Origin of the sequence: Streptomyces sp. NPDC094034, from assembly GCF_040303865.1 — a bacterium.
Taxonomy (GTDB): domain Bacteria; phylum Actinomycetota; class Actinomycetes; order Streptomycetales; family Streptomycetaceae; genus Streptomyces.
Genome location: NZ_JBEOUD010000049.1, coordinates 1 through 57,671, shown reverse-complemented (window position 1 = coordinate 57,671; position 57,671 = coordinate 1). Strand labels below are relative to the sequence as shown.

The 57,671-nt window shown below is 70.0% G+C and carries 44 protein-coding genes; 18 read left to right on the top strand and 26 right to left on the bottom strand.

Features of this window, described 5'->3' with window-relative positions:
- Positions 1 to 117 precede the first annotated feature (117 nt).
- From ABTZ59_RS31390 to ABTZ59_RS31360, 7 genes are all read left to right on the top strand, one after another.
- The gene (locus ABTZ59_RS31390; protein ID WP_351420915.1) at positions 118 to 474 is read left to right on the top strand and encodes a nuclear transport factor 2 family protein; all 357 of its coding nucleotides are present in this window, start codon (positions 118 to 120) and stop codon (positions 472 to 474) included.
- A 107-nt stretch (positions 475 to 581) separates the two neighbouring features.
- Positions 582 to 1,586, top strand: coding sequence for a LacI family DNA-binding transcriptional regulator (locus tag ABTZ59_RS31385; RefSeq protein WP_351420937.1), 1,005 nt, complete (start codon positions 582 to 584; stop codon positions 1,584 to 1,586).
- 231 nt (positions 1,587 to 1,817) lie between these two features.
- Positions 1,818 to 3,152: an ABC transporter substrate-binding protein gene (locus ABTZ59_RS31380; RefSeq protein ID WP_351420912.1), complete on the top strand. Its 1,335-nt coding sequence runs from the start codon at positions 1,818 to 1,820 to the stop codon at positions 3,150 to 3,152.
- Positions 3,153 to 3,159: 7 nt separating this feature from the next.
- Positions 3,160 to 4,113 carry a carbohydrate ABC transporter permease gene (locus ABTZ59_RS31375; RefSeq protein ID WP_351420908.1) on the top strand — a complete coding sequence of 318 codons (954 nt, stop codon included), beginning with the start codon at positions 3,160 to 3,162 and terminating at the stop codon, positions 4,111 to 4,113.
- A 98-nt stretch (positions 4,114 to 4,211) separates the two neighbouring features.
- Positions 4,212 to 5,072 carry a carbohydrate ABC transporter permease gene (locus tag ABTZ59_RS31370; protein WP_503003791.1) on the top strand — a complete coding sequence of 287 codons (861 nt, stop codon included), beginning with the start codon at positions 4,212 to 4,214 and terminating at the stop codon, positions 5,070 to 5,072.
- Between the two features lie 61 nt (positions 5,073 to 5,133).
- Positions 5,134 to 7,965, top strand: a complete 2,832-nt coding sequence (locus tag ABTZ59_RS31365) for a glycoside hydrolase family 38 N-terminal domain-containing protein (RefSeq protein WP_351420903.1) — start codon at positions 5,134 to 5,136, stop codon at positions 7,963 to 7,965.
- A 72-nt stretch (positions 7,966 to 8,037) separates the two neighbouring features.
- Positions 8,038 to 11,013, top strand: coding sequence for a glycoside hydrolase family 2 TIM barrel-domain containing protein (locus ABTZ59_RS31360; RefSeq protein ID WP_351420900.1), 2,976 nt, complete (start codon positions 8,038 to 8,040; stop codon positions 11,011 to 11,013).
- A 69-nt stretch (positions 11,014 to 11,082) separates the two neighbouring features.
- Here ABTZ59_RS31360 and ABTZ59_RS31355 read toward each other — a convergent pair whose 3' ends face one another.
- The 12 genes from ABTZ59_RS31355 to ABTZ59_RS31300 all read right to left on the bottom strand — a co-directional run bounded on the left by ABTZ59_RS31355 (position 11,083) and on the right by ABTZ59_RS31300 (position 23,193).
- On the bottom strand, positions 11,083 to 11,415 hold the full coding sequence (locus tag ABTZ59_RS31355; RefSeq protein ID WP_351420895.1) for a nucleoside triphosphate pyrophosphohydrolase family protein: 333 nt from the start codon (positions 11,413 to 11,415) through the stop codon (positions 11,083 to 11,085).
- A gap of 39 nt (positions 11,416 to 11,454) precedes the next feature.
- Complete coding sequence (locus tag ABTZ59_RS31350) at positions 11,455 to 12,978, bottom strand: ARMT1-like domain-containing protein (RefSeq protein WP_351420892.1); 1,524 nt, start codon at positions 12,976 to 12,978, stop codon at positions 11,455 to 11,457.
- 35 nt (positions 12,979 to 13,013) lie between these two features.
- Complete coding sequence (locus ABTZ59_RS31345; protein ID WP_351420888.1) at positions 13,014 to 15,050, bottom strand: PEP/pyruvate-binding domain-containing protein; 2,037 nt, start codon at positions 15,048 to 15,050, stop codon at positions 13,014 to 13,016.
- A 64-nt stretch (positions 15,051 to 15,114) separates the two neighbouring features.
- Complete coding sequence (locus tag ABTZ59_RS31340; protein ID WP_351420885.1) at positions 15,115 to 16,053, bottom strand: hypothetical protein; 939 nt, start codon at positions 16,051 to 16,053, stop codon at positions 15,115 to 15,117.
- Positions 16,054 to 16,066: 13 nt separating this feature from the next.
- The gene (locus ABTZ59_RS31335) at positions 16,067 to 16,678 is read right to left on the bottom strand and encodes a histidine phosphatase family protein (protein WP_351420883.1); all 612 of its coding nucleotides are present in this window, start codon (positions 16,676 to 16,678) and stop codon (positions 16,067 to 16,069) included.
- Positions 16,669 to 17,385: a nucleoside/nucleotide kinase family protein gene (locus tag ABTZ59_RS31330; RefSeq protein WP_351420880.1), complete on the bottom strand. Its 717-nt coding sequence runs from the start codon at positions 17,383 to 17,385 to the stop codon at positions 16,669 to 16,671. The genes ABTZ59_RS31335 and ABTZ59_RS31330 overlap by 10 nt, the downstream gene beginning before the upstream one ends.
- A 54-nt stretch (positions 17,386 to 17,439) precedes the next feature.
- Complete coding sequence (locus tag ABTZ59_RS31325) at positions 17,440 to 18,231, bottom strand: ABC transporter permease (RefSeq protein ID WP_351420877.1); 792 nt, start codon at positions 18,229 to 18,231, stop codon at positions 17,440 to 17,442.
- Positions 18,224 to 18,979, bottom strand: a complete 756-nt coding sequence (locus ABTZ59_RS31320; protein ID WP_351420873.1) for an ABC transporter permease — start codon at positions 18,977 to 18,979, stop codon at positions 18,224 to 18,226. The genes ABTZ59_RS31325 and ABTZ59_RS31320 overlap by 8 nt, the downstream gene beginning before the upstream one ends.
- Positions 18,979 to 19,923, bottom strand: coding sequence for an ABC transporter ATP-binding protein (locus tag ABTZ59_RS31315; RefSeq protein ID WP_351420870.1), 945 nt, complete (start codon positions 19,921 to 19,923; stop codon positions 18,979 to 18,981). Before ABTZ59_RS31315 ends, ABTZ59_RS31320 begins: the two co-directional genes overlap by 1 nt.
- The gene (locus ABTZ59_RS31310; RefSeq protein WP_351420865.1) at positions 19,920 to 21,020 is read right to left on the bottom strand and encodes a nucleotidyltransferase family protein; all 1,101 of its coding nucleotides are present in this window, start codon (positions 21,018 to 21,020) and stop codon (positions 19,920 to 19,922) included. The genes ABTZ59_RS31315 and ABTZ59_RS31310 overlap by 4 nt, the downstream gene beginning before the upstream one ends.
- 167 nt (positions 21,021 to 21,187) lie before the next feature.
- On the bottom strand, positions 21,188 to 21,979 hold the full coding sequence (locus tag ABTZ59_RS31305) for a hypothetical protein (protein ID WP_351420861.1): 792 nt from the start codon (positions 21,977 to 21,979) through the stop codon (positions 21,188 to 21,190).
- On the bottom strand, positions 21,976 to 23,193 hold the full coding sequence (locus ABTZ59_RS31300) for a M16 family metallopeptidase (RefSeq protein ID WP_351420858.1): 1,218 nt from the start codon (positions 23,191 to 23,193) through the stop codon (positions 21,976 to 21,978). The genes ABTZ59_RS31305 and ABTZ59_RS31300 overlap by 4 nt, the downstream gene beginning before the upstream one ends.
- A gap of 448 nt (positions 23,194 to 23,641) precedes the next feature.
- Between ABTZ59_RS31300 and ABTZ59_RS31295 the strand changes: the two genes are divergently transcribed.
- Positions 23,642 to 23,965: a helix-turn-helix domain-containing protein gene (locus ABTZ59_RS31295; protein ID WP_351420929.1), complete on the top strand. Its 324-nt coding sequence runs from the start codon at positions 23,642 to 23,644 to the stop codon at positions 23,963 to 23,965.
- A complete protein-coding gene (locus ABTZ59_RS31290; protein ID WP_351420854.1) occupies positions 23,965 to 24,171 on the top strand; it encodes a hypothetical protein in 207 nt (68 codons plus the stop codon). Before ABTZ59_RS31295 ends, ABTZ59_RS31290 begins: the two co-directional genes overlap by 1 nt.
- 142 nt (positions 24,172 to 24,313) lie before the next feature.
- Here the strand turns inward: ABTZ59_RS31290 and ABTZ59_RS31285 are convergent, their stop codons facing one another.
- From ABTZ59_RS31285 to ABTZ59_RS31275, 3 genes are all read right to left on the bottom strand, one after another.
- The gene (locus ABTZ59_RS31285; protein WP_351420851.1) at positions 24,314 to 27,352 is read right to left on the bottom strand and encodes an AfsR/SARP family transcriptional regulator; all 3,039 of its coding nucleotides are present in this window, start codon (positions 27,350 to 27,352) and stop codon (positions 24,314 to 24,316) included.
- A gap of 134 nt (positions 27,353 to 27,486) precedes the next feature.
- Positions 27,487 to 28,308: an alpha/beta fold hydrolase gene (locus tag ABTZ59_RS31280; RefSeq protein WP_351420846.1), complete on the bottom strand. Its 822-nt coding sequence runs from the start codon at positions 28,306 to 28,308 to the stop codon at positions 27,487 to 27,489.
- 46 nt (positions 28,309 to 28,354) lie between these two features.
- Positions 28,355 to 29,026, bottom strand: coding sequence for a DUF4097 family beta strand repeat-containing protein (locus tag ABTZ59_RS31275; protein ID WP_351420843.1), 672 nt, complete (start codon positions 29,024 to 29,026; stop codon positions 28,355 to 28,357).
- Between the two features lie 227 nt (positions 29,027 to 29,253).
- Here ABTZ59_RS31275 and ABTZ59_RS31270 point away from each other — a divergent pair, with 227 nt between their 5' ends.
- Entirely contained in the window at positions 29,254 to 30,009 is a 756-nt protein-coding gene (locus tag ABTZ59_RS31270) for a GbsR/MarR family transcriptional regulator (protein ID WP_351420840.1), read from the top strand.
- A 359-nt stretch (positions 30,010 to 30,368) separates the two neighbouring features.
- On the top strand, positions 30,369 to 30,725 hold the full coding sequence (locus tag ABTZ59_RS31265; RefSeq protein ID WP_351420837.1) for a hypothetical protein: 357 nt from the start codon (positions 30,369 to 30,371) through the stop codon (positions 30,723 to 30,725).
- A gap of 185 nt (positions 30,726 to 30,910) precedes the next feature.
- Here ABTZ59_RS31265 and ABTZ59_RS31260 read toward each other — a convergent pair whose 3' ends face one another.
- Both ABTZ59_RS31260 and ABTZ59_RS31255 read right to left on the bottom strand, forming a co-directional pair.
- Positions 30,911 to 31,663, bottom strand: coding sequence for a hypothetical protein (locus tag ABTZ59_RS31260; protein ID WP_351420834.1), 753 nt, complete (start codon positions 31,661 to 31,663; stop codon positions 30,911 to 30,913).
- Between the two features lie 188 nt (positions 31,664 to 31,851).
- Complete coding sequence (locus ABTZ59_RS31255) at positions 31,852 to 32,784, bottom strand: phosphotransferase family protein (RefSeq protein ID WP_351420831.1); 933 nt, start codon at positions 32,782 to 32,784, stop codon at positions 31,852 to 31,854.
- 204 nt (positions 32,785 to 32,988) lie between these two features.
- Here ABTZ59_RS31255 and ABTZ59_RS31250 point away from each other — a divergent pair, with 204 nt between their 5' ends.
- The 3 genes from ABTZ59_RS31250 to ABTZ59_RS31240 all read left to right on the top strand — a co-directional run bounded on the left by ABTZ59_RS31250 (position 32,989) and on the right by ABTZ59_RS31240 (position 39,364).
- The gene (locus ABTZ59_RS31250; RefSeq protein WP_503003790.1) at positions 32,989 to 35,226 is read left to right on the top strand and encodes a protein kinase domain-containing protein; all 2,238 of its coding nucleotides are present in this window, start codon (positions 32,989 to 32,991) and stop codon (positions 35,224 to 35,226) included.
- A 224-nt stretch (positions 35,227 to 35,450) separates the two neighbouring features.
- Entirely contained in the window at positions 35,451 to 38,327 is a 2,877-nt protein-coding gene (locus tag ABTZ59_RS31245) for a golvesin C-terminal-like domain-containing protein (protein ID WP_351420823.1), read from the top strand.
- Between the two features lie 242 nt (positions 38,328 to 38,569).
- The gene (locus tag ABTZ59_RS31240) at positions 38,570 to 39,364 is read left to right on the top strand and encodes an SAM-dependent methyltransferase (RefSeq protein WP_351420820.1); all 795 of its coding nucleotides are present in this window, start codon (positions 38,570 to 38,572) and stop codon (positions 39,362 to 39,364) included.
- A gap of 93 nt (positions 39,365 to 39,457) precedes the next feature.
- Here ABTZ59_RS31240 and ABTZ59_RS31235 read toward each other — a convergent pair whose 3' ends face one another.
- Both ABTZ59_RS31235 and ABTZ59_RS31230 read right to left on the bottom strand, forming a co-directional pair.
- Complete coding sequence (locus ABTZ59_RS31235) at positions 39,458 to 41,260, bottom strand: right-handed parallel beta-helix repeat-containing protein (protein ID WP_351420817.1); 1,803 nt, start codon at positions 41,258 to 41,260, stop codon at positions 39,458 to 39,460.
- 269 nt (positions 41,261 to 41,529) lie between these two features.
- Complete coding sequence (locus tag ABTZ59_RS31230) at positions 41,530 to 42,549, bottom strand: alpha/beta hydrolase (protein ID WP_351420814.1); 1,020 nt, start codon at positions 42,547 to 42,549, stop codon at positions 41,530 to 41,532.
- A 521-nt stretch (positions 42,550 to 43,070) separates the two neighbouring features.
- Here ABTZ59_RS31230 and ABTZ59_RS37445 point away from each other — a divergent pair.
- Positions 43,071 to 45,383, top strand: a complete 2,313-nt coding sequence (locus ABTZ59_RS37445) for an ROK family protein (protein ID WP_503003789.1) — start codon at positions 43,071 to 43,073, stop codon at positions 45,381 to 45,383.
- Positions 45,384 to 45,720: 337 nt separating this feature from the next.
- On the opposite strand, the gene frc is transcribed toward ABTZ59_RS37445, so the two are convergent.
- Together frc and oxc are read right to left on the bottom strand one after the other, a co-directional pair.
- A complete protein-coding gene (frc, locus tag ABTZ59_RS31215; RefSeq protein ID WP_351420808.1) occupies positions 45,721 to 46,977 on the bottom strand; it encodes a formyl-CoA transferase in 1,257 nt (418 codons plus the stop codon).
- Positions 46,978 to 47,049: 72 nt separating this feature from the next.
- Positions 47,050 to 48,801 carry an oxalyl-CoA decarboxylase gene (gene oxc / locus ABTZ59_RS31210; protein ID WP_351420803.1) on the bottom strand — a complete coding sequence of 584 codons (1,752 nt, stop codon included), beginning with the start codon at positions 48,799 to 48,801 and terminating at the stop codon, positions 47,050 to 47,052.
- A gap of 277 nt (positions 48,802 to 49,078) precedes the next feature.
- On the opposite strand from oxc, the gene ABTZ59_RS31205 reads away from it, so the two are divergent.
- Complete coding sequence (locus ABTZ59_RS31205; protein ID WP_351420797.1) at positions 49,079 to 50,671, top strand: FadD7 family fatty acid--CoA ligase; 1,593 nt, start codon at positions 49,079 to 49,081, stop codon at positions 50,669 to 50,671.
- A 91-nt stretch (positions 50,672 to 50,762) separates the two neighbouring features.
- On the opposite strand, the gene ABTZ59_RS31200 is transcribed toward ABTZ59_RS31205, so the two are convergent.
- Positions 50,763 to 51,701 carry a LysR family transcriptional regulator gene (locus ABTZ59_RS31200; RefSeq protein ID WP_351420794.1) on the bottom strand — a complete coding sequence of 313 codons (939 nt, stop codon included), beginning with the start codon at positions 51,699 to 51,701 and terminating at the stop codon, positions 50,763 to 50,765.
- Positions 51,702 to 51,935: 234 nt separating this feature from the next.
- Here ABTZ59_RS31200 and ABTZ59_RS31195 point away from each other — a divergent pair, with 234 nt between their 5' ends.
- Positions 51,936 to 52,679: a 3-oxoacyl-ACP reductase family protein gene (locus tag ABTZ59_RS31195; protein ID WP_351420790.1), complete on the top strand. Its 744-nt coding sequence runs from the start codon at positions 51,936 to 51,938 to the stop codon at positions 52,677 to 52,679.
- 33 nt (positions 52,680 to 52,712) lie between these two features.
- Here ABTZ59_RS31195 and ABTZ59_RS31190 read toward each other — a convergent pair whose 3' ends face one another.
- Positions 52,713 to 53,990: an ATP-binding protein gene (locus ABTZ59_RS31190; protein WP_351420785.1), complete on the bottom strand. Its 1,278-nt coding sequence runs from the start codon at positions 53,988 to 53,990 to the stop codon at positions 52,713 to 52,715.
- Between the two features lie 473 nt (positions 53,991 to 54,463).
- On the opposite strand from ABTZ59_RS31190, the gene ABTZ59_RS31185 reads away from it, so the two are divergent.
- The gene (locus ABTZ59_RS31185; RefSeq protein ID WP_351420782.1) at positions 54,464 to 55,201 is read left to right on the top strand and encodes a response regulator transcription factor; all 738 of its coding nucleotides are present in this window, start codon (positions 54,464 to 54,466) and stop codon (positions 55,199 to 55,201) included.
- Here the strand turns inward: ABTZ59_RS31185 and ABTZ59_RS31180 are convergent.
- The 3 genes from ABTZ59_RS31180 to ABTZ59_RS31170 form a co-directional block, all read right to left on the bottom strand.
- Positions 55,161 to 56,090: an alpha/beta hydrolase gene (locus tag ABTZ59_RS31180; RefSeq protein WP_351420777.1), complete on the bottom strand. Its 930-nt coding sequence runs from the start codon at positions 56,088 to 56,090 to the stop codon at positions 55,161 to 55,163. The genes ABTZ59_RS31185 and ABTZ59_RS31180 overlap by 41 nt on opposite strands.
- A gap of 42 nt (positions 56,091 to 56,132) precedes the next feature.
- Entirely contained in the window at positions 56,133 to 56,960 is an 828-nt protein-coding gene (locus ABTZ59_RS31175; protein WP_351420770.1) for an SDR family NAD(P)-dependent oxidoreductase, read from the bottom strand.
- 207 nt (positions 56,961 to 57,167) lie between these two features.
- Entirely contained in the window at positions 57,168 to 57,464 is a 297-nt protein-coding gene (locus ABTZ59_RS31170) for a hypothetical protein (protein ID WP_351420768.1), read from the bottom strand.
- Between the last annotated feature and the right edge of the window lie 207 nt (positions 57,465 to 57,671).

Here is a 57,671-nt window from a genome sequence, read left to right as displayed (position 1 = left end):
TGAAGCCGCCCGCTACGCCATCGACCAGCCCCCCCGACGTGGACGTCAACGAACTCGTCGTCCGTCCCACGGCCCAAGGATGAGAACACGCGCACGAGTCACGGAACGGCGGCACCGATGGTGAGCGAACAGCAGGTACGCGAGTGGGTCGAAGGCTACGTGCGAGCCTGGACCACCAACAGCAGGAAGGACATCGCCGCACTCTTCACCCCGCACGCCGAGTACCACGAATGGCCTTACGAGACCGACTGGGTCGGCCGCGAGGCGATCATCGACGGCTGGCTCGATCGCGCGCCGTGGCAGGAGGGCGGCTGGGAATTCGAGTGGTCCATCCTCACCATCAACGGCGACACCGCCGCGATCGAGGGCACCGGCGTCTACAAGGAACTGGGTACCTTCGCCAACCTCTGGACAGTGACATTCGACAAGAACGCCACATGCACCATGTTCCGCATGTGGAACAACCAGGTCTGAATCACGAATGGCCACCACGGGCATCCGATATCGCGCCGCCCCGTCCTGCCCGGGCATACTCGGGCCCTGCGGGCGCATCGGCGCCCGTGAGCAGCGGGAGGTACGCGATGGTGATGTCGTCGGGGACGGAACCCCGGAAGGTCACGATCAATGACGTCGCCAGGTCCGTCGGGGTGTCCCGGCAGACCGTGTCGCGGGCGCTCAATGACAAGGGTGAGATCGACGGCTCCACCAAACAGCGCGTGCTCGACGCCGCCCGCGAGCTCGGCTATCGGCCGAGCCGGTTCGCCCGTGGGCTCGTGCGGCAGGACACCACCACCATCGGGCTGGTGATCCCCGACCTGCTCAACCCGTTCTTCACCGAGGTCGCCGCGGCCGCGCTGGAGGCGGCCCGGGCGCGTGGCTGGCACGTCGTCGTATACGACACCGCCGACCGGGCCGACGAGGAACTCGGCACGCTGGAGGTGGTCGCCTCGCAAGTGGACGCGCTCGTCGGCTACTTCAGCTGCTCCGAGGACGAGCTGGAACTGTTCACCCGGGGCGTCCCGGTGGTGCTCATCGGCCGTGAGCACCACAGCGCGCGGTTCAGCTCGATCCGGATCGACGGCGAGGAGGGGGTGCACGCCGCGATCGCTCATCTGGTCGCCGCGGGTCACAGACGCGTCGGCATGCTCGACCACGACGGCCGCGCCGAGCCGAGCATCCGGCGCGAGTGGTTCACGAAGGCAGCGGCGGCGTACGGGATCGACGACGGCCGGGTGGTCGGCGCGGAACAGTCCGCCGACGGGGGCGGGGCGGCGCTCAGGACCCTGCTCGCCACTCATCCCGATGTCACCGCGGTCCTCACCTTCAACGACATCATCGCGATCGGTGTCCTGCGCGAGGCGCGCCGGCTCGGCAGGAGCGTGCCGCGGGAACTCGCCGTGATCGGCTTCGATGGTTTGCAGCTCGGCGCCCTCGTCGAGCCCCCGCTCTCCAGCGTCGCCCTCGACACGCGAAAGCTGGGCGCGCTCGCCATCGATCAGGTGGCACGGCTGCTGACCGGGATGGATCCGCTCGGGGCCGATGAACTCGTCGTCCGGGCCGAGCTGCGGTTGGGCGGTTCCGCTTAACCCGCCGGACTTGTGCAGGACCGAAAGTCTTGACACTCGACCGCACCGGAGCGCACACTTCCGAACAATTCAGCGCTTCCGTGAACGTTCACGGGAGCGCTCACGGAGAAGGGCCCACCAGGACCCCACCGTGCCCCGACCGTTCCGACCAGTAAGGCATCCCGGCCGTGGCCGAGGTGTCAACGTCGACCCGTACAGCGCCGTCGCTAGTCGTTCTCTGGTAAGGAAAGTATGAGCAACACAGTCACGCGCGTCCGCCTCGCCATCGTCGCCGCGGCAGCCGGCATCGTCGTACTCGCCGGGTGCTCGTCACCCGCTCCGTCGGGCGAGGCGTCCGCGGCCTCCTGCGAGCCCGCCAAGGGCAAGGTCACCCTCCAGTACTGGAACACCGTGCCGGGCATGGAGCAGGTCGTCGACCTCTGGAACAAGAAGAACCCGGACATCCAGGTACAGACGAAGAACATCTCCAACGACCAGTACGGCACCCTCGGCAACGCCCTCAAGGCGGGCAAGGCGCCGGATCTCGCTCAGGTCGGTTACGACCAACTTCCCAGCCTGCGCACGCAGAACGCGTTCGTGGACGCCTCGGCCTGCTCTGCGGCGCCCGCGGCCAAGTCGAAGTTCGAGCCGTGGACCTGGTCGCAGACCAGCTTCGGGGACACCGGCGTGTTCGCCTTCCCCCAGGACACCGGCCCGATGGCCCTCTATGTGCGCGGCGACATCCTCAAGCGGTACGGCATCGAGATCCCGAAGACCTGGGACGAGTACGCGGCGGCCGCGGAGAAGCTGCACAAGGCGGACCCCGACCTCAGCATGACGTTCTTCGACCCGAAGAACGCCGAGTGGTTCAACGGCCTCCTGTGGCAGAACAACGCCAACATGTACACGTACTCCGGCGACAAGTGGCGTGTCACCGTCGCGTCCGAGCAGAGCAAGCAGGTCGCCGAGTACTGGCAGAAACTGGTCGCCGACAAGCTCGTGCGCACCGACCTCGCCCACGGCTCCACGCAGATGTACGCCGCCTACCAGAAGAACCAGATCGCCAGCTACGTCGGCGCCTCCTGGGGCTACAGCATGTTCCGCGACAATCTGCCCGACCAGGCCGGCAAATGGTCGATCGTTCCGTTGCCGACCTGGGGTTCGAGCGACGCGTCCGGCAACTGGGGTGGATCCACCGTCGCGTTCATGAAGGGCAGCGAGCACCTGTACGAGTCGGTCAAGTTCAACTCCTGGCTGAACACCGACCCGGAAGCCCTCGCACTGGAGAACAAGCTCGGCGGCCTCTACCCGGCGGCCTCCGACGGTCTGAAACTTCCCGCACTCGCGCAGGGCGTCCCGTACTACAACAACGAGAAGATCTTCGACGTCTTCGCCGACTCGTCCAGGAACATCGACACCAGCTTCTCCTGGGGGCCCACCCAGAAGACGGTGAACCTGGCGCTTCAGGACGCGATGGCCAAGGCGACAGCCGGCAGCGGCACGCTCACCGACGCGCTCTCGGCCGCCCAGGCGGCCGCGTTGAAGTCGATGAAGGATCAGGCGATCCCGGCTACCGCGGGCAAGTGACCGGGGCATGACTGATATCGCGACCCCAGCGACCCGCGCTACCCGCGTGGGGGCCGTCACGGGGGGCCGCCGCCGTCACGGCGCCGGCCCCCGGGCGGGCACCATCGCCGCGTTCCTGACCCCGTTCTTCCTGCCGTTCGTGCTCTTCTATCTGGTGCCGGTCGGCTACGCGATCTGGCAGAGCTTCCTCGTCGTGCGCCGCACCGGCGGCCAGTACGGTACGTCGTACACGACGTTCGGCGGATTCGAGCAGTATGTACAGGTCTTCCAGAACGCCGAGTTCAGGGCCAGCGTCGGACGCATCGCACTGTTCGGCATCGTGCAGGTGCCGGTCATGCTGTTCGTCGCGCTGGTCCTGGCGCTGCTGCTCGACTCGCCCCTGCTGAGGCTCAAGCCGTTCTTCCGCGTCGCGGCGTTCATGCCGTACGCCGTGCCGGGTGTCATCGCCGCGATCATGTGGTCGTACCTCTACTCGCCGCAGCTCAGCCCCGTGGTCGACCTGCTGAAGGGCATCGGTCTTCAGCCCGACTTCCTCGGTCCCGGTGCCGTGCTGTGGTCGGCGGCGAATGTCTCCACCTGGCTCTGGACCGGCTACAACATGCTGATCATGTTCTCGGCGCTCCAGTCGATCCCGCAGGAACTCTACGAGGCCGCCAAGCTCGACGGTGCGAGCAACTGGACGATCGCGTGGCAGATCAAAGTCCCGATCATCGCCCCGTCGATCATCCTCACCACCGTGTTCTCGATCATCGGCACACTACAGCTCTACGCCGAGCCCGCCGTGCTGCGCCAGATCTCCTCGAACATCTCCAGCACGTACACACCGAACATGCTCGCGTATGCCGTGGCCTCCGGAAACAACTACCAGCAGGCGGCGGCGGTTTCCGTGGTCATCGCCGTCATCACCTTCGTCTTGAGCTTCGGGTTCATGCGACTGACCTCGAAGAAGGCGGGATTGTGAGCAACGGGACGGTGAGCAATGGGATGGTGGGCAGGGGGAGAGTGGGCAATGGGAGGGTGGGCAACGAGCGCGTGGGCAACGGGAGCGTGGGCAACGGGATGGTGAGCAACCGGTCCACGATCCGGGAGAGCCGCGTCAGCCGCACGGCCGCCATGGCGCTGATGTTCCTCCTGGCGATCTACTTCCTGTTGCCGATCTACTTTCTGATCGTCGCGGCGACCAAACCTCAGGGAGACCTCGCCTCCACCAACGGGTTGGCGTTCTCGGACTTCCACCTGTTCAGCAATCTGGACACCTTGTTCAGCCGGAGCGACGGCGTCTTCGGACGGTGGGCGCTGAACAGCGTCATCTACGCGGTGCTGGGCGCGGCCGTCGGCACCCTGATCTCCGCGCTCTGCGGCTACGCGCTCGCCAAGTTCCCGTTCCGGGGCCGTGAGTTCCTGTTCTCCGTCGTTCTCGGCGGCGTCCTCGTCCCCACCACCGCGCTCGCGCTCCCGCTTTTCCTGCTGTTCTCGGCGACCGGGATCGTCAACACCTATCTCGCGGTGTTCCTGCCCAGCATCGTCAGCCCGTTCGGCGTCTACCTCGCCCGAATCTTCGCCGCGGCCGCCGTCCCCGAGGAGATTCTGGAGTCGGCGCGGCTGGACGGCGCCGGCGAGTTCCGAACGTTCTTCTCGGTGGCGTTCAGGCTGATGGCGCCGTCGCTGGTGACCATCTTCCTCTTCCAGTTCGTCGCGATCTGGAACAACTTCTTCCTGCCGATGGTGATGCTCCAGAAGGAGTCGCTCTTCCCGATCACACTCGGACTCTACGAATGGAACGGCCAGACCGCGCGTGCCCCGCTCCTCCAGGAATCCGTGATCACCGGCTCGTTGGTCTCGATCGTGCCCGTGATCATCGTATTCATCCTCCTCCAGCGGTTCTGGCGCACCGGGCTCGCCGCCGGCTCCCTCAAGTAGCCCCCGTACCGCGGCTCTTCCGCTCGCCCTCACCTCCCCCCGACAGAAAGCCGTTCTCGCCATGCGAAACTCCGCCGTCTTCGTGCCCCATTTCCATTGGGACCGGGAATGGTACGAGCCCTTCCAGGTCTTCCGGCACCGACTGGTCGCCGCTCTGGACACGGTGCTGGAGACGGCCGAGGCCAACCCGGACTTCCGGTTCACCGTCGACGGGCAGATGGCCGCGATCGAGGACTACCTTGAGATGCGGCCGGAGAACCGCGACCGCGTCAAGGCCCTGGTCGTCGGCGGTCAGCTCGCCATCGGACCGTGGCTCATCCTGCTCGACGAGTTCCTCTGCTCCGGCGAGACCATCGTGCGCAACCTGCGCATGGGCTGGGCCGCCGCGGCGGAACTCGGCGGCTCGATGCCCATCGGCTATCTGCCGGACATGTTCGGCCATGTCGCGCAGATGCCGCAGATCCTGGCGCGCGCCGGAATCGAGCACGCGGCGCTGTGGCGCGGTGTGCCCGGCTCCGTCGACGGTCACGCCTTCCGCTGGCGCGCTCCCGACGGCTCCGAGGTGCGCACCGAGTTCCTCTTCGACGGCTACGACAACGGCCTCGATGTGCTGCTGGTGCCCGACCAGATCGGGCGCGCGCTCGGCGAGTACGCGGAGATGACGGCCGACCGGTGGGGCGACGACCCCGTGCTCGCGATGGCCGGCACCGACCACAACGCGCCCGACCCGCACCTCGCGACCTGGCTGCGGCGCGCGTCCGGCGACGAGCGCTCCATCACCATCGCGACCCTCGACGAGTACATCCATGAGCATGTGCGCGACGAGGCCTCCGCCGTGGTCACCGGTGAGCTGCGCAGCCACGTACGCGGCAACATCCTCCCGGGCGTGCTCTCCGTACGGCTGCGGCTCAAGCAGCGGATGGCCGTCGCCGAGCGCACCATCGACCACGCCGAGCGATTCAACGCACTGTGGTGCCGGCGCGACGACTCGCCGTTCCTCTCGCTCGCCTGGCACAAGATCATCGAGTCGAGCGCGCATGACTCCGTCGTCGGCTCCGGCACCGACGAGACCTCGGACCAGGTCGAAGCACGTCTCGCCGAAGCCGCGCACACCGCGCGCGCGGTCCGGGACGCGGCCCTGGCCGTGCCCGCCGCACGGGTACCGAGCGACGCCTACCTGGTCGCCAACCCGCTGCCGGTCCCGCGCACGGCACTGGTCGAGGTGGACGTCGTGGCCCCGCCCGGGGGAACCGTTCCGGTCGCGACCGCGGCGGACGGCTCGACGCGTCCCGTGCAACTGATCTCCGAGGCCCCGACCGTGCTCAGCGACGAGCACATGGACGCCTCGCAGCTCGAACGCGTACTGCGCCGCATCCACCGCCGAGAGCTCTTCGGCCGTCTGATCGACCACTACGAACTCACCCCGGGATCCCTGGTCTTCCATCTCGCCGAGGTGCCGGCCGGCGGACCCTTCGACCTGCTGATCCTGCGCCGGGAGGTCGCCGCGGCGGCCGCCGCGCATCCGGGGCGGTGGCGGGTGCTGACGCTGGAGGAAGCCCGCGCGACCGCGCTCGTGCCCGTGGACGTCCCCGCCTCGGGGCTCGCGGCCGTCCGGGTCGAACCGAGCGAGCGGACCGCCGCGCTGCCGACGACGCTCACACCCGCCACGGCGACGGCCCGCACGCTCTCGAACGGTCTGGTGGAGGTCGCGATCGCGGCCGACGGCAATCTGGACGTTACCGGGGCCGACGGCACCGTACTGCGCGGAGTCGGCCGTCTCGTCGACGGCGGTGACCGCGGCGACAGCTACAACTACGCGCCACCGGCGCGCGACGCGCTCGTCTCGGAGCCGGCCGAGATCACCGTCGAAGTCCTGGAGAGCGGCCCACTGCGTGCGAGGACGCGTGTCACGCGGGTGTACGAGTGGCCCGTCGCCCTCTCCTCCGATCGCGACCTGCGCGACAGCCGGACCGTGGCGACCCCGGTGGAGACTCTTGTGGAAGTGCGCGTGGGCGAGCCGTTCGCGCGCGTCTCCCTCTCGTTCCTGAACCAGTCCGCCGACCATCGGCTGCGTCTGCACGTACCGCTGCCCGAGCCGGCGGCCGGGTCCGCGTCCGCCGGGCAGTTCGCCGTCACCGAGCGCGGACTCACCGCCGAGGGCGGCTGGGGCGAGTATCCGATCCCGACCTTCCCCGCGAGTTCGTTCGTGTCGGCGGGCGCCGCCAACGTACTGCTCGACCACGCGAGCGAGTACGAACTCGTCGGCGACGGCTCCGAGATCGCCATCACCCTGTTGCGCGCGATCGGCTCCATCAGCGTCAACATCCATCCGCTCCGTGACGAGCCCGCGGCGAGCGAGATCCCCGCACCGGGCGCGCAAGATCTCGGTGTGCGCATCGAGAACCGGTTCGCGATCGTGCCCTCGTCGACCGGTTGGCAGGGGGCGAACGCGGTCGCTCTCGCCGAGGACTTCCGCAATGACGTACTGGTCACCCGGGGGACCGCGACCGCCGGCGGCCTGCTGCCGCCCGACGCGACCGGCCTCCGGGTGGACGGTGCGGACATCCTCGTCTCCAGCGTCCGCCGCGTCACGGACGACGGCGGAGGTGACGGCATCGAAGTGCGGTTGACGGCGATGAGCGACACGGGCTCGACCGCCCGTGTGACCGGCGCGTTCACCGAGGCCACCACGGTCGATCTGCTTGGCCGGCCGCTCGACGCGGCTCCGGTCACGGACGGGCTGGAACTCGCCCTCGGCCCGTGGGAGATCCGCACCGTGGTACTCCGTCGGACGAACGCACGCGAGGAGACGAACGCACGCGAGAAGACAAACGCACGCGAGAAGATGAACGCACGCGAGAAATGGACCACCGGCCACACTCCGATCACCTGAGTCGGCGAACACGACCGGCGTTCGGCCCCTTTCCGTCATCAAGAGCTGTCATCGAGAGAGAGTTGTGACCTCGTGCACTCCCGGCATTCCGCGTATGTTTCGGACCCCACACCAGGGCATGGCGCGCTGCGCACGGCGCGCTCGTGGCTGCACTCCGACGCCCCTTCTCGTTCGCTGAACGGGCATTGGCGTTTCCGTCTGTCGCGAACGGCGGCGGTGGCGGAGGATTTCGCCTCCGAAGGCTTCGACGACAGCGGCTGGGACAGCATCCCGGTCCCGTCCCACTGGGTGCTCCAGGGCGACGGCGCCTACGGCCGGCCCATCTACACGAACGTGCGGTACCCGTTCCCCATCGACCCGCCCCATGTCCCGGACGAGAACCCCACCGGCGACTACCGCCGCCACTTCGAGGTGCCCGCCGACTGGTCGGAGGCCGAGCGCGTCGTGCTGCGGTTCGACGGGGTCGAATCGCTCTTCAGGCTCTGGGTGAACGGCGCCGAGATCGGTGGCGCCGCCGGCAGCCGGCTCGCCCACGAATTCGATGTGACATCGTCTGTGCGCCCAGGCGACAACGTCGTCGCCGTGCGCGTACACCAGTGGTCGGCTGCCAGCTATCTCGAAGACCAGGATCAGTGGTGGCTGCCGGGCATCTTCCGCGAAGTCACCTTGATCGCACGGCCGGCCGGAGGCATCGAGGACGTCTGGCTGCGCACCGGGTTCGAGGAAGGGCACGGGCGGATCGAGACGGAGATTTCCGCCGACGTGGCGGCGTTCCCGGTCACCCTCCGGCTCCCCGAACTCGGTGTCGAACACGTCTGGGCGACAGCGGCGGACGTGGCCCCGCTCGACGTCGCGGGCGTGGAGCCCTGGTCGGCCGAGCGGCCACGCCTGTACGACGCCACCGTGTCGACGGCCGCGGAGAGCATCGCCCTGCGGGTGGGTTTCCGCACGGTCGAGATCCGCGGGGACCAATTCCTGGTCAACGGCCGCCGCGTGGTGTTCCACGGGATGAACCGCCACGAGATCCACCCCGAGCGCGGACGCGTCTTCGACGAGGAGCACGCCCGCGAAGACCTGGCCCGCATGAAGCGCTTCAATGTGAACGCGATCCGCACCAGCCACTACCCACCGCATCCACGACTGCTCGACCTCGCCGACGAACTGGGATTCTGGGTCGTCCTCGAATGCGATCTTGAGACACACGGCTTCGACACGGTCGACTGGGCCGGCAATCCGAGCGATGATCCGGCGTGGCGCGCGGCCCTCCTCGACCGTATCGAGCGCACCGTCGAGCGGGACAAGAACCATCCCAGCGTCGTGATCTGGTCGCTCGGCAACGAAGCGGGCACCGGCGGCAATCTCGCCGCGATGTCGGCGTGGGTCCATGCCCGCGACGCCGGACGGCCCGTGCACTACGAAGGCGACCACGCCGGCGAATACACGGACATCTACTCGCGCATGTACTCGTCGGTGTCCGAGACCGAGCAGATCGGAACCGACGGCTCACGCGCGGAGCTGCTGAACTGCACTCCGGCGCAGGGCGCCCGGCAGCGCTCCAAGCCGTTCCTGCTCTGCGAATACGCCCACGCGATGGGCAACGGGCCGGGCGCGCTCGACCAGTACGAGGCGCTCGTGCACGAGCATCCCCGGCTGCACGGCGGCTTCGTCTGGGAGTGGCGCGATCACGGCGTCCTGACGACGACCCCGGACGGTACGCCCTATCACGCGTACGGTGGCGACTTCGGAGAGGTCGTCCACGACGGCAACTTCGTGATGGACGGCATGGTGTTGAGCGACGACGTCCCGACTCCGAGCCTCCACGAGTACAAGGCGGTCGTGCAGCCGGTGCGCTTCACCTTCGACGGTGACGAGCTCACGATGACCAATCTGCGGCACTCGGCCGACACGTCCGACCTGCGTTTCCGCTGGCGTGTCGAGCACGACGGGACGCTCGTGGAGTCCGGGGACATGGACGTCCCCGTCATCCCGGCGGGTGGGTCGGCGCGTGTGCCGCTGCCACGGATCCCGGTGTCAGCGGACGCGGAGACGTGGTTCACCCTTGACGCGGTACTGGCGGCCGGGACCGCCTGGGCCGGTGCCGGGCATGTGATGGCGACCGCACAGCTGGACCGTTCGACGCGCCGCCCCGCGCCCGTTGTGCGGCGCGAAACCCCATGGCGGCGCGGCGACGGCACACTGACGCTCGGAATCGCCGAGTTCGTCGACGGGTCCCTCGTACGCCTCGCCGGCCGCGCGGTGACAGGCCCGCGGTTGGAACTGTTCCGCGCGCCGACCGACAACGATGAAGCGGCGTCCACACGAGTCGAGGACAGCGACGCCAGTGTCCCCGGGGTCTCCAACGCCGAACTGTGGCGTCGCGACGGTCTCGACCGGCTGGTCACACGGCGTGTGTCCGTGGAGCGCGCCGAGACGGCCCTGCGAACGATCACCAGGGTGTCCGCGGCGAACTCCGCCTTGTCCGTGATCGTGGAGTCCGTCTGGTCGCTCGTGGGCGATGAGCTCGATCTGCGGGTGGAGATCGAGCCGTCGAGCGGTTGGCCGACGGTGTGGCCACGGATCGGGATCGGCTTCGAGTTGCCCGATGGCACGGCCCCCGTCGATGGCGCCGAGTGGTTCGGCCTCGGCCCGTTCGAGTCCTATCCCGACAGTCTCCGCGCGGCGCGCACCGGCCGCTTCTCCTCGACCGTCCGCGATCTCTCCGTTGTCTACGCGCGACCCCAGGAGACGGGGCACCGGTCCCGGGTGCGGGAGCTGGCGCTGACGAGCGCCGGTACCGAGGTGCTGCGCATCACGGCGCTCCCGGACACCCGCGGACGGCGCCCCGGCTTCACGCTCAGCCGCCACACACCACAGCAGATCGCGCGCGCCCAACACCCCTACGAGCTGCCGGAATCGACGACGAGTCATCTGATCATCGACGCGGCCCAGCACGGGCTCGGCTCACGGGCCTGTGGACCGGACGTGTGGCCGGACTTCGCGCTCCGCCCTGAATCCCGCACGGTCAGGCTTCGTATGACGAGGGGCTGACCTGCCGCTGGGCCAGGTACTCAGCCGCCTCGGACACGGCCGCGGCGCGCGGGTCCTGGCCGGGCGGCGTCAGCTCACCCAGCCCTCCCGGCGGTACGCGGCCAGCTTCTCCGAGGTGAGGGCCCGGAGGTCGTCGACACAGCCGTAGTGCATGGCGATGGTCACGGCGCAGCGCACCACGTCGAGTACCTCCTTGGTGAGGTCACTGACATCCGGTTCGCCGTGGCGTTCGTGCTTGACGCCCATGCCCTCCAAGTGGTTGATCCGCTGGGCGACTTCCCCTGTCTCCTCGGCCAGGCGGGAGACGAGATGGAAGATGTCGTTGTGGCGGGGGAAGCGCTCGATCGCCCCGGCGGCGATACGTTCCACTTCGTCCAGCCAGTCGGCTTCAGGCTTCGTCACATGAGCTCCAGAGGTCGTCGAGCGGCGGGCGGCAGGTGTTCAGGGCAGGGGAGAGGCGGGGGTCGGCCCGGGCGTCGCGGCAGTCGCTCCTGTCGCCCCCGTGAGTCGGTGCAGCAGCCGGCTCACCCGTTCCCTCTCGCTCGCCAGCGCGGCACGTGTCCTGGGCGGGACCTGTTCGGTGAGTGCTTCGAGCAGGCGCAACTCGTCGCGGAGCAGGTCCGGTTCCGTGCAGCGCCTGCGGCGCTCCCGGTCCATCAAGGTGCTCCAGCACAAGCGGACTTCACGGCCCCCGGCGTAACGTACCGTACGGTCGCGGCGCCCCTCGAAACCCCAGTTCGTGTACTCTCCCGGCGCCGAGCGGACCAGGAACAGCGGGGCCGTGGTCGCGTCCACCCCTATCGCGCTTTCGTTGAACTCGCTGACCAGTACGAATCCGGTGTACATCACCTTGCTGATGCCACCCTGGAACATCTCGTGGACATTGGTGCCTTTGACGAACACGCGGTCCGCCGTGTCCAGCGCCCGGGTGAGTTCCGGGGACAGCTTGCGCAGATTGGCCGTGGCCATGCTCGGGCCGGTGGTGCAGACGTCGGTGCTCCGCAACCGGTCGACGCCGAGCGCGCGCAGCCGCGGCGAGTCGAGGAGGCGCAGGACGAGAGCGGCGTCGGCGTCCGTGTAACAGGGCAGGGACTTGGGCACCAGGGTGAGCCGTAGCCGAGGATTGGCCGCCACCAGGCGGTCGAGCAGCAGAAGGTCGATCACCGTCTCGGCGCGGTCGTCGAAGAACCACACCAACCGGCAGGGCCCGTCCAGTACTTCGGCGCGGAAGGTCTCCCAGTGGTCGACGAGCAGCGGGCGTTCGGCCAGCTCCCGGTACTTCGGCCACAGCCCTCGCGCCACTGCCGCGGGATCACCCGAGGCGTCCAGGGGCAGCGCCATCCCGGGGCCGGGGGCGCGCAGCTTCTGCCCGGCGCCGATGAGTCCGGCCGCGAGGCTGTAGCGCAGCAGGGCGGCGAGGTCCTGCCCGCACCTCTCGACGACCAACGAGGCGAGCTCCAGGGCGACGCGAACGGAGCGGTGCGCGTACGTCCGGTGCGTGAGCACCGGTGCCCTGACGTCGCCGAACACGCAGTGCGCGATGACGCGGTCCACCACCGACGGCACCTCCTGGTTGGCCAGCGTCCGCGCCACCGGTACCCCCGCCACGGTGTGTTCGAGCAGGCGCATCGTCTGGTCACGGCAGAAGGCGACGACGGCGGGGTCCGCATCCCCTCGGTCGTCGTCGCCCCCCTCGCCGCCGTCACGCCAGTCACCGTCCCCGTCGAGCCCGCCGCCGGTAGGCGGAGCGGCGCGACGCAGCTTCCCCGCGATCACGCCGGAGAGCCACGGGCCGAAGTCGCTCTCCGAAGGGTCGAGCAGCACCTCGCCGTTCATCCGCTCGGCTGCCGTGAAGCCGTCGGGCACGAAGTCCGCGCGTGTCAGCAGCCGCCGCCACGTCCCGCTGCCTCGGGAGTCGTCGCACAGCAGCCGCTCCACAAGAGTGGCGTCGTCCAGCTGAAGCACCCTCAATTCCCCTGTGGGAGCGAGGACTCGGGGCGCTAGCACGCCTGCTCCCGGCCGCTCGGGCCGCTCAGGACCGTTACCCCGGCGGGTGAGATCTCCACCGTCATTCCGTCGCGCAGCTGCGCCGCGCCGGGTGACACGATCGCCGGGACTCCCCGCTCGCGCAGCACGATGGCGGTGTGGCACAGGAGGTTGCCGCGCTGGAAGACGAAGCCCGCCGCGAGGTCCACCAGCGGGATGAGCCCCGCCGACGGGTACTCGGCCACCACGATGACATCCTTGGTACGGCCGACCGCGTCGACGGCGGCGGTGATCCGGGCGTCCGCCATCACCGCGGCGTTGTCCGTGCCGGAGCCAACGACACTGACCTCCAGGGCGCGGGCCGCCTCGTCGAGCTCCCCGAGGTCCGGCAGGTTGAGGACCGTACCCGAGGCGACCCCGCCCGAGATCAGCTGTCCGCCTGGGGACGAGGGGGCGTCGAGGCGGCCGCCTTCGAGGCTGACGTCACGCACCATGGCGCCGCCGTCACCCGCGTACCACTCCACCCGTGCCTCCCCGAGGGACTCGCACAGGGCGCGGGTGACGCGGGCGATGTCCAGGATCTCGGGATCGGACCGGTCGAAGGTGTACGCGGGCGTGTCCTCCGGGTGCCACCACCAGCCCTCGCCGGGCTTGACGCGGCACCGGCGCTCGAACGTGCCGATGTGCTCGCGGGCGACCCGCCCCGCGGGCGAGACGGTGAAGACCGACGGGACGAGCCCGCCCTCCTTGATGCCCGGAAGCCCGGCGGGGAAGGCCTCGATGACGACGGTCCCGTCACCGAGCACGGCGGAGAAGCCGGACGCCTCGGCGGGCACGATCTCCCCGATGTGCGCCGCGCAGAACGCCGGGTCGTCCAGCGGGTTGCGGTCGTGCCCGCGCTTGAGGTGGAGTGCGAGCTCCGCCAGCGGCGCGACGGTACCGGTGCCGCGCCCGGCCCAGTTGATCTGGACGTACTCGGTGCGCAGATGACCGGCGAGCTCGTCCGAGAGGCGCCGCGCGTCCTCCGGGCGGTAGACGACATACGCCTCGCGGTACGTCGGCACGTCAAGAAGCGCGCACTGTCGCCGCAGCCAGATGTGCTTCATCAGGGCGCCCTCGAAGCGCCTTCGGCACAGGCCGAGGTCGACGTCGTGCAGCGCGCCCACATCGGAGTCCGGCCACCAGCCGGCCGCCGGAGCGCGGGTCGCCGCGGCGTGCGTGATCGGCCGGGCCTGTAGCGCGTGGAGGCGGCCGTCGCTCCACACCCACTCGATGTCGAGCGGCTGGCCGAAGAGCTGTTCGCCTTGTCGGGCAAGGGAGTTGAGCGCGTCACGCAGTGCGCGCGGCAGTGTGACATCGCGGTCGCCGTCACCGGCGGTGAGAACGACGCGTCCGGCGCTCGCGCGCCCCGAGGTGGTGTCGGTCGCGTTGCCCCAGGCGATATCGGTGATCGGCCCGTCGGCGTGCGTGACCGGGTCCCGGGTGAACAGCACACCGTGCGCGTCGGGCCGCACCCAGGACTGGAGGAAGGCGGCGTACTCACTCGGCAGCCGACCGCGTGTGTACGACAGGACGCGGGACGAGTACAGCGCCGCCCAGCAGCGTCCGAGCGCCGCGAGCACCTCCGGCACCGACGTCAGCGGCCCCTCGGACTCGAAGACACCGGCGAAGGACAGCTCGGCACCGTCCTCCACCGGAACCGACGAGCGCACCATCACCGGCCCGGCCGCGAGCAGCCGCTGTGCCGCCTCGCTCACCTCCGCGACCAGGTCGTCGGGCCATGGCGTGCGTGTCAGGGCACGGCGGATGAGTTCCAGGGAGCGGCCCGTGCCGGTGGGGATCGCGCCGATGTCGCGCAGGTGCCGCTCGATCGACCGGCCGATGTCCGTACGGGACGCCACCTCGCCGAACCAGCGCGAGGTCACGCAGACGCCGTCCGGGACCGGAAGGCCGGCTCCGTGCAGGCGGGCCAGGGCCCCTGCCTTCGCGCCCGTCAGCGGCGTCGGGAACCCGTCGGCTCGATACAACGGTATGACTCTGTCCTGTTTCACCTTGACTCCTGTCCTCTGTTTCCTCCGCCCCGGCCCGGGCCGGCGCCCCGGCGTGTGCCGGACGTCAGGCGGCGCTCCGCAGGTCGACGCGGAGTGGCGCGCCGGACTCGCCGGTCGCCTCGTAGACCTTGAACTCGTACATGTCGATGACCCGGACGCTGCCGTCGGGGTAGATGCCGTACTGATGGTGCGCGCGGGTCTCCTCGGTCGGCTTGAACCGCTTGCCGTCCCGGCCCTTGATACTGATCGCGTTCACGACCGGGCTGTCCCCGACGTACGAGCCCAGGTCGTAGATGTCCTTCGCCGAGACGCGCCGCGGATCGGTCATGGCCTTCTCCGACTCATCGGGTCGCAGCCCGGCCAACTCCAGTGCCCGGGCCATGAACTGGAGCGCCTCTTCGCGCCGGTCCGCCGTGGATTTGAGATTGATGCGGAACCGCAGACCCGTGGGGTCCTCCATGCGGGTCGAGCCCAGGTCCCACAGCGGCGCGAGTGTCGCGACGTCCTCGGCGATGCTGTGCAGATAGCGGTCGCTGCCCCAGCCCGCGTCGCAGGGCGTCACGGTCAGTTTGACCTGGGAGACGACCTCGGGCGCCGCGGCGACCTCGCGCAGCGCGGTTCGCGCGAACCGCTTGCCCTCGCTGCCGTTGGTCACCAAGTACAGCCCCTGACCCAGGTGTTCACGCCATATCCGGGCGACGTCGAACGTGGTCCGAGTGGTCCCGCCGTCCCTGACGTGGTAGTCGAGCGGATCACTGATCCGCCAGGAGGCGATGCTGCGCCGCGGTGTGATCCCGCGGTCCCGGAACGCCTCGCCGATGTCGCGTGCGAGCCGCGTCAGGGTCGCGAAGGGCGTCATCTCCACCGGACTGGTGTCGCCGAAGGCGGGGCAGTGGGTGCAGTTGCGGCGGCAGCGGTCATTCGCGTGGAGGAAGCCGAGTCCTTCCAAAACCTCATCGAGTACGCCTTCCTCGATCAGCGGGGACAGGGACGGGTAGGCCATGGCGGTGCACCTTTCACGTGGTACGGGGTCGATGGGGGAGGGGGCCGGCCGCACCCTGTGGTGCGGACAGGTCGAGGAGGTGGAACTGTCCGGGGGACAGGTGCGCCCGGTGCGAACGCCAGGTCTCGGCGAGGTCCCAGCCGTTGGCCTGTGCCGTCAGGACGGTGAGGGTGACCGCGTGCGACACGACGATCGCCGGACGCCCGTCGTCGGTGATCAGCCGCAGTACCCGGGCCACCCGGGCCGCCACGTCGGCGAGCCCCTCCCCGCCGGGCAGCGGGTCCATCGGGCCGCGCTGCCAGCGGGCGTACGCGGCCTCGCCCGCGGGGCCCGTGGAGGTGGATCGTCCGCGCAGCTCGCCCCAGTCGAGTTCACGCAGGTCCGGTCGCGGTGCGATGCGCAGTCCAGGGGCGATCGAGTCCCTGAGCAGAGCGGCGGTCTGGAGTGCGCGCTCGGCGTCGCTGCTGTGGATGATCTCGGGCCGGAAGTCCGAGGCGGCGATGCGCTGCCCGGTACGTGTGACCTGCTCGCGGCCGGTCTCGTCCAAAGGCACGGCGGAGGAGAGTGGGAAGCGTGCCTGCGCGTTGGCCCGGGTACGCCCGTGCCGGACCAGGATCAGACGCATGGCCCGTCTCCCCGTCGCGCGGGGCCGGTGCCCGTGGCGGCCACCGCGCGGGACCGCGGCAGGGCTCCGGAGCGCGCCAGATGGTCGCGTATCTCCTGGGCGACCCGGTCGACGGGGGCGCCCGCGTCGATGTCGGCCACGGACGTTCCGGCGCGTGCGATCTCGGTCAGCGCGGGGAGGCTCTGCTCGATGTAGACATCGGCTTTCCGCTTCATCCGTGTGAGGGCCCGTACGGTCGGCCGGCCTTCGCCCGTGGGCGCCGCCCGGGACAGCTGGCGGCGCATCGAGAACTCCAACGGGTCGCCCGGGGGGCGGAGATGAAACACCGTCAGTCCTTGGAGGGGCAGGCCGCTCGTGAGCAGGAGGCGGGCCTGCTCGTGTCCGCGCGGCACGCTGTCGAGCACGACCGGTTCGCTCTGCGCGACTCTGCTCGTCAACTCCATGAGCACGCGGTCGAGTTCGGCGGGCATCAGCTCGCCGCGGTCGGCCCGCGCGTGCGCGGCCTCGCGCACCCGGGCCACGCGGATCCGCTCCCCAGGGGTGAGACGGGCGTCGATGGCGCGGTCGCCGCGCAGCAGCGCGGGCACCGACGCGCACAGGACCGGGGAGCCCCAGGTCTCACCCAGGGCCGCGACGAGGCGCGCGGCCTGCGTCGTCTTTCCCGACCCGGGCGGGCCGACCAGACTGTAGACGTTCGCGGTACTCATGGGCGGCATCTCTCTGCTGGAAGCGGTGGGGGAGTGGGGACGGAGGAGCGGTCATCAGCGGAGGGTGAGGGACCCGGCGCGGACCTGGTGGCGGAGGGCCCCGGTGAGCGTCAGCCAGCTGATCGCGCCCCAGAGGAGCAGCACCCCGCACTCCGCGAGGACCGCGGTGAGCGGCACGCCGTCACCGGCGACGGCCGAACGCATCGCACGCAGCCCGTGCGTGGCCGGGAGCACCGAGACGACGGCGCCGCCGAAACCTCCCTGCGGCGGCTCCGTGTTGACCCCGGCGAGCGTCATCAGCAGGATCGTCGTCCCGGCCGTCAGATACATGCGGGACTCGGGCCGGCGCAGGCTGACCCCGGCGAGGGCGAGGGCCAGGCTGTAGCCGCTGAGCGTGATCAGCGCCTGGAGCAGGAAGCAGACGGGCAGGACCAGCGGGCCGATCTCGACCCCCACCAGCCAGCGCAGCACGACGAGGGCGAAGCACGAGGCGACGACGCCGTCGACGGCCCAGTACAGCCCCCGCGACAACAGCGCCGGGAACGGGCCGTTGCGGCTGAGCAGCAGGAACTGGAGCGTTCCGGCGCGGCGTTCACCAACGCTGGAGGACACGACGCCGAGCGCGCCGAGCGGTCCGAGGATCACCGCGTTGCCGAGCGCCATGTAGCGCTGCGCGCCGTCCGAGCCGATCGCCTGGCCCACCATCGAGAAGAACAGGACCTGGCACAGCAGCCGCACCATCCAGCCGAACAGCCACGAGCGCCAGGTGTAGAGGGCTCGGTAGTCCTGGTAGCCGCACAGCAGTCCGTAGCCGATCTGGTGGAGCAGCGCCTTGGCGTCACGCATAGAGCCTGGCCTCCCCCCGGCGTGCCCGTGACAGGGCACGGCGCAGCAGGAACACGCCCACCGCCAGCTGGAGGGCCGACAGGGCGATCAGGGCCGAGAAGTGGGCCGCATGGCCGTCTCCTGATCCGGTCATCGCGTCGCGGAGCAGCTGCGCCCCGTGGGAGAGGAAGAACAGCCGAGCGATCCACTCGACGGGGGCCGGCAGGGAGGTGACGGGGAGAAGGAGGCCGCCGAGGATGTAGAAGGGGTAGGTCAGGGCGTTCTGCAGCAGGCGCCCCAGGGGTACGAGGATCATGAGCGCGCAGACCAGGAGCGCGGACCCCGCGGTGCCGACCACGAGGAGCAGCGCGGCCGCGAGCGCGGTGAGGGGCTCGTGCACGGGCAGTGCGAATCCGAATCCGATCCGGCCGATCGCGATGACCTCCACCAGGACCGGCACGCTCAGCGCGGTGATGGTGCAGATCCGCGTCACCAGCGAGCGCACATAGGCGTCCGGGGTGAGCAGCGAGGGCTCCAAGGTGCCGTCCCAGCGGTCGTTGTCGACGACTTCCGCCGCGACGAACATCGCCTGCGACCACATGCTCATCGAGAACGCGGTCAGCGCCACGGTGGTGGCCAGCTCCGGTGCCCCGTACGAGCGCACGGCGGTGAAGAAGACCAGCGCGTACAGCGGGACGATGACCAGCGTGGCCAGCAGGCGAGGGGACCGGGTCAGGAGCAGCCACTGCAACTGCACGAAGGCGGCCATCAGAGGGCGAACTCCCGGTCCTCGATAATGGACCGGTACACCTCGGCCAGGGTGGGCGCGGCCACCGACAGTTCGCGCACACCCGCGGCGGTCAGTACCCGGAGCACCTCGGACACCGAGTCGTCCTCCGTGATGCGGAGCGTCACGAACCCCTCCGGCGTCGGCCCGTCCAGGGTGACGCCCGGGATGCGTGCGACGGACTCGGCGGCGTCCGCGGACACCCCGCCCGCGGTCACGGTCCGTGGTGTGTCAAGGCCGGTGAGCAAGTCCTTCGGCGCGCCCTCCCGGAGGATGCGGCCGTGGTCGATCAGCGCGACGCGGGAGCACAGCGCCTGCGCCTCCTGCATGTCGTGCGTGGCGAGGAGCACGGTCGAGCCGCCGTCCCGCAGCTCCTCGACGAGCCTGCGGAAGCCCTGCGCCGCGTGGGGGTCCATGCCGCTCGTGGGCTCGTCCATGATGAGCACGCGCGGATCACGGAGCAGCGCGCGGGCCAGATGGACCCGCTGCACCATGCCGCGCGAGTAGGTTTCCAGGCGGTCGTCGCCGCGCTCGGCGAGGCCGAGGCGCTCCAGGAGCTCGTCGGCCCTGCGGCGGCAACGACTGCCGGTGAGACCCTGCATGGCGCCCCAGTAGCGCAGATTCTGACGAGCCGTCAGGCGTCCGTAGAGTCCGCGCTCACCGCCGAGTACGAGGCCGATGCGCTCGCGCACCGCGGGCGCGTCGCGCACCACGTCCAGGCCCGCCACGCGGGCATGGCCGCTCGTGGGCAGCAGCAGTGTCGTGAGGATCCGCGACAGTGTGGTCTTGCCCGCGCCATTGGGCCCGAGGAGCCCCACGACCTCGCCTTCCCCGGCGCGCAGACTCACCGAGTCGAGCGCGGTGACTTCGGTGCCCTTGCGGCCGCGGAACCGGCGGGAGAGGTCGTGGACCTCGACGGTGCTCATGGCCGCGCCCCGTCGAGGGCGCGCAGCCGCCGGAGTTCGGTGAGCGCCGCGTCGTAGGCCGCGGGGTCCACGAGCTCTGTCTCGACCATCAGGAAGTCGCCCACCGGGCAGCGCAGCAGGACGCCGTCGGCGTACACGTGGAAACGCACCTCGGTGTCCGCCCCGGTGTCCGCCTCGGTGTCCGCTCCGGCTTCCGGGCCGGGCGTCGGCCCGGCGGGCAGCCGCAGGCCGTGCCGGGGCCGGCCGCTGTTCAGACAGGGCTCCCTGGTCCAGGCGCGCTCGCGCTCCGGGGGCGCGTCCTCGCGAGCGTGCCGCTCGGCCAGCTCGCGCGCGGCGGGCTCTCGCAGCAGCGGCAGGAGGCGGTCGTTGACCGGGCTCGGCAGCCCGTGGGTGTCATGCAGCGTCTCACCCAGCCGCAGCAGTTCCGGCGCGAGCCGGTAGCGGTCGGCGGCCTCGGCGAGCGCCGCGGGGGGCGGGCAGCCGGGGCTGTCCAGAGCGAGTGCCAGATCGAGGACGTCCTTGATGCTGAACGGGCGCTGGAACGCCTCCTCCGCGATGGCCAGCAGGTCGGATGTCACCTGGTCCCGCGGCGGTTCGGCACGCACCGGCACCACGCCGGGCTCGCCGGGATACGCGAAGGTCACCAACTCGACGCGGTGATCGGTGTCGAGGACCGGATCCTGCGCGGGCCAGCGCAGAATCACCAGCCAGTGCACGCGCTCCCCGCTGCCCAGCACCGTCACATCGATGCCGCTCACCGGCCGGGTGCGACGCACCGTCGTCACGGCCTGCCACAGCGCCGCCTCGTCCGGTACGTACGCGTCCAGATCACCGCTGGAGCGCAGCACCTCGCTCGGGTAGTGGTCCGCCAGCGACGGACCCTTGAGGACGCGGACCCCGGGCACCTCCACCGACAGGAGCGCCGCGAGCTCGCGGTAGTCGTCGACCCGGACCCGCATCCGGCGCAGTTCGTCCCGGGAGCCGCTGCCGAGTGCCGCACCCTGTCGGGCCGCGACGGACAGGATCAGCGGCGCCAGATGGCCGCGCGGTGAGCGGGCGGCGCGGACGAGGTCCCGCAGCGGTTCCCCCGGGTCCACGCCCAAGGCGGTGGAGAAGAGGTCCAGCGTGGGCGCGGGTGGCGCGGGTGGCGCGGGTGGCGCGGGTGGCGTGAGTGGCGTGAGTGGCGTGAGTGGTGAGGGTGGTGAGGGTGGCGCGGCGAGAGGCAACCCGGCGGGCGAGTCGGGCATATGTATCCCTTCGTGGATCACCACGTGCGCTCCCAGAAGGCGTGGTCCACCGACCAGTCGGAGCGCAGCAGCGTCTGGAGGACCATGTCCGCGTGCCGGGCCGGTTCCGGCTCGTGGGGGTGGACGACATGCCCGCACAGCCGGCGTGGGACGGTGGCCCGCGCGGCGGCGGCGACCAGCGCCGTGGTCGCCTCACGCCGGTGCTCCGCGTCATCGATGAGAATGTCCACCAGCTCGGCGAACGCCTCCCCGGTGACCTCGTCGCGCTCGTCGGTCAGAACCGTTCCGTGCCCGATGGGTACGCCCGCGACCTGGGCGATGAACGAGCGGCGTCCCGGATTCGTCAGCACGACCTTGATCCCGGCGTGTTCCGCGTCCACCTCCAGGCCCGGGTAGGCGTTGCGGTACGCCCGCACCAGCCAGGCGTGGACGCGCGCGTCGTCGCCGGGCGCGGCGGGACGCACGTCCACTGTCGTACCGGGCGAACCGGGGCGCGGCGCGGTGGCGTTCGCGGGGCGGTCGTGGCGGATATAGGTGAGGCGGGGCCGCCACGGCTCCGGCAGCGGCACACCGCCCGACACGCGCAACAGAACCGCCTCGGTGTCCGTGTGGCGCTTCCGTACCCGGTCACAGAGCTCACTGAGAGCCTCGGCGTCCTCGGGCAGCCCCGGGTCGCAGTACTCGACCAGGACCTGCGGGCGCGCGGTGAACGGGTCGTCGTACTGGTCGGCCACGTAACGGTGTCCGCGCACCTCGTCCACCAGACCGGCCAGCCGGGCCCGCTCCAGGTAGTCGTCCGGCGTGTTCACGGCGCCGCCGGACTGGCCACGGCCATCAGGCCGTCCCGGATCTGGGCGGCGGCGAGACGCAGATCGTCCGCGGTCACCGCGTCGATGTGCGCGACCTCCTCGGCGGGCGACCAGGAACCGAGTGCGCCGCCACGCAGTGCCAGGAAGCGGGCACAGTCCAGCGGGGTGTCCATGGAGGTGAGGACGCGCATCCGGGCCTGGCGGCGCGCGGAGGCCAGATCGTCGGGCGCGGGGCCCTTCGTCGCGACCTCGTCGAGCGCGGTGCGGATGACGTCGAGCGCCGCGTCGCCGTTGCCCGGCTCCACACCGGCCAGGACGCGCCACACACCGGTGTCGGCGTAACCGCGGTTCCACGCGTAGAAGCTGTAGGTGAGCCCCGCCTCGCCGCGCAGCCGACGGTACAGAAGCGACGACGGGCTCGAACCGAGCAGCTGGGCGAGAACGTTGAAGTGGGGTCGGCGCGGATCGTGTTCGGGCACCGAACGCGCGCCCGCGCACAGCCAGGTGAACTCCGTCGACCAGCGCACCGGTCGCGGCGCCAGCGGCGACGGCGAGGGCGGCACGGTCGCCGGCGCCGTACCGATCGCGCCGAGGGTTCGCGGCTCGATGCCGGCCTCCCAGGGATCGACCGACGTCGGCAGCCTGGGGCCCACCACGATCACCGACAGCGGGGCGGTCAGCAGCCTCTCCCCGTGCGCGGCGGCGACCGACCTCGTGTCACACCGCTCGATGTCGGCCTTGATACCGGCGACCGGACGTCCCATGGGATGCCCCGGGAAGGACCGCGCGAAGAACGCGTCCTGCGCGACGTCGCTGTGGTCGGCCGCGGCGGCGGCCAGCTCCTGGAAGACGGCCCGCCTCTCCTGTTCGAGGACGTCGTCGCTCCACCGCGGTTGGAGGACCGCCTGATACAGCAGCCCGGCGATCTCATCGGCGTCGTCCGGGGCTATCTGCGCGTAGAAGAGCATGCGGTCGAGGCCGGTCTCCGCGTTGGCGTGCCCGCCGAGCCGCTCGACGTACTCGCTCAGCGACGGGACGGCCCCGACGGGCGCCGACATCAGTACGTGCTCCAGCACATGGGCGAGCCCGCACTCCCCCTCGGGGTCGAGTTGCGAACCGTATTTCGAGGCCAGGCAGATGGTGGTCGTACTCAGCCGCTCGTCGATCATGCCGACGACGGGTACGGGGCCGTCCACCGTGGTGAACTGATGCACAGCAGCCCTCCATTCGGTAATTCGCTTTCATCAAGCGGGTATGCCGCCACCCGAAGGTGGCGGCATACATCGACGCGTCGTCGATTAGCGGTCCTGGGGCTTGACCTTGTCGAGACGCGGGCGCAGGAAAGCGGCGTGCTTCGCCATGATTTTCTCCTTGATCGAACGGATCGGACGTCCGTCACGTTAGGCATTGCCCGTTGGCGGGAGCAAGAGTGATTTCTGTTTCCCGCACATCGAATCGGGTGGTATGACGAAGGCTGCTGATTACGGAAATCCTCCCTCCCGGGAAGGCTCTTCCACCCCGAACGGCGGGTGTCCGGGCAGTGACTGCACGGCGTCCATGAGGCATAGATCGAGACACGCTCAAGCAGTGATCATCCGTTGATCGGGCTCTGAGACTCTTGTCGAGCCAACAGGTGCACCGGGGAGAGACGATGTGACAGCAATGAACGATCGATCGGACCGGCTACCACCGACGGTGTCCCGACCGGCCCCGCCGCGCCGCCTCGCCCTCGACGAGCGCCAGCTCAAACTCATTTCGCTCCTGTTGGCGGGCCACACGGATATCAGCGCAGCCCATCGGCTCGGGGTCAGTCCCCGCACCGTGACAAATATGCTGCGTTCCCTTATGAACCGGCTCGGTGTCGACAACCGCTTCCAATTGGGCGCCGCCCTCGGCACCCATGTGTGGTCCGAAACCGCACCCGAACGCTCCGACGAACGCGACTGCGACCGCTCTACGTTCGCAGTAATTGAAAGGGGAATTTGATGATGTTCCGGCGAAGCACGCTGAAGCACCATCGGGTCAAGGAATTGACGGCCGGAATCGTCCTCCTCTGCGCGCTGACGGGAATGCTCGTGACGGCGCGTTCGACGGCGCCGGATACGACGGGCACGACAGCCAACAACGATCACGGCTCCGTGACATGGAACAACACGGGCTCCGAGTGGGCCGAGCCGGCGGACTTGTCGTAGACGGCACGGACGGACAACGCCGTATCGCCGGGAGCCGAGCCGAGCCGAGCCGAGCAGGGCAGGGCAGGGCCCAGCAGGGCCCGGGCTGGGCTGGGCCGGGCTCCCGGCGATACGGGCGCCGGTTACCCGCCTGGAGCACCGGTCACCCGGAGCCCCCGGTCAACTCAAGGTCCGGGCGGCGCGGCAGCGCCGCCGCCTCGGGCAGGTCGAGGCGCGTGAACAGCGTGCGCGCGCTCTCCCACAGCACCTGCGCCTCGACCGTGCGCCCGAGGTCGGCGAGGACATGGCCGAGGACAGTCAGGGCGTACCCCCGGTCCCGCTCGAACACGATGTCCTCACACTGCGCCAGCGCCTGTTCGGCGTGCGGCAGGGCCTGTTCGAGGTCACCGAGCGCGCGCAGACTCTCGGCGAGGCGATAACGCGCGTGCACACTGCGGGAGTGCAGGTCGGCGCTCGCGCACAGCTCCAGGCACGCCTCGAACCACGACACGGCCTTGTCGTGCTCGCCCAGGGCCTGGAGCGCGAGGCCCAGCACGTACATGGCGTACGCCCGTCCCGAACTGTCCTGCGGGTACGCACCACTGTCCAGGACCTGACCGCAGACCCCCACCGCCTCGGTGGGGTTCCCGGCACGCACCTGCGCGAGCGCGGCGTTCACCATGGTCGCCGTCTCGGCCGAGCGGTGCCCCAGCTCACGTGCCAGGGAGATGGATTCGGTGAAGTACGTGACGGCTTCGGGGTACCGCGACATGTACTGGGCGATGAGGCCGAGATCGTTGAGGACCTGCTGGAGCACGACGGTGTCACCCACCTCCCGGCACGCCGCGAGCGCCGACCTCGCCTCCGTCCCGGCGTCGGCGAACCGTGCGGCGGACAGGGCGATCGTGCACCGCAGGAAGCGGGCCCGCCCTTCGGCCCTGCGGTCGCCGAGCCGCACGGCCGCGTGCACCAGGGCGTCCGCCGTGGACACCAGTTCGGCGTAGCGGTTGCCGACACCGAACGGGCTGAGCGCGATGAGCAGATCGACCGCGCGACGCAGTCGGCGCACCTCGTCCTCGTAGCGCGGGGCGTCCGTCGCCGCGCCCCCCTTGTCCGGCATACGAGCCGTCGCCGAGGCGATCTGGGCCGCCAGCGCACCGGCCTCCGCCGCCTCGACCAGCACCCATCGCCGGGCGGCGCCCAGGTCGTCGAAGGTCAGAGGGGGCACTCCGGGCGGGGCGAAGGCGCTGGCCACCGGGTCGGCGGGGACGGCGTGCCGGAACGCCTCGCAGGCCGTCGACAGCAGAAAGTCGAGCAGCCGCTCCTGGATGGCCGCCGCCTCGTCGGTCCGTTCGTCGCGCGACTTGCGGCGTGCGAAGTCGCGCAACAGGTCGTGGTAGCGGTAGCGGCCGAGCACCCTCGACTCCAGCAGGCACGCGTCGACCAATGACTCAAGGGTGTCCTCGGCGTCATCGGCGTCCGTCGCGAGCATCGCCGCGGCCGCGGCGACGCCGATCTCCCCGCAGTCCACCGCCGCGAGCCGCCGGAACGCCGCCGCCTGCTCGCCCGTCAGCTGGCGGTAGCTGAGCTCGAACACCGCCTCGACGGCCAGCTCACCGGCGCGCAGCTCGTCCAGGCGACGCCACTCCACGGTCAGCCGCTCCCGCAGGCCGGCGAGGGACCACATGGGGCGGGAGGCGAGCCGTGCGGCCACGATCCGCACGGCCAGCGGCAGCAACCCGCACGCCTCGACGAGTCCGAGCGCCGCCTCGGGCTCGGCCGCTACCCGCGCCTCACCGATCACCCGGCGCAGCAGCCGGGTGGCCTCCGTGCTGTGGAACACGTCCACCTCGACCTGCAAGGTCACCGGCAGACCGGCCATCCGGCTCCGGCTCGTCACGACCACGGCACAGCCCTTGGCAGCGGGCAACAGCGACCTCAACTGCCCGGCGTCCCGCACGTTGTCGAGCACGATCAGCATCCGGCGGCCGTCAACCATGGACCGGAACAGCGCGGTTCTGGCCTCGATGTCGTCCGGCAGCGCGTCGGCGGCGATGCCCATCGCCGAGAGGAAGTTCGCCAGGACGACCTCGGGTCTGCTCGGTTCCGCGTCCCCGCCGTGCAGATCCGCGTACAACTGCCCGTCCGGGAAGGCGCCCCGTACCCGGTGGGCCACATGGAGCGCGAGCGACGTCTTGCCGACGCCGCCCATGCCGACGAGGACGGCGACCGCGGGTGTGCTGCGCTCCGGCTCCCGCAGGCACCGGTCGAGCGCGTCGACGAGATCCTCGCGGCCGATGAAGTCGGGCTCCTGGGGCGGCAGATGGGCCGGAGTGGGCAGCGGTCGGGGGCTCGGCGACGGTTCCTGCCGCTCTTTCGCCCGTTCCCTCTCCCCATCCGCCTCCGCGCCGCCGACGAGGCTGATCACCTCGGACGCCGGGGACGCCAGAGCGGGGTCGCGCTCAAGGATGCGCTGGTGCAGCTCCTCAAGCGCGGGTCCCGGCTCCACCCCGAGTTCGTCGACGAGGAGTTGTCGGGCGCCGCGTGAGACGCCGAGCGCGTCGGCGGACCGCCCTGCCTGGTACAGAGCCGTCATCAACAGGCCGTATGGACGTTCACGCAGGGGGTGCTCGGTGGTGAACTCGGTGAGTTCCGGCACGCAGCGCGCCGCGTGGCCCAGCGTGAGCTCGTACGCCAGACGCTCTTCGAGCAGTGTCAGACGCAGCTCGCCGAATCGCTGGCGCTGCCGCTCCGCGAACGGGCCGGGCATTCCGGCCAGCGGCTCGCCCTGCCACAACTCCAGGGCCTGCCGGAGCAGTTCCCTCGCCTGCTCGGGCCGCCCCTGGGCACCGGCCCGGTCCGCCTGGGCGGTGAGCTCGGTGACCTGGAAGGCGTCGATCGACTGCTCGGGGACGTGGAGCCGGTAGCCGTCGCCGGACGTCACGAGTACGTCCAGATCCGGCTGCCCGGCCGCGAGTATCCGCCGCCAACGCCAGGCGTAGGTCCGCAACGTCGATACGGCCTTCGTGGGCGGGGTCGTGCCCCACAGCGCGTCGGACAGATCGGCCGCCCCGGCGACACGCCCCGGCCTGAGCAGCAGCGCGGCGAGCATCGCCTGCTGCTGCGGATACCCCACGGCCAAGGGGACGCCGTCCCGGAAGATCCGTAACGGGCCGAGCAGCGAGAACCGGAGATGCGCCATGGTGCCTGACTCTTCTCGTATCACATGGACTGGTTGGGCGATTATCAGCTAGACCGCGATCCGCGTGCGGAGGTTGCCTGTGTCCTCCTGGCAGAACAGAGCGGCTGTCGAACCGAGAATGGCCCGGCAGGCGTTTACCCGCGCCCCCCATGGTCGAGGGCGGAGACCTCGCGTACGGCCTCGGCGATGGCCGCGAAGTCCCTTTTGAGGATCGCACCGTGGTTGCTGGCGACTTTCGCGGCGACTCGGATGTTCGCGTTGCGGGCCGTCACCGCGTCGAGGCTGGTGCGTATTCTCTCCTGCTCATCGCCGCGGCTGCCGAGGGACGTCCCCGAGGCGACCACATAACGCACAGGGACGGTGATGCTGTCCAGTACGGGGCCCAGTTCGCGCTCGCGGGAGAGCCTGCCGAGCTCGATGTTGCTGTCCGCCTGCTGGTCGGCGGTCATCCTCGGGGTCAGACCCGTCGGGCGCAGCAGAGGTGTGAACCAGCCCATCCGCCGGAACATCTTCCGGATCCGCCGCTCCATGGCCTCGTCGAGCCAGTCGTACGGGAAAGCGCCGTCGACCAGGACCGCGCCCAGGGCGCGGTCCGGATGCCGGTCGGCCCAGTGCGCCCCGACGAAGGCCCCGTAGGACCAGCCCACCACCAGCGCCCGGTCCACACCTCTGGCCGCGAGCACGGCGTCGACGTCCCGGACCGCGGCCTCGAAGGAGTAGTCCGCGGAACGCTTCGACTTCTTGCCGCGAGCCCGCTCGTCGTAGGTGATGTGCCGCCATCCCGCGCCCAGTTCGGCGATGACCCGTCGCCAGTACCCCTGAGTGGCGAACTGGCCGTTGAGGTAGAGCACGGGGATACCGAGGCCGCCGGTGTCGGTGACGGCGAGGGCCGTGTCGTCGATCGGCACCATGCCGGTCCACTTCGAATCGGCCGGGGACATCGCGTTCTTCGTCATGTTGGTGCTCCTTCGGAAGCCGTGGGTCGGAGGTCGCGGGGGAGAGTCAGAGGCCGCGGGCGGTGATGTCGCCGTGGGCGGTGGTCGCGTGGATGTTCAGGTCGGCGGTGCCCTCGGTGTTCTTGAGCGAGTTGTGGATCCGGCCGTAGCCGGTGCCGGCGTCCAGCGAGGCGGAGACTCCGTGAGCGGCGCCGAGGGACACATCGCCGGACTCGGTGCGCAGCACGACCGTGCCGCGTACGGCTTCGGCGATATGGATGTCGCCCTGCTGGGTGCTGATCTCCGCGGGACCGCTCAGCCGTCCGACCGAGACGTCACCGGCGAGGGCGGTGAGGCGGACACTCGTGGCCTCGTCGATCTTGGTCGCGCCGTGCGCACCGTCGAAGGAGACGTCGCCGAGCCGTCCGACGGCCCGGAATTCGGCGCCGGCCGCCTTGGCCTCGACGCGGGAGCCGACGGGCAGCTTGACGGTCACCTCGATGGATCCGGAGGGGCCGAGGATCTGGTGCTTCACCGCCGCCGGGGTGCCGATCCGCAGGACGCCGTCGGTGTATTCGACCTCGGTCTGCTCGGCGGCCTTGACGTCGCGGCTCTTCGAGGCGTTCGAGGGCCGGATCTCGACCGTGGTGTCGGCCCGGTCCGCGGCGATGAGCTGGACGCGTCCCGCGGTGATGTCCAGGACGGCGGCGATCGGGGTGGGGGTGTCGAACTTCCGCATGATGCTCTCCTCTGGCGCTTGTGGTTTCTGACACCGGAAACGCTACGTAGCGTTCGACAATCACGCAACGACATCGTTGCTTGCGAAGCAAATACTCGCAGGTCAAGCGTCTCTATTCGTTGCAACGAATGTGACGTCAACGCAACGTCGGGACCCAACTCGTTGCATTGGATGGAGAGTGAACGCTATGTTGGAGGCATCACGGAGTGCGTACGAAGGAGATCGCGATGCCGGGAGGCAGGCTCACCCAGCAGGAACGCCAGCAGATCGGGCTGGGGTTGTCCGACGGCCTCGCCTACGCGGAGATCGCCAGGCACCTCGACCGCCCGACCTCGACGGTCACGCGCGAGGTGATGCGCAACGGCGGTCCCACCGCCTACCGCGCCGACCTGGCCCACCGCGCCACCGAACGCCGCGCCCACCGCCGCCGGCGGATCGCGCCCCCGGGGCCCCACACCCCCGCGCAGGCCCCTGGACGTGACCCCGAGGCGGTACGGGAATACGAGGAGACCTTCACCACCCTCCTCATGCAATCGGGCCTGCCCAAGATGATGGCCCGCGTGCTCACCTGCCTCTTCATCGCCGACGCGGGCAGCCTCACCGCGTCCGAACTCGCCCGGCACCTCCAGGTCAGCCCGGCATCCATCTCCAAGGCGATCACGTTCCTCGAAAGCCAGGGCCTCGTGCGCCGGGAACCGGACGAAGGCCGCCGTGAGCGCTACGTCGCCGACAGCGACGTCTGGTACCAGTCGACGATCGCCAGTGCCCGAGGCAACATCCAACTCGCCGAGACCGCACGGCAGGGCGTCGCCATCCTCGGCCGCCACACCCAGGCCGCCGCTCGCCTGGAGAACATCGCCCGCTTCGTCGACTTCATCGGCGAGAGCATCATCCGCGCCGCGGAACAGGCCCGCGAGATCCTCCACACCACACCCGGCACGCCCTCCGACGGCACCGCGGAGCCAAGGTCGGATCGCGAATAGACGGCCCGGGCGGCGTCCGTGACACACCTCCCCGGTGTTGAGGACGTCCTTTCGTGATGGTCGATGCGGGTCTTCTCTATGCCTTCGCGATGGAGCAAAGGAATTCTGTACAAGCCTTCTCCCGTGCACCCTGCGAGTTCTGATCGAGTTCGACTCACGTTCAATGTCTGACCATAAGCGATAAATGCGGCTCCTTGGTGTTCCGGGATCATTCCGAGAAGAACAAAGAAACCACTGGCATTAATCTGCCACTCCCTTCTCATATTCACGCCGCGCTATCGACTGTCGCGCATTGCGCCGTTAGCTTGGACGGAGTGTTCAGCCCGAAGCACCTTGCGACTTTCTCCAGGAGGTCAATCATGCACCGGAGACGAATCGCCGCCCTGGCGGCCGCCCCAACCGCCCTGCTCATCGGGTTGGCGGTCTTCTCGACGTCGGCCGCGGACGCGTCCGCCCCCAAGGCGCCGACAGCCGTGAGTTCCACCTGTAACGCGCCGACCAGTGACAAAGTCCTTTCCGTCAAGGAAGGAATCGCACTCGTTGAGCGTTGCTCCGCCACGAAGGCGGTGGCCGCCGTGCCCGGGTGGCACTGGATGGGAAATTATGGCTCGGTCTACGACGTGGTCAACGTCGCGAACGGCGCAGGAATAGGAGCCGGGGAGCTCATCGCTCAGCCGGGTCCCACGGGACTCGTCCCCGCCTTTATGTATTACTAAACAGGCCCGCCCTTGGTCGACCAATGGCCGACCAAGGGCTTTGCACGGGGGACGGCCGGGTGTGGCGCGATGGATGGCGCCGCACCCGGCCGTCCGTGCGTAATACGTCGCGAGCCGTCTTCCGCGCGAGTCCGCTCAGCGGTTCAGCGGTTCAGCGGTTCGCGGTTCAGCGGCGGTTCAGCGGCTCATCCGCAGTGGCGGAAGGCATCCGTGGTGCCGGCGGTGGTCACCAGGCCCGAGCTCTGGTCGAGGACCACGATGGTGGCCGGCTGCGTCTGTCCGCCCCGGCACCTGATGTCCGCGACGTACTGCCACCCGGGCAGGGTGCCGGAGGCGCTGACGTTCAGCGAGCCCAGCGAGTACGGCCCGGTCGTGTTGATCCCGACCGCGTAGAACCGCACGACGCCGTTCGGACCGAGTCCGCTGCCCGTGGCGTAGAGATAGCCGCCCAGTTGGTGGAATGTGGTGGAGACGGACACCCCGCCGCGCGGCGTCGCACCCGGGTCCGCCAGCCGCCACGGAGCGTTGGCGTTGTCAGCACGGGCCTGGTCGCGGCTGGCCGGCGGCACGCAGACACGGTCCGACGGCCGCGTTTCGCGCCAGACGAAACCCGGCTTGCAGGTGTCCGGCCCGTAGACGCCGCCATTCGGCTCCCGGCGGGACGGGCCCAGCGTGTTCTCCGTCGTGATCTGCGAGCGGATCTGCGGTGTCACACACACGAGGTCGGCCGGCACCGCCTCCCGCCATACGAAGCCCGCCGCGCAGGTGTACGGACCGTACGGCAGATCCGCCGCCATGGCGGACGGACCCGTCACCAGACCCGTCAGCAGCGCCACCGCCGCGATCAGTCCGGCCAGTACGCGCCGCGGGAAGCCGGAGCCGACTTCCCTGACGACACCCCGGGCCGTGCTTCCTCTGCCATTGCTTCCGCCATGCATGTGTTCTCCTCGGTCGGGGAGGGGTGATTCACAGCTGGAACAGGTGATGCGGAATCAGTCGATTTCACTGGGGAGCACCGCTGGACGTCTCAGTCCGGCGGCCGTGCCCAGGAGCCGTTCCGCACGTGCTCCGCGGGCGGTGGGAAACCTACCTTCGGGGCGGTGTCATGTCGTGAGTAATGCGCTACTCAGCCTGACGGCGCAGAGCCGGGGGTCCGACGGCGCGGTGCGTCCATCAACGCGGTGACATAGGCGTCCAGCCGCTCCTCCACGGCTCGCGTCGTCAGCTCTGTCCTCCCCGCCTCCCGCCACGGCCGCGACACCGCCCGCACTTCCTCCGAGAACGCCAGAGCGTCCCGAACCCGCCAGTACAGCCGCTCGCCCGCGTCCGCGGCCAGCACCCCGCCGGCCTCCTCATACGCCTCGGCGAACCGGGAACCCCACGCCGGACCGTGCAGCAGCGCGAGATTGGTGGAGCAGTGCGCCACATCGAGATCCGTTGGGCCCCAGGAGGTGGCCGCCCAGTCGACGACGCCGGTGATCCGGGTACCGTCCTGCCCTGGGGGCGCCACGTCGAACAACACGTTGCCCGGGTGGAAGTCCCGGTGCAGGAATCGCCCCGCATAGGGCGGCGCGGGCTCGCGGATCACATCGATCGCCGCGGCCCACGCCGCCGTGTGGGCGCCCTGAGGAACCACGACGGTGTCGGCGGTCGTCAACGCCACATACTTACCGGGCCGGTTGGCGGGTCGCAACGCGTGGATCGCGACGAGTTGACGGGCCAGCAGAGGGACGCGCGTCTCCAGTCCCTCGTCATCGAGGACCGTCCGGCCCGCCAGATGCGTCATGAGGAGCGAGGGGTACTCGCAATGCGCGGCGGTCGGATCAACCGCGACCAGTCCAGGAGCCGGTACGCCGGTCCCCGGGAGCAGGGTCAGGGCGCCTGCCTCCCTGTTCAGCGAGTCCTCGGCGTGCTCCACGTCGACGAAGGTCCGCAGCACCAGGTCGCGGGTGCCTCCGTCCCGCGCGCGGATGGTCAGCCTCCGCATTTCGGCGGAGATGCCGCCGTGCAACGCCTCGGTTCCGACGATCCGTTCGCCTGCCTTCAGCTGTCGACTCACCCAAGCCAGTGCAGTGTCAACGGTCGGACGGCCCTTGCCTCATCGTGGTCGGTCACCGCGCCAGCCCATCATCCGGGCGGCGGGCCACGCAAAGCTTTTGTCGGAGGCGATGGCCGGCGCCACGATCACCCGTATCACTCTCCCGACTCTGTCCCGGCAATCTCCCTTCTACTCTGATGGCATAACTGCCGTGCGGGCGGAGGGATGTGGACAGTGGCGCTCAGCAAGGACGATCCACGCTCGATCGGCGGGTACAAGCTGGTCGACCGTCTTGGTTCCGGGGGCATGGGAGTTGTCTACCTGGGCAGGTCGCGCTCCGGGCGCGAGGTCGCCGTCAAAGTGGTCCACGCCCAGTACGCCGAGGATCAGGTCTTCCGTGACCGCTTCCGCCGGGAGATCACGGCCGTACGCAGGGTGAGCGGAGCCTTCACCGCGCCGGTCATGGACGCGGACGCGGAGGCGGCACGGCCGTGGATGGCCACCCAATATGTGCCCGGTCCGTCCCTGGCCGACCGGGTCCGCACGCACGGCCCTCTCGGCGGCTCCGCGTTACGGCTGCTCGCGCTGGGGCTCGTCGAAGGGCTGCACGACATCCACCACGCCGGGGTGGTGCACCGGGATCTCAAGCCCGCGAACGTGCTGATGGCCCAGGACGGTCCCCGCGTCATCGACTTCGGGATCTCGCGTGCGGCGGAGAACCAGACCCTGACCGGGACAGGGGACCTGTTCGGCACGCCGCCGTTCATGTCTCCCGAGCAGTTGCAGGATCCCCGCTCGGTGGAACCGGCCTCGGACGTCTTCTCGCTCGCGGCGTTGCTCGTGTACGCGGCGACCGGACGTGGGCCGTTCGACGCGGACAGCCCGTACCTGACGGCACACCGGGTGATGAACGAGGATCCGGTGCTGGACGGGGTGGAGCCGCCGCTGCGGGAGATCGTGGCACGCTGTCTGGTCAAGGAGCCCGGGGACCGGCCGGAACTCGGCGAACTGGCACACCTGCTCGCGGCCCTGCCAGGACCCGCGCCGGACGACGTGCCGACCGTCACTCCCGAAGGCGGGCCCTCCACCGTCGGGGCCGGGAACGTGGCCACGGCACGCACCGCACGCGGGCGAGGGTTGCGTCCGGCGCTCGCCGTCACCGCCGGCGTCCTGGCTCTCGGTCTCGCGGCCTACCTCGTCGTCGCGCGGTGGGACGGGAACGAGGGTTCGGCGAACGGCGCGGCCGTACGACAGTCCACCGGCCCGTCGCCGTCCACGAGTCCAAGTCCGCGATGGAAGCCGGTGCCCAGCGGCTGGCACCCCTGGCAGACAACCCTGCACGAACCCGCGTCCAACGGTGTCAAGACCGTCAAGAGCATGCAGACGGGCGGCGGTTCGAACTGCGTGACGGACGACGACTCCCTCTACTGCGGTGGCGATGGCGTGCTTCCTGTCCGTATCGACGCGAAGACCGGTGAGACGGTCTGGCGTACCGCGTCCGTGGCGTCCGTGACGTTGGACGATGTGTATATGACGGCTGTCATCGGTGTGCGGGACGGCGCGGTACTCGTGCTGGAGACAACATCCATGGACGGCGATGGCGAGGCCAATGTCGTCGGTCTCGACACCGAGAAAGGCACACGGCTCTGGACCCACCCGGCGGACTCCCAGAACATCGATGGCTTCCTGTTCGGGGACCTCATCCTGATCGTGGACCGGAGCGAGCGGTCGGTGACGGCCCGGGCAGCCCGTACAGGGGCCGAACGCTGGACCGGACAGCTGCCCGCGGACCACGACTGCTATCCCCTCAAGGGCGATGACGCCCCGTACGTGCTCTGTGAGGCAGCCTCCGCGAGCCTCAATCCCGTCCTTCTCGTCTTCGACCTGGACGACGGGACTTCGCGCCGCGTGACCAACCTGCCCGACGGCAACCTCATCGGAACCCACGACGGCCGATTGGTGTTCGTGGAGTGGCGTTCGGATGGGACCGGCACCGCGCTGGACGACATGATCTACACCCGTGCGGCCCTGTTCGACCCCGCCGCCGGCTCCGTGCGGACCGTGCGGTTCCGGGGCGAGTATCGAGGAGACGCCATGCCGGTGGGCGGCACCTTCTACTTCGTACGGTCGAACGGCGCGGTGACGGCCGTGTCGCCGGACACCGGCGAGCAACTGTGGGCGACTCAGACAACACCGGAAGGGCTGGGCGAGCCCACGCTCGACCAGGGCGGGCACATCATGTATCTGACCAGTGGGAGCGGGCGCGTGGTGGCCCTCGAAACGCGTACGGGCAAGGAACTGTGGGACACCCAGGCGCACGCGGGAGTCACCATGGACTCGCACTATCCCAAGGTGCTGCTCCACGGCGGGGCTCTGATCATCTGCACCGCGGACGGGACCGTCTTCACGCTTGACCCCGGTCGTCCCGATATGAAGGCAGTGCCCGCCGTGTCGCCTTCGTGAACGGACGGCGACGGTGGCCGGGCCCGAAGCCCCCTACGGCTACTCTTCAGCCCTGCGTCGCCACCGCGCTCGGCCGGGGCGTCGCTGATCAGGAGATTCAGGTCGAACGATCGGATGGAGACACGCACGCAGGCGGGCGCGAGCACGTGGGCGGCGGTCGTCGATTCGCGAGGGGGCAGGGGATGAAGCGCCGGTTCCGGAGAACGATGCTTCGCGTCATGGGCATGAGTCTGTTGGTATCGGTGGCGCTCGCGGCCCCGCCGACGGCGGCGGAAAGCGGCGCGGCGGGGTCGGCGGTGGCAGGGCGCGCGGTGCGGGGGGTGGACCCGGTCGCGGCCTCTACCGACGCGGTGGCCGACGCGGTCGCCGACGCGGGCTCGTTCGCCGAGTCCGAGTTGTGGGATTCGACCGACGACGACGCTTACGCCAGCTTCCATGTGCAGGGTCTGACGGTCATACCCGCGGGAATCGTGCCGCCCGCGGGGGACGGGCAGGCGCTGCCCGACGATGTGGTGCTCACCTTCACCGAGGGCCGGTTCGTCAAGGGCGACGGCGGGGAGAAGGATCTCCTGGTCCGCCGCAGTGTGGATGGCGGGCGCAACTGGTCGGCCGGTGTGCCCGTGGTCGCGAGGCAGACGGGCCAGAGTTGGGGCAACCCGACGCCGGTGGTGGACGAGCGGACGGGCCGGGTCTGCCTGTTCTACAAGGGCTCCGGCGGAACCATCTTCGTCAAGCGGAGCGATGACGCCGGGGCCAGTTGGTCGGCCCCCGAGGAACTGACCCCGTTGTTCGCCTCGAACCCGCACGGCTGGACTCTCAACAGCCCGGTCCCCGGCCATGGAATACAGCTGCGGAACGGCCGACTGCTGATGCCCGTTCAGCACCGCGCCCCCGACCCGGACCGCGATTACGGCGTCGACATGCTGTACAGCGATGCCCACGGCGATCCCGGCTCCTGGCGGCGAAGCGCCGAGGTACCGATGTCCGTCGCGTATCCCGTCAACGAGAGCCGTGTCTACGAACGCGGCGACGGGGCGGTGGTCCTCAACGGCCGGTGGGGTTCCGGCGGCACCCGCTACCGCATCACCGCGACCAGCACGGATGGTGGTACGAGCTGGTCCGCGCCCGTGATCGACGGCTCGACCGGACAGTTCGTCTCGGTGGACGCGAGCGTGCTCCAGTACAGTCGTGGCCCGGCCGACCGGGTGCTGTTCAGCGGTCCGGACGCGTCGGCCCGGGAGAACATGACCGTCTCGGTCTCGTACGACGCGGGGGCGAGCTACCGGTACCGCCGGGTGATCAATCCGGGCACGTCCTATTACTCCGACCTCGCGCGGCTGTCCGACGGCACGATCCTGCTGGTCTACGGCCGGGACGGCGAGGACGCGGGCTTTCCGGAGCGTGTCTCGATCGCCCGCTTCGACCTTGAGTGGCTGACCCAGGGGCGGGACAGCGTTGCCACCGGTCCCGGGCTCTCCCAGCAGACATATGAACTGGCCACCGCGGAGGCCCGCACCGGCACCGGTGCGGCGGCGCCGATCGTGTCCGACGCCAACGCGCGGGGCGGCAGGACAGTGCGCTACCCGGCGCCGACGGCCGGCGGGTACGTCGATGTCCCGTTCGATGTCGTGGCAGCGGGCAGCTATGAGGTGGCCGTCCGGGTGCACCGCGGGGCGGACCGGGGACAGATTCGCGCGAGCGTCGACGGCGCGGCACTCGATCAGGGGCTGATCGACCCGACGATGACGGTGGGTGAGGGCTATCAGCTCTACCGGCTGGGAACGGTCCCACTGACATCCGGGCGGCACTCGATCCGGTTCGCCCTGGCTGGCCAGGGGCGCGGCGGCGGTGGCGTCGTCGCCGTCGACGAACTGTTCCTGACCTCGGGCGGGCATCCCGCGGACCCCCCGAAGGCCGTCGCGGACAATGACTTCGTCGCCGGTTTCGAGGTGGTCTCGGGCACCTGGGCCAGGGTGGAGAAGGCCGCCGGGGAGTACGGCCAGAGCCACCGTACGCATGCCGCGGGTACCGGCACCGCCAACGTGCGGTTCCGGCCGGACGTGCCGATGAGCGGTGTGTACGAGGTCTCCGCGTGGTACCCGCCCGGGCCGGGCCGGGCGTCCAACGCCTCCTATGTGATCCGCCATGCCGAAGGCCAGGCGACGGTCGAGGCGGATCAGCGGACTCAAGGGGGTCGATGGGTACGACTCGGTGATTTCACGTTCACCGCCGGCGGCGGGGGCACGGTCGAACTCTCGGACGCCGCTGACGGACTGGTCGTCGCCGACGCGATCCGCTTCGCCTACCGGGGCGCCGTCGCGGACAATGACTCGGCCGCGTACGAGACCCTCTCCGGAGAGTGGAACAACGCGATGGGGGCTGCCGGGTATTACGGCTCGAACTATCGTACGCATCCTGCGGGTGCGGGTAGTTCGGTGGTGCGCTGGCGGTTGGACGTGCCGGTGAGTGGGCGGTATGAGGTGGCGGTTTGGTATTCGGAGCACGCCAATCGTGCTTCCAATGCGCCGTACACCGTCGATCACGCCGACGGGTCCACCACCGTGCGCGTCGACCAGCGGGTACGCGGGGGGCAGTGGGTCTCGCTCGGCAGTTTCCCGTTCATCGCCGGGCGGTCGGCGAGTGTCGAACTCTCCGACGCCGCCGACGGATTCGTCGTGGCCGACGCCGTACGCACGACCTACCACGGACTCGTCGCGGACAATGACTCGGCCGCGTACGAGACCCTCTCCGGAGAGTGGAACAACGCGATGGGGGCCGCCGGGTATTACGGCTCGAACTATCGTACGCATCCTGCGGGTGCGGGTAGTTCGGTGGTGCGCTGGCGGTTGGAGGTGCCGGTGAGTGGGCGGTATGAGGTGGCGGTTTGGTATTCGGAGCACGCCAATCGTGCTTCCAATGCGCCGTACACCGTCGATCACGCCGACGGGTCCACCACCGTGCGCGTCGACCAGCGCGTACGCGGGGGGCAGTGGGTCTCGCTCGGCAGTTTCCCGTTCATCGCCGGGCGGTCGGCGAGTGTCGAACTCTCCGACGCCGCCGACGGATTCGTCGTGGCCGACGCGGTACGCCTCATCAGGTAGCACTCGGGGCGGTGGCCTCGGGCCGGGGGCCGGGGGCCGGGGGCCGGGGGCAGGCTCACCGCGAGTCCGCCCCCTCGTGGCCGGCCATCGACACCGTCCGCATGTTCTGGGGTCCCTCCCGAGGCCATCAACCACCATCGGATCGTGATCGCCCGCCGCTCCCCACCGGATGGGTGCGTACGGTGTGGGGAAGCATGGGCATGCCCCGCCGGGGAGTGCGGGGACGACGGGAGGAGAGCGCGATGAACGCGGAGCAGGCACCGGTGACCCGGAGGATCGACACGGGGACGCCGCATTCGGCTCGGGTGTGGAATTACTGGCTTGGCGGCAAGGACAACTATGAGGTCGACCGGGAACTCGGCGCGCGGATGGAGGAGATGTTCCCGCAGATCATCGACATCGCCCGCGCCTCACGCCGGTTCCAGGCCAGAGCGGTGCGATATCTGGCGGAGGAGGCCGGGATACGGCAGTTCCTGGATCTCGGTACGGGGCTTCCGACGGCCAACTCCACCCATGAGGTGGCCCAGGAGGTCGCCCCGGAAGCGCGGATCGTGTACATCGACAACGACCCGATCGTGCTGGCCCACGCACGCGCGCTGCTGGTCGGCAGCCCTGAGGGCGCCACGGACTTCGTGCCCGCGGATCTGACGGACTCGAAGACGGTTCTGCACGAGGCCGCGAAGACCTTCGACCTCACCCAGCCGGTCGCGGTGCTGCTGCTCTCCACGTTGGGCCATGTCGTGGACGACGACCGGGCCGCCGCGCTGTTGCGTGGCTACTTGGACGCCCTCCCGGCCGGCAGTGGCCTTGTCCTGTGCGACACGATCGAAACGCCGATGACGCTCACCGCGTCGGACGAGTACGAGAGCGGTGGCGCCCTGCCGTACAAGTCACGTCCCGCGGAGATCGTCCGCTCCTTCGGAGACGGTCTGGAGCTGGTCGAGCCGGGGTTCGGCTCGATCAGTCTGTGGCGTCCCGAGGAGCGGTTCACCGGAACGCCGGTGGAGCAGTGGGGGTTTGTCGGGATCAAGCGGTAAGGGCTGCCATGCGCACCTCGGTCGAGCCCGCGCCCGCACAAGCTGGGGCGCGGGCTCGACCGCGGGCTGAACTGAGCGTCGGGCCAGAAACCTTCAGCCTGTGATCTTGAAGGTGGCCGGTGAGTCGTTCTGCGTCGCGATCTGGCCCGGGAACAGATTCTGAATCGTGTTCCCGGTGAAGGATCCGGTGCCGGTGACTCCCGTCGGGATCCAGATTCCCTGCTTCGCCGGACGGTCGATCGTGTTGTTCGTCAGTGTCGCGTTGACGCGCGTCCGATCGATATAGAGGCCCGCACGGAGCGATCCGCGCATGATGTTGTCGGTCATGGTGACGTTCGTGTAGGCGTTGGGAAACAGCGATGTACTGGACGGGGAGCCGATCCGCACACCGTGCCGGACGCCGTTCCAGCCACCGCCGCCGAGCAGCACGTTTCCGCTGACCGTGGCCGACTCCAAGGGGTGGCCCGTGTCGCCGAACACGCTGATCTCCAGGGCGCTGTTCGATGACACGCTGTTCACCAGGTTGTTTCTCACCTCGACATTCTGTCCGCCGGCGATCCGGATGCCATTGGCCCACCAGGGTGCGATCGCGGTGTTGTTGAGGATCTTCGTACCGCTCATCTGGCCGTTGGTGCCGCCGGCGCCGGCGTCGGAGTAGGTCGCGAAGGAATCGTCACCGGTGTTCCTGGCGAAGTTGTTCTGGACCGTGATGTTGCGGCCGAGCTTGTCCGGATTCGGTGTGTTGCCGTTGTTGACATTGAATCCGTCACCGTAGCTGTCCGCGGTCCGGCTGTTCCGCATGATGCCGTTGCTGCCCGACAGCCAGTTGGCGTCGATGTGCCGCGTCCAGATCCGGTCGACCAGCCAGCCACCGGCACCGCTGGCGTTGATTCCGTAGTCCGAACCGCCGGTGCCACCGATTCCCCGCCAGATGGCGTTGGCATCGATTTGGAGATCCGTCAGTGTGGTGCCCGAGCCCACCAGGATCTGGGAACGCCATGAGTTGGCCGGCAGAGGAACCTTCCGATAGATGGTGGTGTACCACATGCCGGCGCCCTCCACCTTCACGCCGGTGAAGTCCAACGGTGTGGGTGCCAGGCTGTTCGTCAGATACTTGCCCGGGGGGATCCACACCGACTTGCCCTGCGTCCGGGCGGCGTTCACCGTGCTCTGGATGGCGACCGTCGAATCCTTGACGAAGTTCGGATCCGCGCCGGAGCTCACGACGGAGAGTGAGTTGGCCGGCTGGGTCCGTGCGGCGCCGACGTTCTCCAGGTCGACGGAATCGATGTCGTAGACGGCAGCCGTGTTGGCGGCGTCCTTCTGGAGTCTGATGGTGCTGCCCGCGGCGATCGGCGCGCCCGTGACCCAGACGGGGAACTCGTTGTAGAAGCGGTAGGGCATCCCGCCGGCCCGGGGGTCGTCGGGGTTGGTGGTCGCCCCGCGGTAGTTCCACGCCTGCTGAGAACTCAGCGTGATCGCCTGCCGGAACACACCGTTCACATAGAGGTTCAGCGACGCGGTGATGCCGCCGCCCGCCGGTGCGTCCGGGATCGAGGCGCGGACCACGAGGGTATTGGCGTTCTTGCCCGTGCTGTTCGGCAATGTCACCGAATCGCCGGTGGCCTTCAGTTCGACCAGTGAGTAGCCCGATGCCTCCGTCTCCAGGGAGGCCGCGGTCGGTGCGGCGGCTCCGGGGCCGATGGAGCGGACCCGGGCGCCGCCACCGAGCGTCCCGGTTTCGGCCTCGACGGTCACGAAGGGGGTGGTGGCGCCGGCGGTGGCGGCGATCGGCCTGGTATCAGCCGCCGGAGCGATGTCGGCGCGAGCTTCACCGTGGGGAAGAACGGACAGAGCGCACGCGGCGAGCACCGTGACGCCGGACAGGACGGACAAGGCTCTTCGGTACATATGACACCCCTTGATGGGATCTGCGGTGGGGGGAACGGGAGCCGGACGGGCGGGCCGGGACGCACACACCCGTCCCAGGGCCTTTTCGCCCCGTCGGACTCCCCGTGCGGGGGATTCAGCCGCCGTACTCCGGCCTCTTCATCGGAACACTCACATCGGCTCGCTCACGTCGCTCACGTCGCTCACCTCGCTCACCTCGCTCACCTCGCTCACCTCGCTCACCTCGCTCACGTCGCTCACCTCGCTCACCTCGCTCACGTCGCGCCGATGGCCGACGCGAGCATCGGGAGCGCCTGTGTCAGAGCGCGTTCCCAGTAGGGCCAGCTGTGGGTGCCGGGGCCGTAGCGGTCGTCCGTGACGTTCAGACCGTGGGAACGCGCGCGGGCGATGTAGTCGCCGGCCATCAGATCGAGGGTCGCCTCCAAGCTGTCGGGCGTGCGGTCCGGGGGATCGAACGGGCCGGGCCGGCCGTTGCCGCAGCTGACGTGGACCGGAAAGCCGCGGGGCAGCCGGGAGATGAGTTCGTAGGCGTTGTGTTGCCGCCACAGGCCCGCCTGAGCGGTGGGATCGCCCCACAGGTCGAGCGGGTTGAGGCCCTGCCCCTTGACGATGTTCTGGATACCGGTCGTGAAACGCGTGGTGTTGATGAGTCCGCTGAAGGACGCGGCCGCGCGGAACATTGTCGGATGCCGGCCCGCGTAGTACAGCGCGCCGTGTCCGCCCATGGACAGTCCCGCCACGGCGCGCCGGTCACCGGCCCGCACCTGCTGCTCCAGGATCTGGCGGACCTCGTCGAGGTGGAAGGTCTCCCAGGCGGGCGCCCCGTGGCGGCCCTGGTTCCACCAGTCGCTGTAGAAGCCCGCCGGGCCGCCCTCCGGAATCACGACCAGGGCGGGTGTCCGGGCCGTGATGGCGTCGGCATTGCCCCATCCGGTCGAGCCGGGGCTTCCGCAGCAGCCGTGCAGCAGATACAGCACCGGCCAGCGGCGGCCGGGCGCGTCGTCATAGCCCGGTGGCAGCAGTACGGCGACGTTGCCGGTGCGCCCGAGTGCGGGGGAGTCGATCCGTAGGTCCAGAGTGCGGGCATTGATCCGCTCGGCCGCCAGGAGGCGCGGCCCGCGACGCGAGCGAGGCGGCGCGGCGGAGGTCGCGGAGGCCAGGGAACCCGAGGCGACGGCGCCCGCGCCGGTGAGAGCCAGCGCGGTGACGGCACGCCGTCGGGTGAGCGAGGGCGAGGGTGGTGGGTCGCCTGCTTGGAAGGGGCGTTCGGACATGACGTGTCTCTCCGTTTCCCTGTCTCTTCGGCTGTCTTTTCCTGGGACGCGCTCTTCTTGGGACGCACTGTTCGCAGGACGTTCTTCCGCGGTCGGGGATCGCGCGTGGCACCACCGTGAACTCCGGGGGAGCCGCTGTCAGCCGAGGGGTCGGCAGCGTGTCGGGGCGGCGCGGCGTGAACAGCATCCGAACTGCCCGGAGGCGGGGGCGAGTCGGCTTCGCACGGTGAGAGCCGAACCGGACCGTAGGAACATGGAGTGCCCTCCGCGGGCGTGGGAATGAGCTGTGTGTTGACCATGACAATCCATCGGTTTGTCTTACGTCAATGCTTCGGGCACGTAAAAATCGGTTGCCCCAGGAAGCGATTCCCTCCCTTGCGGTGCAGCTCAACCAGCAGGAAGCGATTTCTTCTTGGCCTCCTGTCTGCGGCTTCTCGCCGCGCGGGGTATGCGTGACGCTCGCTGTGGGCGCCACAAATTGGCAACTTAGTACTTTGGCAGTTGAGGGGGCGGGTGTTTGGATGACCGCCATGCGTGACATGGACGAGGCGAGAAAGCCGGTGCTCAGTGACCGGGACCGGGAGGCTCTGCACGCCTGGGCCCGAGGCGGTCCTGAACGGTCCGTCCGCGCCCGGATCGTGCTGGACGCCGAGGCGGGTCTCAGCGTCTCCGGCAGCGCGCGCGCCCTGGGCATCTCCCGCCCCACGGTGACCACATGGCGCAAGCGGTACGCCGCCGAGGGGCTGGCCGGTCTGGAGCACCGGCCGCGCTCCGGCCGCCCGCCACAGGTGGACGAGGCCGATCTCGTCGCCGCGACGCTCGCGGGACCGCCCGCCCCGGCCCGTACCTGGTCGGCCCGCGCGCTCGCCGAGCGCCTCGGCGTCTCGCACACCACCCTGGCCGCGGTGTGGCGCCGGTGGCAGGTCGGTCCCGGCGAAGGAAGTCTGCCGATCGTGCCCGTCGAGCCCGCCCTGCCCTGCGCGCGCGCCGAACTGCTCGCTGTGTGGGCGAGGGCGGACAGCGCGGTACTGGTCATCGGCGAGGCCCCCGCCCACGAGAGGCCCAGGGGCCGGGCGACCGACGCCGACGAACGGCGCTCGCGCCACGCCGCCCTCGCCGCGCAGCTCGACCGGGTACGCGACACGGAACCACCCCCTGCCGGTGCCCCCGTGACGGGCGCGACCACCGACGGGGCGTCCGCGAAAAGCGCCCCGGTGCCCCGTGATCAGGGCCCCGTCGCGCTGATCACCTCGACCGCCGCGCGGCACCCCGGCCGGGCGCTGCACATCATCACCTGGGCCGACGAAGCCGCGGTGGCCGACGAAGCCGCGGTGGCGGACCAAGGCGCGGCGGCCGACGCGGCCCCGGAGGGCCACCCGGGCCACGACGCCCTGCCCGAGGCCGACTGGCACCGTGCCGACTCCACCATGAGCTGGCCCGCCACGGCCTGTACGGTCGCCCTCGCTGAACTGACCCAGTTCCCCGGCCGGTTCCGATCGGTCCTGCACGCGCTGACCGAGGCCGCGCGGGCGTACGCGGACGCGCCCGGCGACCGCGCCTTCGGCTGGCAGCGGTCGGAGACCCGCACGGTGCTGCCTCCGCCCCGCCCCGCGCCGCGCGCCTTCAACCAGCTCGCGCTCGGCTCGTACAACGAGAAACTGGTGATCGAGAACATCCGTGAGGCCGGGGCGCTCAGCCGCGTCGAGATCGCCGAGCAGACCGGGCTCACCCCCCAGGCGGTGTCCCGAATCACGCGCAATCTGCTGACCGCCGGACTGCTCGCCGAGGACGGACGGCAGTCCGCGGGCGCCGGCAAACCGAGGGTGCCGCTCCGGCTGCGGCCCGACGCTGCCTCCGCCATCGGGGTCCATCTCGACCCCGAGATGATCACCGTGGTGGCCGTCGACCTGTGCGGGGGCATCCTGGACCGGCGGCAGATGCGCCTGTTCGAGCGGCGCGATCCCGACTGGTGCCTGGAGCACATGACGCGGCTGGCCCTGGAGTCCGCCGCGGTGGCCCGTCAGGTGTCCCACGACCTGCTCGGGGTGGGGGTCGCCGTGCCGGGCCCGGTCGACGCGCGTGCCGGGATCGTCCTCGACCCGCCCCTGTTCGACGGATGGGAACAGGTGGAGCTCAAGGCGGAGTTGGTCGAGCGGCTGGGCACGGCGGTGATCGTGGAGAAGGACGCCACCGCCGCGGCGATCGGCGAACGCTGGCTGGGCGCGGCCGACCGCGCCGAGGACTTCGTCTATCTCTACCTCGGCGCCGGCGTGGGCAGTGGTGCCTTCCTCAATGGCGATGTGTACCGAGGGACCACGGGCAACGCCGGGGAGGTGGGCGAACTCTGCGCCATCAGAGCCGGGTTGCTCACCGACGAGGGAGGCCCCCGCATGGTCGCCGAATGCGCGCCGATCTCGGCGGTCGTCGATCAGGCCAGGGCGGCGGGCCTGATGGTGCCCCAGGGGGACGGCGCCTACGACTGGGTCTGCGAGGCCGCGTCGCGAGGTGACGAACGGGCCGTCGCGGTACTGGAGAACGTGGCCGGGACGGTCGCCCTGGGGGCGGTCGGCATCATCGACCTCCTCGACGTGGAACTGCTCGTCGTCGGCGGACCGGCCGTCCTCCCGTCCGTCGCCGACCTCTATCTGCGCCGGATCGCCGCCGCCGTCAATCGCTTCCCGGTCGCGCGGCGCGTCCGCGATGTGCATGTCGCCCAGTCACGCCCGAACCAGGCGGCGGCGGTCGGCGCCGCGTCCAGCGTCTTCCACTCGGCCTTCACGCCCCGCCTGAGCCCGCGCGGTCGTTCGGCGCGTGCTGCGTCAACTCATGTCTGAGCCCTAAGGGCTGTCCCGTAATCCCTGGCGGGTGCGCTACGACAGCTACGGCACCTCGCCGCGTTGTCGGAACGCCCGAATACGTCCAGTATGCGAGCGCCCCTCCGCCTTGCGATGCACCGCATCTGACGCCGCGCGGTGATCCACCAGGGATTACGGGACAGCCCTTAGCCATTGGCATATGGCAATCCAATGGATTTACCCGGGCGGCCCCCCCACCCACGGTTGCCTCACGCGTAGACGCTTTCCACACTGCGCGCACAGCACGGACGGGTGCCCCGCGCGCGGCTCGCACGCGGGGCACCCGGGGCCGTTCGGATCGTCGGATCGGGCGACGTCAGGCGACGACCTTGCCCTCGTGCAGCTTGCGGATGTCGTTCGCGTCGTAGCCGAGGTCCGCGAGAACCTCGTCGGTGTGCTCACCGAGCAGCGGCGCACCCTTGATATCGGGCTTGAAGCCGGAGAACTTGACCGGGCTGCCCACGGTCAGGTACGTGCCGCGCTCCTTCTGCTCGACCTCGACGATCGTGCCGCTCTTGCGCATGTCGGGGTCCTCGGCGAGCTCCTTCATGCTGAGCACGGGGGCGCAGGGCACCTCCCACTCGCGCAGGATGTCGACCGCCTCGTACTTGGTCTTGTCGGCCAGCCACTTCTCGATCTCGCCGAAGATCTCCATGATGCGCGGCTGACGGGCCCGGGCGGTCGTGTAGTCCGGGTCCTCGACCCACTCGGGGTGGCCGATGGCCTCAGCGGTGCGCTTCCAGTTCTGCTCCTGGATCGTGAAGTAGATGTAGGCGTTGGGGTCGGTCTCCCAGCCCTTGCACTTCAGGATCCAGCCCGGCTGACCGCCGCCGCCGGCGTTGCCGCCGCGCGGCACCGCGTCGCCGAACTCGCCGTGCGGGTACTGGGGGTACTCCTCCAGGTAGCCGACCTTCGCCAGGCGCTGCTGGTCACGGAGCTTGACCCGGGTCAGGTTGAGCACGGCGTCCTGCATGGACACCGAGACCTTCTGGCCCAGACCGGTCGCGTTGCGCTGGATGATCGCGGTCAGCAGGCCGATCATCAGATGCATACCGGTGTTGCTGTCACCGAGGGCCGAGCCGCTGATGGTCGGCGGGCCGTCCCAGAAACCGGTGGTGGACGCGGCGCCACCGGCCGCCTGCGCGACATTCTCGTAGACCTTGAGGTCGTTCCACGACGAGTCGTCGTTGAAGCCCTTGACCGAGCCGAAGATCAGCCGCGGGTTCAGCTCGTGGATGTGCTCCCAGCTCAGACCCATACGGTCCATGGCGCCCGGCGCGAAGTTCTCGACCAGGATGTCGGACTCACGGATCAGCTTCTCCATGACCTCCTTGCCCTCGGGGGTCTTGGTGTTGATGGCCAGCGAGCGCTTGTTGCTGTTCAGCATGGTGAAGTACAGAGCGTCGAGGTCGGGGATGTCCCGCAGCTGATTGCGGGTCACATCGCCGCCCTGGGGACGCTCGACCTTGATGACGTCGGCGCCGAACCAGGCGAGCATCTGCGTACACGCGGGACCGGCCTGGACCCCGGTGAAGTCGATCACCTTGATTCCGGCGAGCGGCTTGTCACTCATGGTGGCTTCCTTCTCGTGAATGATCTCGGTACGGAGGGTGTGGTGTGCGGGGGAGTGCGGTGAGCCGGTCGCTCACTTCTTCGCCGGCGTGATGTTGCCGACGGTGATGCCCTTCGGGTTGAGGTGCGCGATATGGCCGCTCTCGGTGCCGGCCGAGGGGTCGATCGCACAGTCGATGAGCGCTGGGCCGCCCGAGGCCAGCGCCTCGGTGAGCGCCGCGGTGACCTCGGCGGGGGTGGTCGCGCGGTAGCCCTTCCCGCCGAACGCCTCGATCATCTTGTCGTGGCGCGCCTGGAGCATCAGGGTCGTGGGGGAGGGGTCGTTCTCCAGCGGGTTGACATCGTCGCCCCGGTAGACGCCGCCGTTGTTCATGATGACGGTGACGACGGGCAGCTTGTAGCGGCAGATCGTCTCCAGCTCCATGCCGCTGAACCCGAAGGCGCTGTCGCCCTCCACGGCCACCACCGGCTTGCCGCTCTCGACGGCGGCGGCGATCGCGTAACCCATGCCGATACCCATGACGCCCCACGTACCGCTGTCGAGGCGGTGACGCGGTACGTGCATGTCGATCACATTGCGGGCGATGTCCAGCGCGTTGGCACCCTCGTTGACGAGGTAGACCTCCTGGCGCTCGTGCAGGACGTCACGTACGGCCTTCAGCGCGCCCATGAACTGCATCGGGTGCGGGTCGGCCTTGAGGCGCTCCGCCATCTTGGCGACGTTCTGCGCCGAGCGCGCGCCCAGTTCCTCGCGCCAGGCGGCGGGGGCCGAGATCTGGCCGGGCTTGGTCCGCTCGGCGAGCGCGTCGAGCACGGACTCGATGTCCCCGACGAGCGGTGCGGCGATGGGCTGGTTGCTGTCCATCTCCTTGGGCTCGATGTCCACCTGGATGAACTTCGCGTCGGGGTTCCACTGCGGAGCCTCGCCATGGTTGAGCAGCCAGTTCAGGCGCGCGCCGACGAGCATCACGACGTCGGCCTTCTTCAGCGCCAGCGAACGGGCGGTGGCGGCGGACTGCGGGTGGTTGTCGGGCAGCAGGCCCTTCGCCATCGACATCGGTACGTACGGGATGCCGGTGGACTCGATGAAGTCGCGGATCTTCCCGTCCGCCTGCGCGTACGCGGCGCCCTTGCCGAGCACCACCAGTGGCCGCCGCGCACCCGCCAGGATCTCGACCGCGCGGTCCACCGCCTCGGGCGCGGGCAGCTGGCGCGGCGCGGGGTCGACGAGCCGGCTCAGTGTCTTCGCGCCCTCCCGCGCGTCCATGATGGAGCCGAGCACCGCGGCGGGGATGTCGAGATACACACCGCCGGGACGGCCGGAGATCGCGGTGCGCAGCGCGCGGGCGATACCGCGGCCGATGTCCTCGACCCGGCTCACGCGGTACGCGGCCTTGACGAACGGCTGCGCGGCGGCGAGCTGGTCCATCTCCTCGTAGTCGCCCTGCTTCAGGTCGACGAGGTGGCGCTCGCTGGAGCCGGAGATCTGCACCATCGGGAAACAGTTCGTGGTGGCGTTGGCGAGCGCGACCAGCCCGTTGAGGAAGCCCGGCGCGGACACGGTCAGTGCCACGCCCGGCCGCTTCGTGAGATATCCGGCCGCCGCCGCCGCGTGACCGGCGTTGCTCTCATGACGGAAGCCGATGTAGCGGATGCCCTGCGCCTGTGCGAGACGGGCCAGGTCGGTGATCGGGATGCCGACCACGCCGTAGATGGTGTCCACGTCGTTCAGCTTGAGCGAGTCGACGACCAGGTGATACCCGTCGGTGAGCTCGGCCTGAGTGTCGGCGGTCGCCGCGTTCTCCAGTGCGGAAGGGGCGGTCATGGTCCGAGGTCCTCCTTGGGCAGTCATGCCTGATCGGCTTCTTGTCCCACCTTCCGCAGCACGCATCCGCGCGTCCAAGACCTATCGGCGACCAGCCGATAAACAGCATTTATCGATCAAGGATCGCCGCATGTCAGAGGGGTGCCGACAGCCTCCGGGACCCTCTTGATAGATCCTCGCTATCGGCTGTTCGCCAGCGAGTATTGGACGCCCGCAGCGCACCCGCGCAAGCTCGCAGACGACAGCTTCATCGGACCTGGTGCGAGGAGGTGCGCAGATGGCCGTTCCGACCGAGGCATCGGTGCGCGGCACGGACCTGTACCGGCCGCCGGCGCTCACCGGCCTCAGTGATCTCCTCGACCGGCACGCGCGCGAGCGCCCGCGCTCCCGCGCGCTCGTGGTAACCGGGGACCGCGTGCCGCTGTCCTACGGCTCCCTCGCCGCCCTGGCCGGTGATGTGGCCGACCAACTCGGCCGCACCGGGCTGCGCCGCGGTGACGTGATCGGCCTCGTCTCCGCCAACACCGCCGAGTTCGTCGTCGCGCTGCTGGGCGCGGCACGGGCCGGGCTGGTGGTCGCCCCCGTCGACCCCGCACTGCCCGCGGCGCGGCTGACCGACCGGTTCGACGCGCTGGGAGCGCGGGTGGTCCTGCGCGGACCCGCCGCGGCCGACACCGCGCCGGCCGCCCTGGGCGGATTCCCGGCCTGGCCCCTGCGCGTGGACATCTCCCACGCCGGGACCGCGGCGGTCACACTCGACGCCGCCGCGCACCCGATGCGGCCCGCCCGGGGCGCGGCCGACGAACTCTCCGAGCGCGACGCCCTGGTGCTGTTCACCGCGGGCACCACCGGCCGGGCCAAGATGGTCCCGCTCACCCACGCCAACGTGGCCGCCTCCGTACGGGACATCTGCGCCACCTACGAGCTCGGACCCGGTGACGCGACGGTCGCCGTGATGCCCTTCTTCCACGGTCATGGACTCCTGGCGGCGCTCCTCGCCTCCCTCGCCAGCGGCGGCTGCGTACTGCTGCCCGAGCGGGGGCGCTTTACGGCGCACACGTTCTGGGACGATGTGCGGGCCGTGTCCGCCAGCTGGTTCACCGCGGTGCCGACCATTCACGAGATCCTTCTCGACCGGTCGGCGACCGAGTACCCGGGCCCTCGGGCCGCGCCCCTGAAGTTCGTGCGCAGTTGCAGCGCGCCCCTGAACACGGCCACCCAGCGGGCCTTGGAGCGCACGTTCGGCGCGCCGCTGCTGTCCGCGTACGGGATGACCGAGTCCACTCACCAGACGACCAGCGAGCCCCTGCCGGAGCACGGGTATCTGAAGCAGGGTTCCGTCGGTTCGTCGACCGGAGTGCGTCTGCGAGTCGTCGACGAACACGGCCGTACGTGCCCGACCGGCACCCGGGGCGAGGTGTGGGTGAAAGGCCCCACCGTCACCCGCGGCTACCTCGGCGACCCGGAAGGGACGGCGCACAGCTTCACCGACGGCTGGTTGCACACCGGTGACCTGGGCACCCTGGACGAGGACGGCTATCTGTTCCTCACCGGGCACATCAAGAACCTCATCAACCGCGGCGGCGAGAAGATCTCGTCCGAGCATGTCGAGGACGTCCTCGCCGGATGCCCCGGTGTCGCCGAGGCGGCCGTCTTCCCGATCCCCGACGCGCACTACGGACAGCGGGTGGGCGCCGCCGTGGTCGTACGCGAGGGCGAGAACCTCGGGTCCCAGCACATCCTGCGCTACTGCCGCAACCGGCTGTCCGCCGTCGAGGTGCCCGACCGGCTCGAAGTCGTCGCCTCGCTTCCCCACACCGCCAAGGGCGGGCTCGACCGGCGGGCGGTGGCCGACCGGTACGCGCGCTGACGGCGCGGGGATCCGGGCCCGAGAGCTGTCCTGCCCGATCCGGGCCCTGGGGCTCGGGCCCGGCCTACCGCACGTGGTGCTCGGGCCCGGCCTACCGCACGTGGTGCTCGGGCTCGGTCGGCAGCGGCTGGTCGAAGAACGCGTCCAGGGACAGGCCCGTCGCCGCGTTCACGAACGCCCGCGCGGCGATCGAACCGGGCGTCGCCGCGTGGATCGCCACCGAGACCTGCGCCCTGGCGTCCGGGGCGACCAGCCGGACGGCCCGTGTCCTGCCGATCACCGGCATCGCGCGCAGCCAGGTGTGCGGCACGATGCTCGCCCACTCACCGACGCCCACATGCGCGTACAGCGAGGCGACCGAGTCCGTCTCCACCTGAGGGGTCACCACCACCCCGCTCTCCGCGAACACACTGTCGATGAGCTGACGGATCCTCATGTCGGGTGTCAGCAGCGCGAGGGGCAGCTGCGCCGCCTCCGCCCAGGTCATGGTGTGGGTCTGCGGCATCAGCTGGTCGCCCGAGGCGAGCAGTACGTACCGCTCCTGGTACAGCGGTACGACTTGCAGGCTCTCCCGGTCCTCGGGGGCGAAGTGCGAGATAGCGGCGTCCAGTTCGAATTCGCGCAGCTGGCGGTGGAGTGTCTTCGCCGACAGCCGGGAACGTACCTGCACCTTCGCCAGCGGGTGCGCCCCGCAGAAGGCGGCCACGGGCAGCGCCAGGGTCGTCGACGCCGTCGGCTCCGTCCCCAGCCGCAGGGTGCCGGTGATGCCGGACTGTACGGCGGCGACCTCGGCCTTGAACGCGTCCTGCTCGGCGAGGATCCGCTTGGCCCATACGACGAGCCGTTCGCCCTCCGGTGTCAGGCCCTCGTAGTTGTGCCCCCGGTTGATCAGCGTGACGTTGAGCTCCCGCTCCAGCTTGGCGATCGCCGCCGAGAGCGCGGGCTGCGACACATAGCAGGCCTCCGCCGCCCGCGCGAAGTGCTTCTCCCTGGCCACGGCCACGAAATACTCCAGCTGACGGAACAGCATCAGCGACTCCTCCCTGCCGGCGGATCCCTGCCCGCGGATCCGCGCGTCCCGGCCCGCGGATCGCGACGGCACCGGGCCGCGACCTCTCCGGCTCCGGCGACGCCTTCACTCATCCTACTTATCAACCGTTCAATGACCGGCCCGAACGTCACGTCCGAATGCCGCCGGACTCCACGCTCGCGGCGTACGAGCATCGTCGGCATGTCCTCATACCCGACAGAGAGACGGACGATCATGAGCGCGGTTCTGCACGGCAAGGTGGCTTTCGTGACCGGCGGCAGCCGGGGCATCGGCGAGGCCGTGGCGATCAGGCTGGCCGAAGACGGAGCCGATGTCGCGCTGACCTATCAGCACAGCGCCGAGCGCGCCACGGAGGTGGTGGACCGGATCAAGGCGCTGGGCCGCCGGGCCCTGGCGGTACGTGCCGACAGTGCGGACGCGACGGCGGTACGTGACGCCGTGGACGGGGCCGCCGCGGAGTTCGGACGGCTCGACATCCTGGTGAACAACGCGGGGACCGGTGCGATCGGCCCTATCGAGGAGATGGGGCTGGAGGATGTCGACCGGGTGCTGAGCGTCAACGTGCGGGCGCCGTTCCTCACGTCCCAGGCGGCGCTGCGGCACATGTCGGAGGGCGGGCGGATCGTCACCATCGGCAGCTGCATGGCCGAGCGGGTCGCCTTCCCCGGCGGCGCGCTGTACGCGACGAGCAAGACCGCGCTGACCGGTCTGACCAAGGCGCTCGCCCGTGAGCTGGGCCCGCGGGGCATCACCGCGAATCTGGTCCACCCCGGGCCCGTCGACACCGACATGAACCCCGCCGACGGCCCGGGAGCCGGGATACAGCGGGACCTCACGGCGCTCGGCCGCTACGGCCGGCCGTCGGACATCGCCGCGACCGTGGCCCATCTCGCCGGTGACGGCGGCCGGTATGTCACCGGCGCCTCCATCGCGGTGGACGGCGGCTTCGCGGCCTGAGACCGCGGGTGAAAGGCCCCGGCGGGACCCGGATCACATCCGTGCGTGGCGCTCGATGTCCTCCCCGAACTCGGTGAGCGCCTGATCGGTGAGTGTGGGCCGGGTCTCGGCGATGGCCGCCAGGAAGTCGTCCGTACGGGCCGGCGTGCCCCGGCGGTCGAGTACTTCCCGTTCGAACGCGGCGTGGGCGCCCTTGCGGGCGGCGAACTCTATGTCGGCCGGGGTGAACATCTCGCAGGCCCCGACCAGTTGGCCAAGGTCCACCCCGTCGGCGGCGGGCCCGAGATAGCGCCGCCAGATCGCCTCCCGGGCGGCCGGATCGGGCGGGCCCACCGGTATGACGTAGTCGAATCTGCCGGGGCGCAGAAACGCCGGATCGAGGGACCGCACGGAGTTGGTGGCACAGATCAGCAGCCGCTCGTCATGGTCACGGAAGCCGGGGATCAGCTTCAGCAGTTCGTTGGTGACCCCGTGACCGGGATCGACGGCCAGTCCGGAGCGGGCGGCGGCGATCTCCTCGACCTCGTCGATGAACAGCAGTACGGTCTCCAGCTCGGCCAGATCCGCGAAGGCGTCCCGCAGCGAGGTGGCCAGGCCCCCGGCACCGGACGCCGCCAGCCGGGAGGGGAAGAGCTCCACGAACGGCCAGTCCAGCCGGGAGGCGACGGCCTTGGCGAAGCTGGTCTTGCCGGTGCCCGGCGGGCCGAAGAGGATGACCGCCTTCGGCGGCGTCACCCCGTACCGGTCGGCGAGCGCGGGTTCGGTCAGCGGCAGTACGATCCGCCGCTCGATGGTCTCCTTCTCCCGCTCCATCCCCGCGAGCGCGCCCCAGAGCCCCCCCGGCAGGACCCTCCCACCGAGTTCGGCGAGCAGACCCGCGTCGCACGCGCCGAGATGCTCGACCTTCTCGTGGAAGACGAGTCCTTCGCGCGTCCGGTAGCCGGAGTTCTCCAGCGCGGTGTCCCCGGTGGCGCCAGGGGCGAGCAGCGCGCTGATCCGGCGTACGCCGTGGGTACGCAGACGCCGCTCCAGCTCGGCGATGAGAGCGCTGCCGATCCCGCGCCGGCGCCATTTCGCGCCAAGAGCCACCAAGGTGATCCAGGCACGCTCGCCCTGGGTCTGCGCCACCGCCATACCCACGAGATCGTCCCCGACCACGGCGACCACGGCGGGCTCGCCGGTCCGGGCCGCGGCCATGACCTCGGAGACGGGGAAGACGGGCGGCGACTCGTCCTGCCGGTCCTGGTCCCAGATCTGGATCGCGCCGTCCAGATCGTCGTCGTGGAAGTCCCGCAGTCGCCACGTCGGCATCATCCGCCACCTCACCGGTGGGTCGCCGCACGCCTCGGCGGCGCCCCGGTCATGTGCTGCCGGACGGCAGCCTCGCTCCCGCCCCTGCTCATTGTCCGCGCCGATCGGACGCCCGTCGAACGGGAGGCGGGTGCCCGGAGCCGGCCCGTCGGGCCGTCCCGGTTCGGCGGATCCTCCGACCACCGCGGTATCGCCGGGGCCTCTCGTCCGGATCTCGCTGGGCTCGCGGGGCCCCCGCTCCCTGATCCGGCCTGATCCAAACGAAAGACCCTGGCCCCGTCAAGGTCAACTTTCGTGCTATCAACGGCGACCCGCCGGGTTGCGCGTGCAACGCTGCATTGGGCAGAACCTAACGAGGGAAGACGGGGAGGGCCTTGCCCGCTCCGTCGCGTGTACGCACGGCAAGGGCGCCGGCTGCGGTCACCACACCGCCAGGCTGCCCACGGCCCGGCACGCGACCCGCAGGAGACCACATGCACGCGTCAAGCCCGCTTCCCTCCCACTCCCACCGAACGCTCTCCCCGCACGTCGACGTCCGGGTCCCGGCCGGATCCTGGCGCATCCTCGTGGTCGACAGTGATGAACGGTCCGCGCGGGATCTGGCCCAGAGCCTTCAGCGCCACCGGCACGACGCCCGCGCGGTCACCACCGGAGCGGCCGCGCTCCGTGAGCACTCCGACGCCGATGTGGTGCTTCTCGATCTCGATCTTCCGGACATCGACGGGCTGGAGATCTGCCGGTCCATCGCCACCACGAGCGACACCGCCGTCCTCGCGGTCACCGCGCACGGCAGCGAACTCGACCGTGTACTCGGCTTACAGGCGGGCGCGGACGACTATGTGGTCAAGCCGTACGGCTTTCGTGAGCTGCTGGCCCGCGTCGACGCCGTGATGCGCCGGGCCCGGCCGAAACCCGCCGCCATGAGCATGCGGGTGGGTCCGCTGGTCATCGAGCAGACCACGCGCACGGTGGAGCTGCACGGCCGGGTCATCCCCCTCACGCGCAAGGAGTTCGATCTGCTGCGACTCCTCGCGTCCGAGCCGGGCGAGATCGTTTCCCGGCGGAGCATCCTCCAGCGTGTCTGGCACGACACCGACATGACGCGCAGTCGCACGATCGACACGCACATCACCAGCCTGCGCAGAAAGCTCGGTTCGCCGGACTGGATACTCACCGTCCGGGGGGTCGGCTTCCGGCTGGTCCAGGGATGAGCCGTGCCAGACACTCCTCCAGGAAGGCCAGGACCCGTAGGTGGTAGCTCCGGGCCGCCCGCCCCAGGCTGATGTTGTGTCCGGCGCCCGCCAGGTGTTCCGTACGTACGAGGGACGACGCCAGCCGCGCCGTCATGGCCGCCACCGTCTCCGCGTCGCACCGCCACCATCGTTCGTGTTCGGCGAAGGTGAGGCGCACCGGGACGCGTACGGAACGCGCCACTCGCGGATAGACCCGCGGCCAGTCCGCCATCTCCGCCGCCTCCTTGCCGGGGATGGGCGCGACCAGCCGCTGTGCGTGCTGAAAGGTGCCGGGCGGATAGAGGGACAGCGGGCCCCAGTGCAGACCGCTGGTGCGCCGGCCGTCGGCCCCGGTGAGGATCCCGGGATCGACGGCCCAGCGGTCGCTGATACCGGAGACGTCCACACCCAGCGGTCCGTCACCGCTCCAGCCCGCCGCCGTGGACAGGGCGACCTTCCCGCCCAGCGAGTGGCCGACCAGGAAGAACCCCGCGCCGGGGGGATGGCGCCGCGCGAAGCCGCGCAGCGCCTGCCGTATCCGGGATCCCTGCTCGTCGAGCCCGGCGCCTTCGGGGGCTCGCGCCGCCGAACTCCCGTATCCGGGCCGGTCCAGCGCGAGAGCCGCGTATCCGCAGGACGCGGCGAGCGAGAGCAGTGAGGTGGCCGGATCGGCGCGCCCGTGGAAGTACCCCGCGCGCATGCCGCCGCCGTGCAGCGCGACCAGCACGGCGCGTGGCGGGGACACGTCCGGCAGGGCCAGCAGCCCGGAGAGGGTGAGACCGTCCGCGTCCAACTCGACCGCGCGGACCGGGTCATCGACCCGCTCGCCCGGAGCGGACGGGGTCAGGGACGGGGAGAGCTGGGTCATGGGTACTCCACATCGGTCGGCCCCGGCGCGGCTCCGTCACCGTCACCGGGAGAGCAGTTCCCGGGTCTTCTCGTCGAGCCGCCTGGCGTCACCCAGGTCGAAGGACTTGTCCGCCAGGCTCAGCCGCCGCCCTTCCACGAACGCGCTCACCGGTTCCGCGGGCGGGGTGTCCAGACTGCTGAGGATCGGTGCGATGCCCTCCTCCACCGATTTCGCCGTCCTCTTCAGCATCTCGACATGGCGCCTGGTCGCCGCGTCGTACTCGCCGGAGAAGCTGGTGGCGACACCGCCGGGGTTGAACAGCACATAGCGGGTACGGTCATTGGCCCCGTACCGGTCCGCGAAAGCGACCCCGAGCAGGTCGTTGGCCTTTCCGCCCTGCATCTGCGCCGCGAGTCCGTCGTAGTCCCGCTTCATCTGAAGGTCCTGCCAGTGGATCTCACCCATGGGTGAACCCGGTCCCGCCACATTCATGATGACCGGCCGCGGGGCCTTCTCCAGCAGATCGCGCAGACCGTGGCTGAGCAGGAACCGGCTCAAGTAGAAGAGCGCGAGGGTGCTTTCGTGTCCCTCCACCGTCTCCCGCCGCTCGGAGAGGAAGTGCCGCGCGCACAGCACCAGGGCGTCCACGGCGGGGAACTCCTGAGTGATGTGCCGGATGATCCTCTCGTTCTCACTGACCAGACTCAGATCGGCCCGGATGAAGTGGGCCCGGGCTCCCGCACCGATGCCGTCGGCGGTGGCCAGGAAGGATTCTCCCTTCTTCTGGTCGCGTCCGATGATCACGACGGTGTCGCCCCGTCGCAGACAGCTGAGCGCGATGCCCTTTCCCATCCCGTCGGTACCGCCCTGAACCACGATGTGCTTCACCAGGATCCTCCACGTCCTCGTCGCGTGACGCGGCGCCGCGTCGAATTCAACTTAGAGATCCCGGAGGGAACTTCGCAACCGGAGTAGACATTTTCTTGAACCGAGTGGTTCATATTTGCGGTCTGATTGGTAGGTACCTGTCAGGACGGGTGCGATGACGGGGACGAGGGCGGGGGCCGCGATGGCGCCGAGCATGCCCGGCGCACCTCATGTGCCTATTCCCGCGAGCAACGCCGGGCCCGGCGGGTTACGGTCACCCGCGTCGCCCGGACCGCCCGCGTCGCCCGGACCGCCCGCGACCTCACGGGGCGACGCGCACCGGTCCACCCGTGCCCGCTCGCACAGCACCAGCCGGGACAGGACGGGAACAGTGAAGGTCAGTCCCTCACGACACTCCTCGATCTCCACGGAGTGGGACGCGACGAGCGACTCCACCAGCCGGCTGAACTCCCCGGTCCACCGGCCGGAGAGCTCCATCGCCCGCAGCAACTCGTGCTCCCGCACCGGCCGGGGAAGCCGGCACAGCAGGGTCAGCAGCTCCCGTTCGGCCGTCGGCAGCCGCTGGTGCGCGGTACCGACGCGGCGGAGGGAGTCGTGCTGAGGCCCCTGGAGAACCGCTAGGGCGTTTCGTTTGGATCATCGGGCGGACCAGAGGTAGATGCCTGCGATGTGGAGTCCTGCGAGGTAGATGGTTGCGGTCTTCTCGTAGCG

Excerpts from the sequence above, each read along its gene's own strand:
- ABTZ59_RS31190 (WP_351420785.1), bottom strand. The coding sequence starts at position 53,990 with ATGCCGACGTGGCGACTGCGGGACTTCCACGACGACGATCTGGACGGC.
- ABTZ59_RS31390 (WP_351420915.1), top strand. The coding sequence starts at position 118 with ATGGTGAGCGAACAGCAGGTACGCGAGTGGGTCGAAGGCTACGTGCGA.
- ABTZ59_RS31260 (WP_351420834.1), bottom strand. The coding sequence starts at position 31,663 with ATGCATGGCGGAAGCAATGGCAGAGGAAGCACGGCCCGGGGTGTCGTC.
- ABTZ59_RS31290 (WP_351420854.1), top strand. The coding sequence starts at position 23,965 with ATGATGTTCCGGCGAAGCACGCTGAAGCACCATCGGGTCAAGGAATTG.
- frc (WP_351420808.1), bottom strand. The coding sequence starts at position 46,977 with ATGAGTGACAAGCCGCTCGCCGGAATCAAGGTGATCGACTTCACCGGG.
- ABTZ59_RS31265 (WP_351420837.1), top strand. The coding sequence starts at position 30,369 with ATGCACCGGAGACGAATCGCCGCCCTGGCGGCCGCCCCAACCGCCCTG.
- ABTZ59_RS31370 (WP_503003791.1), top strand. The coding sequence starts at position 4,212 with ATGGTGAGCAACCGGTCCACGATCCGGGAGAGCCGCGTCAGCCGCACG.
- ABTZ59_RS37445 (WP_503003789.1), top strand. The coding sequence starts at position 43,071 with ATGACCGCCATGCGTGACATGGACGAGGCGAGAAAGCCGGTGCTCAGT.
- ABTZ59_RS31280 (WP_351420846.1), bottom strand. The coding sequence starts at position 28,308 with ATGACGAAGAACGCGATGTCCCCGGCCGATTCGAAGTGGACCGGCATG.
- ABTZ59_RS31285 (WP_351420851.1), bottom strand. The coding sequence starts at position 27,352 with ATGGCGCATCTCCGGTTCTCGCTGCTCGGCCCGTTACGGATCTTCCGG.
- ABTZ59_RS31185 (WP_351420782.1), top strand. The coding sequence starts at position 54,464 with ATGCACGCGTCAAGCCCGCTTCCCTCCCACTCCCACCGAACGCTCTCC.
- ABTZ59_RS31195 (WP_351420790.1), top strand. The coding sequence starts at position 51,936 with ATGAGCGCGGTTCTGCACGGCAAGGTGGCTTTCGTGACCGGCGGCAGC.
- ABTZ59_RS31240 (WP_351420820.1), top strand. The coding sequence starts at position 38,570 with ATGAACGCGGAGCAGGCACCGGTGACCCGGAGGATCGACACGGGGACG.
- ABTZ59_RS31295 (WP_351420929.1), top strand. The coding sequence starts at position 23,642 with ATGAACGATCGATCGGACCGGCTACCACCGACGGTGTCCCGACCGGCC.
- ABTZ59_RS31375 (WP_351420908.1), top strand. The coding sequence starts at position 3,160 with ATGACTGATATCGCGACCCCAGCGACCCGCGCTACCCGCGTGGGGGCC.
- ABTZ59_RS31385 (WP_351420937.1), top strand. The coding sequence starts at position 582 with ATGGTGATGTCGTCGGGGACGGAACCCCGGAAGGTCACGATCAATGAC.
- ABTZ59_RS31365 (WP_351420903.1), top strand. The coding sequence starts at position 5,134 with ATGCGAAACTCCGCCGTCTTCGTGCCCCATTTCCATTGGGACCGGGAA.
- ABTZ59_RS31320 (WP_351420873.1), bottom strand. The coding sequence starts at position 18,979 with ATGGCCGCCTTCGTGCAGTTGCAGTGGCTGCTCCTGACCCGGTCCCCT.
- ABTZ59_RS31180 (WP_351420777.1), bottom strand. The coding sequence starts at position 56,090 with ATGACCCAGCTCTCCCCGTCCCTGACCCCGTCCGCTCCGGGCGAGCGG.
- ABTZ59_RS31230 (WP_351420814.1), bottom strand. The coding sequence starts at position 42,549 with ATGTCCGAACGCCCCTTCCAAGCAGGCGACCCACCACCCTCGCCCTCG.
- ABTZ59_RS31380 (WP_351420912.1), top strand. The coding sequence starts at position 1,818 with ATGAGCAACACAGTCACGCGCGTCCGCCTCGCCATCGTCGCCGCGGCA.
- oxc (WP_351420803.1), bottom strand. The coding sequence starts at position 48,801 with ATGACCGCCCCTTCCGCACTGGAGAACGCGGCGACCGCCGACACTCAG.
- ABTZ59_RS31315 (WP_351420870.1), bottom strand. The coding sequence starts at position 19,923 with ATGAGCACCGTCGAGGTCCACGACCTCTCCCGCCGGTTCCGCGGCCGC.
- ABTZ59_RS31340 (WP_351420885.1), bottom strand. The coding sequence starts at position 16,053 with ATGGCCTACCCGTCCCTGTCCCCGCTGATCGAGGAAGGCGTACTCGAT.
- ABTZ59_RS31200 (WP_351420794.1), bottom strand. The coding sequence starts at position 51,701 with ATGCTGTTCCGTCAGCTGGAGTATTTCGTGGCCGTGGCCAGGGAGAAG.
- ABTZ59_RS31245 (WP_351420823.1), top strand. The coding sequence starts at position 35,451 with ATGAGTCTGTTGGTATCGGTGGCGCTCGCGGCCCCGCCGACGGCGGCG.
- ABTZ59_RS31250 (WP_503003790.1), top strand. The coding sequence starts at position 32,989 with ATGTGGACAGTGGCGCTCAGCAAGGACGATCCACGCTCGATCGGCGGG.
- ABTZ59_RS31330 (WP_351420880.1), bottom strand. The coding sequence starts at position 17,385 with ATGAGTACCGCGAACGTCTACAGTCTGGTCGGCCCGCCCGGGTCGGGA.
- ABTZ59_RS31325 (WP_351420877.1), bottom strand. The coding sequence starts at position 18,231 with ATGCGTGACGCCAAGGCGCTGCTCCACCAGATCGGCTACGGACTGCTG.
- ABTZ59_RS31335 (WP_351420883.1), bottom strand. The coding sequence starts at position 16,678 with ATGCGTCTGATCCTGGTCCGGCACGGGCGTACCCGGGCCAACGCGCAG.
- ABTZ59_RS31275 (WP_351420843.1), bottom strand. The coding sequence starts at position 29,026 with ATGCGGAAGTTCGACACCCCCACCCCGATCGCCGCCGTCCTGGACATC.
- ABTZ59_RS31270 (WP_351420840.1), top strand. The coding sequence starts at position 29,254 with ATGCCGGGAGGCAGGCTCACCCAGCAGGAACGCCAGCAGATCGGGCTG.
- ABTZ59_RS31205 (WP_351420797.1), top strand. The coding sequence starts at position 49,079 with ATGGCCGTTCCGACCGAGGCATCGGTGCGCGGCACGGACCTGTACCGG.